The 56,235-nt window shown below is 69.8% G+C and carries 55 protein-coding genes (2 of these 55 only partly in view); 31 read left to right on the top strand and 24 right to left on the bottom strand.

The features are described from left to right. From H8838_RS12100 to H8838_RS12090, 3 genes are all read left to right on the top strand, one after another. A protein-coding gene (locus H8838_RS12100) for an MMPL family transporter (RefSeq protein WP_185996351.1) crosses the window boundary here: on the top strand, window positions 1-423 show its 3' portion. It extends 1,800 nt beyond the left edge of the window; 423 of the gene's 2,223 nt are visible here — the last part of the coding sequence; its start codon lies beyond the left edge, outside the window; the stop codon is at window positions 421-423. Window positions 424-540: 117 nt separating this feature from the next. After that, complete coding sequence (locus tag H8838_RS12095; RefSeq protein WP_185996350.1) at window positions 541-1,395, top strand: aldo/keto reductase; 855 nt, start codon at window positions 541-543, stop codon at window positions 1,393-1,395. Between the two features lie 257 nt (window positions 1,396-1,652). Next, on the top strand, window positions 1,653-3,089 hold the full coding sequence (locus H8838_RS12090; RefSeq protein ID WP_185996349.1) for a M14 family zinc carboxypeptidase: 1,437 nt from the start codon (window positions 1,653-1,655) through the stop codon (window positions 3,087-3,089). 70 nt (window positions 3,090-3,159) lie between these two features. Here the strand turns inward: H8838_RS12090 and H8838_RS12085 are convergent, their stop codons facing one another. Next, complete coding sequence (locus H8838_RS12085) at window positions 3,160-3,681, bottom strand: TetR/AcrR family transcriptional regulator (protein ID WP_185996348.1); 522 nt, start codon at window positions 3,679-3,681, stop codon at window positions 3,160-3,162. Window positions 3,682-3,775: 94 nt separating this feature from the next. Here H8838_RS12085 and H8838_RS12080 point away from each other — a divergent pair, with 94 nt between their 5' ends. The 3 genes from H8838_RS12080 to H8838_RS12070 all read left to right on the top strand — a co-directional run bounded on the left by H8838_RS12080 (window position 3,776) and on the right by H8838_RS12070 (window position 6,099). After that, entirely contained in the window at window positions 3,776-4,501 is a 726-nt protein-coding gene (locus H8838_RS12080; protein ID WP_181311315.1) for an MBL fold metallo-hydrolase, read from the top strand. 193 nt (window positions 4,502-4,694) lie between these two features. Then, on the top strand, window positions 4,695-5,471 hold the full coding sequence (locus H8838_RS12075) for a gamma-glutamyl-gamma-aminobutyrate hydrolase family protein (RefSeq protein ID WP_185996347.1): 777 nt from the start codon (window positions 4,695-4,697) through the stop codon (window positions 5,469-5,471). Between the two features lie 49 nt (window positions 5,472-5,520). Further along, entirely contained in the window at window positions 5,521-6,099 is a 579-nt protein-coding gene (locus H8838_RS12070) for a 1-acyl-sn-glycerol-3-phosphate acyltransferase (protein ID WP_181311313.1), read from the top strand. Between the two features lie 15 nt (window positions 6,100-6,114). Here the strand turns inward: H8838_RS12070 and H8838_RS12065 are convergent, their stop codons facing one another. Together H8838_RS12065 and H8838_RS12060 are read right to left on the bottom strand one after the other, a co-directional pair. After that, the gene (locus tag H8838_RS12065; protein WP_191465630.1) at window positions 6,115-7,983 is read right to left on the bottom strand and encodes a glycosyltransferase 87 family protein; all 1,869 of its coding nucleotides are present in this window, start codon (window positions 7,981-7,983) and stop codon (window positions 6,115-6,117) included. Window positions 7,984-8,102: 119 nt separating this feature from the next. Further along, window positions 8,103-8,618 carry a cupin domain-containing protein gene (locus H8838_RS12060; protein ID WP_185996345.1) on the bottom strand — a complete coding sequence of 172 codons (516 nt, stop codon included), beginning with the start codon at window positions 8,616-8,618 and terminating at the stop codon, window positions 8,103-8,105. Between the two features lie 61 nt (window positions 8,619-8,679). Here H8838_RS12060 and H8838_RS12055 point away from each other — a divergent pair, with 61 nt between their 5' ends. Beyond that, window positions 8,680-9,330, top strand: a complete 651-nt coding sequence (locus H8838_RS12055) for a TetR/AcrR family transcriptional regulator (protein ID WP_185996344.1) — start codon at window positions 8,680-8,682, stop codon at window positions 9,328-9,330. Between the two features lie 113 nt (window positions 9,331-9,443). Further along, window positions 9,444-9,872, top strand: a complete 429-nt coding sequence (locus H8838_RS12050) for a PPOX class F420-dependent oxidoreductase (protein WP_219924142.1) — start codon at window positions 9,444-9,446, stop codon at window positions 9,870-9,872. A 10-nt stretch (window positions 9,873-9,882) separates the two neighbouring features. On the opposite strand, the gene H8838_RS12045 is transcribed toward H8838_RS12050, so the two are convergent. The 3 genes from H8838_RS12045 to H8838_RS12035 form a co-directional block, all read right to left on the bottom strand. After that, on the bottom strand, window positions 9,883-10,326 hold the full coding sequence (locus tag H8838_RS12045) for a PGPGW domain-containing protein (RefSeq protein WP_185996343.1): 444 nt from the start codon (window positions 10,324-10,326) through the stop codon (window positions 9,883-9,885). Between the two features lie 175 nt (window positions 10,327-10,501). Next, a complete protein-coding gene (locus H8838_RS12040) occupies window positions 10,502-10,798 on the bottom strand; it encodes a DUF4193 family protein (RefSeq protein WP_181311309.1) in 297 nt (98 codons plus the stop codon). Window positions 10,799-10,928: 130 nt separating this feature from the next. Further along, the gene (locus tag H8838_RS12035; RefSeq protein WP_185996342.1) at window positions 10,929-11,570 is read right to left on the bottom strand and encodes a hemerythrin domain-containing protein; all 642 of its coding nucleotides are present in this window, start codon (window positions 11,568-11,570) and stop codon (window positions 10,929-10,931) included. A 285-nt stretch (window positions 11,571-11,855) separates the two neighbouring features. On the opposite strand from H8838_RS12035, the gene H8838_RS12030 reads away from it, so the two are divergent. After that, window positions 11,856-12,518: a DUF6629 family protein gene (locus tag H8838_RS12030; protein WP_219924141.1), complete on the top strand. Its 663-nt coding sequence runs from the start codon at window positions 11,856-11,858 to the stop codon at window positions 12,516-12,518. A gap of 20 nt (window positions 12,519-12,538) precedes the next feature. Here the strand turns inward: H8838_RS12030 and H8838_RS12025 are convergent, their stop codons facing one another. After that, the gene (locus H8838_RS12025; RefSeq protein ID WP_224766098.1) at window positions 12,539-13,030 is read right to left on the bottom strand and encodes a MarR family winged helix-turn-helix transcriptional regulator; all 492 of its coding nucleotides are present in this window, start codon (window positions 13,028-13,030) and stop codon (window positions 12,539-12,541) included. Window positions 13,031-13,056: 26 nt separating this feature from the next. Between H8838_RS12025 and H8838_RS12020 the strand changes: the two genes are divergently transcribed. The 3 genes from H8838_RS12020 to H8838_RS12010 all read left to right on the top strand — a co-directional run bounded on the left by H8838_RS12020 (window position 13,057) and on the right by H8838_RS12010 (window position 17,109). Further along, window positions 13,057-14,793 (top strand): FAD-binding protein, encoded by a 1,737-nt coding sequence (locus H8838_RS12020; RefSeq protein ID WP_224766097.1) that lies wholly within the window; start codon window positions 13,057-13,059, stop codon window positions 14,791-14,793. Window positions 14,794-15,163: 370 nt separating this feature from the next. Continuing rightward, entirely contained in the window at window positions 15,164-15,709 is a 546-nt protein-coding gene (locus tag H8838_RS12015; RefSeq protein ID WP_181311306.1) for a nuclear transport factor 2 family protein, read from the top strand. A gap of 278 nt (window positions 15,710-15,987) precedes the next feature. After that, window positions 15,988-17,109 (top strand): TRAP transporter substrate-binding protein, encoded by a 1,122-nt coding sequence (locus H8838_RS12010; protein WP_185996340.1) that lies wholly within the window; start codon window positions 15,988-15,990, stop codon window positions 17,107-17,109. A 110-nt stretch (window positions 17,110-17,219) separates the two neighbouring features. Here the strand turns inward: H8838_RS12010 and H8838_RS12005 are convergent, their stop codons facing one another. Next, window positions 17,220-17,654: a universal stress protein gene (locus H8838_RS12005; protein ID WP_181311304.1), complete on the bottom strand. Its 435-nt coding sequence runs from the start codon at window positions 17,652-17,654 to the stop codon at window positions 17,220-17,222. Between the two features lie 325 nt (window positions 17,655-17,979). Between H8838_RS12005 and H8838_RS12000 the strand changes: the two genes are divergently transcribed. Continuing rightward, window positions 17,980-18,477 carry a TRAP transporter small permease gene (locus H8838_RS12000; RefSeq protein WP_181311303.1) on the top strand — a complete coding sequence of 166 codons (498 nt, stop codon included), beginning with the start codon at window positions 17,980-17,982 and terminating at the stop codon, window positions 18,475-18,477. Beyond that, the gene (locus H8838_RS11995) at window positions 18,474-19,970 is read left to right on the top strand and encodes a TRAP transporter large permease (RefSeq protein WP_181311302.1); all 1,497 of its coding nucleotides are present in this window, start codon (window positions 18,474-18,476) and stop codon (window positions 19,968-19,970) included. Before H8838_RS12000 ends, H8838_RS11995 begins: the two co-directional genes overlap by 4 nt. Before the next feature lie 55 nt (window positions 19,971-20,025). On the opposite strand, the gene H8838_RS11990 is transcribed toward H8838_RS11995, so the two are convergent. From H8838_RS11990 to H8838_RS11965, 6 genes are read right to left on the bottom strand one after another with little or no spacing between them, the layout of a single operon-like run. Continuing rightward, window positions 20,026-21,129, bottom strand: coding sequence for a pyridoxal-phosphate-dependent aminotransferase family protein (locus tag H8838_RS11990; protein ID WP_185996339.1), 1,104 nt, complete (start codon window positions 21,127-21,129; stop codon window positions 20,026-20,028). Window positions 21,130-21,137: 8 nt separating this feature from the next. After that, entirely contained in the window at window positions 21,138-22,517 is a 1,380-nt protein-coding gene (locus H8838_RS11985; protein WP_185996338.1) for an MmgE/PrpD family protein, read from the bottom strand. A 12-nt stretch (window positions 22,518-22,529) separates the two neighbouring features. Further along, the gene (locus H8838_RS11980) at window positions 22,530-23,006 is read right to left on the bottom strand and encodes a MaoC family dehydratase (protein ID WP_185996337.1); all 477 of its coding nucleotides are present in this window, start codon (window positions 23,004-23,006) and stop codon (window positions 22,530-22,532) included. Continuing rightward, entirely contained in the window at window positions 22,999-24,222 is a 1,224-nt protein-coding gene (locus H8838_RS11975; protein WP_185996336.1) for a CaiB/BaiF CoA transferase family protein, read from the bottom strand. Before H8838_RS11975 ends, H8838_RS11980 begins: the two co-directional genes overlap by 8 nt. Then, a complete protein-coding gene (locus H8838_RS11970) occupies window positions 24,219-25,139 on the bottom strand; it encodes an HpcH/HpaI aldolase/citrate lyase family protein (protein ID WP_181311297.1) in 921 nt (306 codons plus the stop codon). The genes H8838_RS11975 and H8838_RS11970 overlap by 4 nt, the downstream gene beginning before the upstream one ends. Beyond that, complete coding sequence (locus H8838_RS11965) at window positions 25,139-25,726, bottom strand: MaoC family dehydratase (RefSeq protein ID WP_185996335.1); 588 nt, start codon at window positions 25,724-25,726, stop codon at window positions 25,139-25,141. Before H8838_RS11965 ends, H8838_RS11970 begins: the two co-directional genes overlap by 1 nt. A 165-nt stretch (window positions 25,727-25,891) precedes the next feature. Between H8838_RS11965 and H8838_RS11960 the strand changes: the two genes are divergently transcribed. The 5 genes from H8838_RS11960 to H8838_RS11940 all read left to right on the top strand — a co-directional run bounded on the left by H8838_RS11960 (window position 25,892) and on the right by H8838_RS11940 (window position 32,628). Next, complete coding sequence (locus H8838_RS11960; protein WP_185996334.1) at window positions 25,892-27,094, top strand: thiolase family protein; 1,203 nt, start codon at window positions 25,892-25,894, stop codon at window positions 27,092-27,094. Between the two features lies 1 nt (window position 27,095). Continuing rightward, a complete protein-coding gene (locus H8838_RS11955) occupies window positions 27,096-27,581 on the top strand; it encodes a Zn-ribbon domain-containing OB-fold protein (protein WP_181311294.1) in 486 nt (161 codons plus the stop codon). A gap of 16 nt (window positions 27,582-27,597) precedes the next feature. Then, the gene (locus tag H8838_RS11950) at window positions 27,598-29,691 is read left to right on the top strand and encodes a hydantoinase/oxoprolinase family protein (protein WP_181311293.1); all 2,094 of its coding nucleotides are present in this window, start codon (window positions 27,598-27,600) and stop codon (window positions 29,689-29,691) included. Next, window positions 29,681-31,744 (top strand): hydantoinase B/oxoprolinase family protein, encoded by a 2,064-nt coding sequence (locus H8838_RS11945; protein WP_185996333.1) that lies wholly within the window; start codon window positions 29,681-29,683, stop codon window positions 31,742-31,744. The genes H8838_RS11950 and H8838_RS11945 overlap by 11 nt, the downstream gene beginning before the upstream one ends. 140 nt (window positions 31,745-31,884) lie before the next feature. Further along, window positions 31,885-32,628, top strand: a complete 744-nt coding sequence (locus tag H8838_RS11940; protein WP_181311291.1) for an SDR family NAD(P)-dependent oxidoreductase — start codon at window positions 31,885-31,887, stop codon at window positions 32,626-32,628. 131 nt (window positions 32,629-32,759) lie between these two features. Here H8838_RS11940 and H8838_RS11935 read toward each other — a convergent pair whose 3' ends face one another. Together H8838_RS11935 and H8838_RS11930 are read right to left on the bottom strand one after the other, a co-directional pair. Next, window positions 32,760-33,752, bottom strand: a complete 993-nt coding sequence (locus H8838_RS11935; protein WP_185996332.1) for an acyl-CoA dehydrogenase family protein — start codon at window positions 33,750-33,752, stop codon at window positions 32,760-32,762. A gap of 3 nt (window positions 33,753-33,755) precedes the next feature. Further along, window positions 33,756-34,973 (bottom strand): acyl-CoA dehydrogenase family protein, encoded by a 1,218-nt coding sequence (locus tag H8838_RS11930; RefSeq protein WP_181311289.1) that lies wholly within the window; start codon window positions 34,971-34,973, stop codon window positions 33,756-33,758. A gap of 242 nt (window positions 34,974-35,215) precedes the next feature. On the opposite strand from H8838_RS11930, the gene H8838_RS11925 reads away from it, so the two are divergent. The 12 genes from H8838_RS11925 (at window position 35,216) to H8838_RS11870 (ending at window position 47,049) form a co-directional block, all read left to right on the top strand. Beyond that, on the top strand, window positions 35,216-36,619 hold the full coding sequence (locus H8838_RS11925; protein WP_181311288.1) for an aldehyde dehydrogenase family protein: 1,404 nt from the start codon (window positions 35,216-35,218) through the stop codon (window positions 36,617-36,619). After that, a complete protein-coding gene (locus tag H8838_RS11920) occupies window positions 36,616-37,770 on the top strand; it encodes an acyl-CoA dehydrogenase family protein (RefSeq protein ID WP_181311287.1) in 1,155 nt (384 codons plus the stop codon). Before H8838_RS11925 ends, H8838_RS11920 begins: the two co-directional genes overlap by 4 nt. Next, window positions 37,767-38,567, top strand: coding sequence for an amidohydrolase family protein (locus H8838_RS11915; protein ID WP_185996331.1), 801 nt, complete (start codon window positions 37,767-37,769; stop codon window positions 38,565-38,567). The genes H8838_RS11920 and H8838_RS11915 overlap by 4 nt, the downstream gene beginning before the upstream one ends. 231 nt (window positions 38,568-38,798) lie before the next feature. Continuing rightward, entirely contained in the window at window positions 38,799-39,596 is a 798-nt protein-coding gene (locus H8838_RS11910) for a crotonase/enoyl-CoA hydratase family protein (RefSeq protein ID WP_181311285.1), read from the top strand. Window positions 39,597-39,678: 82 nt separating this feature from the next. After that, on the top strand, window positions 39,679-40,434 hold the full coding sequence (locus tag H8838_RS11905) for an SDR family NAD(P)-dependent oxidoreductase (RefSeq protein WP_185996330.1): 756 nt from the start codon (window positions 39,679-39,681) through the stop codon (window positions 40,432-40,434). A 78-nt stretch (window positions 40,435-40,512) separates the two neighbouring features. After that, window positions 40,513-41,643 (top strand): acetyl-CoA C-acyltransferase, encoded by a 1,131-nt coding sequence (locus tag H8838_RS11900; protein ID WP_185996329.1) that lies wholly within the window; start codon window positions 40,513-40,515, stop codon window positions 41,641-41,643. A 55-nt stretch (window positions 41,644-41,698) separates the two neighbouring features. Next, window positions 41,699-42,475: an SDR family NAD(P)-dependent oxidoreductase gene (locus H8838_RS11895; protein WP_181311282.1), complete on the top strand. Its 777-nt coding sequence runs from the start codon at window positions 41,699-41,701 to the stop codon at window positions 42,473-42,475. A gap of 8 nt (window positions 42,476-42,483) precedes the next feature. After that, window positions 42,484-43,266 (top strand): enoyl-CoA hydratase/isomerase family protein, encoded by a 783-nt coding sequence (locus H8838_RS11890; RefSeq protein ID WP_185996328.1) that lies wholly within the window; start codon window positions 42,484-42,486, stop codon window positions 43,264-43,266. A gap of 15 nt (window positions 43,267-43,281) precedes the next feature. Next, a complete protein-coding gene (locus tag H8838_RS11885; protein ID WP_185996327.1) occupies window positions 43,282-44,073 on the top strand; it encodes an enoyl-CoA hydratase-related protein in 792 nt (263 codons plus the stop codon). A 26-nt stretch (window positions 44,074-44,099) separates the two neighbouring features. Continuing rightward, window positions 44,100-45,251 (top strand): acyl-CoA dehydrogenase family protein, encoded by a 1,152-nt coding sequence (locus H8838_RS11880; protein WP_185996326.1) that lies wholly within the window; start codon window positions 44,100-44,102, stop codon window positions 45,249-45,251. 5 nt (window positions 45,252-45,256) lie between these two features. Further along, complete coding sequence (locus H8838_RS11875) at window positions 45,257-46,279, top strand: acyl-CoA dehydrogenase family protein (protein WP_185996325.1); 1,023 nt, start codon at window positions 45,257-45,259, stop codon at window positions 46,277-46,279. Further along, window positions 46,276-47,049: an NADPH-dependent F420 reductase gene (locus H8838_RS11870; protein WP_185996324.1), complete on the top strand. Its 774-nt coding sequence runs from the start codon at window positions 46,276-46,278 to the stop codon at window positions 47,047-47,049. The genes H8838_RS11875 and H8838_RS11870 overlap by 4 nt, the downstream gene beginning before the upstream one ends. A gap of 163 nt (window positions 47,050-47,212) precedes the next feature. Here H8838_RS11870 and H8838_RS11865 read toward each other — a convergent pair whose 3' ends face one another. From H8838_RS11865 to H8838_RS11830, 8 genes are all read right to left on the bottom strand, one after another. After that, window positions 47,213-48,313, bottom strand: coding sequence for a CaiB/BaiF CoA transferase family protein (locus H8838_RS11865; RefSeq protein ID WP_185996323.1), 1,101 nt, complete (start codon window positions 48,311-48,313; stop codon window positions 47,213-47,215). 34 nt (window positions 48,314-48,347) lie between these two features. After that, window positions 48,348-48,992: a TetR/AcrR family transcriptional regulator gene (locus H8838_RS11860; RefSeq protein ID WP_185996322.1), complete on the bottom strand. Its 645-nt coding sequence runs from the start codon at window positions 48,990-48,992 to the stop codon at window positions 48,348-48,350. Window positions 48,993-49,095: 103 nt separating this feature from the next. Continuing rightward, window positions 49,096-50,304 (bottom strand): acyl-CoA dehydrogenase family protein, encoded by a 1,209-nt coding sequence (locus tag H8838_RS11855; protein WP_181311274.1) that lies wholly within the window; start codon window positions 50,302-50,304, stop codon window positions 49,096-49,098. Between the two features lie 263 nt (window positions 50,305-50,567). After that, on the bottom strand, window positions 50,568-51,731 hold the full coding sequence (locus H8838_RS11850) for an ABC transporter ATP-binding protein (RefSeq protein ID WP_185996321.1): 1,164 nt from the start codon (window positions 51,729-51,731) through the stop codon (window positions 50,568-50,570). A 13-nt stretch (window positions 51,732-51,744) separates the two neighbouring features. Continuing rightward, complete coding sequence (locus tag H8838_RS11845; RefSeq protein WP_185996320.1) at window positions 51,745-53,487, bottom strand: ABC transporter permease; 1,743 nt, start codon at window positions 53,485-53,487, stop codon at window positions 51,745-51,747. Between the two features lie 26 nt (window positions 53,488-53,513). Continuing rightward, window positions 53,514-54,530, bottom strand: a complete 1,017-nt coding sequence (locus tag H8838_RS11840) for an ABC transporter substrate-binding protein (RefSeq protein WP_185996319.1) — start codon at window positions 54,528-54,530, stop codon at window positions 53,514-53,516. Between the two features lie 131 nt (window positions 54,531-54,661). Next, on the bottom strand, window positions 54,662-55,666 hold the full coding sequence (locus H8838_RS11835; RefSeq protein WP_185996318.1) for an MDR family oxidoreductase: 1,005 nt from the start codon (window positions 55,664-55,666) through the stop codon (window positions 54,662-54,664). A 45-nt stretch (window positions 55,667-55,711) separates the two neighbouring features. Then, window positions 55,712-56,235 carry the end of an FAD-dependent monooxygenase gene (locus H8838_RS11830; protein WP_185996317.1) on the bottom strand. 1,135 nt of this gene lie beyond the right edge of the window, so only the last 524 of its 1,659 coding nucleotides appear in the window; its start codon lies off the right edge, out of view; its stop codon occupies window positions 55,712-55,714.

The raw sequence follows: 56,235 nt of genomic DNA, 5'->3' as shown, positions 1-56,235 counted from the left end.
GGCGCCGACCTGCTCGGCTTCGAGTCCCAGGGGTTCCTCGACGCGTGGGCGCCGGTGTTCTTCTTCGCGATGATCTTCGCGATCGCGATGGACTACACGGTCTTCCTGCTGGCCTCGGCCAAGGAGCACTACGAGCGCTCCGGTGATCCCAAGGAGGCGATGGTCGGCTCGCTGGCCCACTCCGGCCGGGTGGTCTTCGCCGCGGGCGCGGTGATGGTGGCGGTCTTCTTCACCTTCGCGCTCTCCGGGCCGATCCCGCCGAAGGAGATGGGTGTGGTCCTGGGTCTTGCCGTCCTGCTGGACGCCTTCCTGGTCCGGTTGGTGCTGCTGCCCGTGATGCTGCGGCTGACCGGCAAGGCTGCCTGGTACACCCCGGCGTGGCTGCGCAAGGTCCTCCCGAACGTGACCTTCGCGCACGACTAGGAGCACGCAGGACCCGAGCGCACCGGGACCGGTGGCCCTGGCCCCCGGTGCGTCCTGCGGTTCTACTGCCGGGGACGGCCTGCCGCTGGGGACGGGCCCGACGAGAGCGAGCGAGCGATGATCGTGGACGAGGCGTACGAGCTGGCCAACGGCGTGCGGATCCCGGTGCTCGGTCTGGGCACCTGGTTCATCGAAGGTGCCGCTGCCGCCCAAGCGGTGCGCGACGCGGTCGAGACCGGATACCGCAACATCGACACCGCCCAGGCCTACGGCAACGAACGTGGGGTCGGGGAGGGGGCGCGCACCAGTGGCCTGGCCCGTCACGAGCTGTTCGTCTCCACGAAGCTGGCCGCCGAGATCAAGGAGTACGACGCCGCGGTGGCCGCGATCGACGGCTCGCTCGACGCCCTGGGGCTGGACCACATCGACCTGATGATGATCCACAGCCCCCAGCCCTGGGCCGACTTCCGGGGCGGTGACTACGCGGAGGGCAACCGGGAGGCGTGGCGCGCGCTCGAGTCGGCGTACGAGCAGGGGAAGCTGCGCGCCATCGGGGTGTCCAACTTCCGGCAGGGCGACCTGGAGAACCTCTTCGCCGTCTGCGACGTGGTGCCTCAGGTCAACCAGGTGCTGGTGCACGCCGGCAACACGCCCTCCGAGCTGCTCGCCTTCTGCGCGGCCCGGGACATCGTGGTGGAGGCTTACTCGCCGATCGGGCACGGCGCGATCCTCACGAACGCCGAGATCGCCGCGATCGCGGGACGGTACGAGGTGAGCGTCCCGCAGCTGTGCATCCGCTACACCCTGCAGCTCGGCACGGTCTCGCTGCCGAAGACGGCCGACCGTGCGCACATGCGGAGCAACGCCCAGGTCGACTTCGTCATCTCCGAGCCGGACATGAGGACGCTGGAGGCTCTGCGGATCAGGGACTACGGCGAGCACAGCGTGTTCCCGGTCTACTCCATGAAGTGAGAAGGACCGGCGAGGGCGGCACCCCTGCAGCCTCGGACATCGGGCGCGCACGTGCGGACCTTCGCCGAGGACCTGCCGTACGCCGACCTGCTGTCACGGCGTGGAGCCGGACCCTTCTGCTGGCCCCGGGTTGACCGGTGGTCCGCCAGGCATTGCCAACCGGTGACCGGAGGGTCATGGTGGGAATCCACCATCCATTCGCTGCGACTCGGGCATGCAGCTTTGGGCCTGGCCGCGGCGCGTTCTCGAGGAGCGCCATGACCTTCCTACGTCGTACCGCACCACCCGGATCCGGCCTGCCGGAGTCCCACCCCCGTCGGTCCTGGAGGACCGGCACCCGCCGGCGCGCCGGCGCCGCGGTCGCCCTGCTGACCGCGTGCGCCGGCGTTGCCGGCTTCTCGGCCGCCAGCCCCGCGCCGGCCGAGGAGTCGCCCGAGGGCGGCTCGGACATGCCCAGGACCCTGCAGGCTGCTCCCGACTCGCTGCAGACTCCGTTCGAGGAGTCGGACGGAGCCGAGTGGACGACCGTCGCGGAGTCCCAGCGGTTCTGGCGCCAGCTGGACCGCGGCAGCGACCGGGTGCGGGTCACCACCGTCGGGCGCAGCGTCGAGGGACGCCCGCTCCAGCTGGTGGCCGTCGGCGACCCGGCCCCGGCCGAGCCGGAAGCGGCCGCGCAGGGGTCGGTCCTGCTCTACACCTGCTCGGTGCACGGCAACGAGAACTCCGGGCGCGAGGCCTGCATGCAGCTGGCCCGGGACATGTCGACCACCATGGACCCGTCGTGGCGCCGGCTCCTGCAGCGCACGACGGTGCTGTTCATCAACCTCAACCCCGACGGGTGGGAGGCCGACACCCGGCAGAACGCGCAGGGCCTGGACGTCAACCGCGACTACATGGCGCTGCAGTCTCCGGAGGCGCAGGCGGTGGTGAAGATCATCCGCGACTGGAAGCCCGACGTGCTCAACGACCTGCACGAGTACGGCTCGAACCCCTACTACCGCACCGACCTGCTGCAGCTGTGGCCGCGCAACCGGCAGACCGACCAGGTCGTGCACGACCTGGCCCGGACCATGAGCGAGGAGTACGCCGCGGGCGAGGTCGTCGCGGCGGGCTACACCTCGGGGGAGTACGGGATCTACGTCAAGGACGGCGAGCCGTTCCTCCAGGTGGCCGGGGACGAGCAGGGTCGAATCCTGCGCAACTACGCCGGCCTGCAGCACGTCGTCGGGATGCTCAGCGAGACGGCCAACGACCCGCTGAACGCCGAGGAGGAGGCTGACGAGTCGTTGCTCAACCGGCGACGCGTCGAGGTCAACTACCTCAGCGCGGTGGGCAGCGCGTACTTCACCCTGGAGAACCGGGAGACGCTGGCGCGGGAGACCGCGGCGGCCGCGGCCCGGGTCACCGAGGAGGGGGCGAACCGCACCGGAGTCGTCTACTTCGCCGGCCAGGACAACGTCCTGCCCACCTCGGGCAACGAGGTCGAGCCGGAGCCGATGTGCGGCTACCAGCTCACCGTGGAGCAGCGGGACGCGCTGCGCCAGACGTTGCGCCTGCACGGGATCACCTGGCGCAACAACCCGCAGGGCGCGTTCGTCACGATGGCGCAGGAGGACCAGCCGCTGATCCCGCTGCTCCTCGACGCCCGTTCGGAGTACCGCGTCGCGGAGGCGACGCCGGTCGAGACCTGCTGAGCGGTCGGTCGCCGGGACCGCACGGTCCCGGCGGTCGGTCGGCGGGCGGTCGCGACGGGGGAGGAAGCGGCTAGGGCGAGAGAGCAGCGGAGAGTTGTGCGAGCCCGAAGTCGAAGGCGGCCTCCAGGTCGCCGTCCAGGCGGAAGGCGCCGGCGAGCTCCATCGTGATGAACCCGGTGGCCCAGGCGGTCAGGAGCCGGGCGGCCTCCAGTGCCTGGTCGGGTCCCACCAGCCGGGCGGCGACGTCGAGCACCGGCGCGCTCGCCCGGGCAAGGGACTCCGGGTCGGCAGCGGCCGAGAGGAGCAGCCGGAAGCCCTCGGGTCGCTCGTGGGCGAAGGCGCGGTAGGTGCGGGCGACCTGCTCCAGGGTCTCGTCGGAGGAGAGGGCGGCCGCGAGCCGGTCGGCGGTGGCGGTCGCCACCAGCCCGAGCAGCGCCTCGCGGTCGCGGACCCGCTTGTAGAGCGACGGGGCCCGGACGCCGACCCGCTGGGCGACCGCCTGCATGGTCAGGCCGGCCGGCCCCTCGGCCTCGAGGACATCGCCGCCCGCGGCGACGATCTCCGCGAGCGACGTGCGTTCCGGTGCCGGCATCCTGCCTCCTCCATCATGGCTATTGACATTAGCCATAATGGCTAATTACCGTAGCCATGTCAACCACCCTCCATCCCGTTCGAGGAGCCAGGACATGAAGCTCGGCCCCCACCTGCACCGGATCGGGAACGACGTCGTCGCCGTCTACCTGATCGACACCGACGACGGGGTCACCGTCATCGACGCCGGGCTGCCCGGCCACTGGACCGAGCTCCTCGCCGAGCTGGCCGCCATGGGCCGCACGGTCGACGACGTCCGGGGTCTCGTGCTCACCCACGGCGACAGTGACCACCTCGGCTTCGCCGAGCGACTGCGCCGCGAGCACGGCGTACCCGTCTTCGTGCACGCCGCCGACGCCGAGCGTGCCCGGACGGGGGAGAAGCCGAAGACCCCGATGGGGCGCGTGCGCCTCGGTGCCCTGCTGGGCTTCCTGGGCTACGCCGTGCGCAAGAGCGGCTGGCGGACGACGTACCTGAGCGAGGTCGTCGAGGTGGCCGACGGCGAGGTGCTCGCCCTGCCGGGCGCGCCCCGAGTGCTGTCCATGCCCGGTCACTCGCCGGGCAGCATCGCCGTGCACGTGCCGGTCGCGGACGCGGTCTGCGTCGGTGACGCCCTCACCACCCGCTCGGTGCTGACCGGACGGACCGGGGTGCAGGCGGCCCCCTTCACCGACGACCCGGCCCTGGCCGTGGAGTCGCTCGGCAGGCTCGCGACCCTGCCCGGCCTCGGCTCCGAGACGTGGCTGCTGCCCGGGCACGGGGCTCCGTGGCGAGGAGACCTGACCACCGTGCAGGATGAGGTCCGGCGAGCCGGCGGCTGAACGCGCACCGGAGTCAGCCGGAGGGCTCTCCGCTGTCGAACTGCCGAACCCCCGAGGATCGTGCGGTGGCAGGGCGGGCCGCACCAGGACCGGATGACTCCGAAGTCGTTGAAACCTGGCCGAAATCTGACGGTGATGGACTGCTCCTCCGGCCGTCGCCACGGCGGTCCCGCACATCCCGTCTGGAGGTCCCGTGTCCCGTCCCCACGTCCTCGTGGTGCACCAGCGCACCTCTCGTCCGCACGCCCCCGACTTTCAGGCCAAGCTGGACGTGCTGAACAGCAGCGCTCTCGACGTCGTCGCGGGGCTCGGGCTCACCGCCGAGCTCTGGGCGGCCGCCGAGCACCCGCAGGCGGCGACGGTGGACGCCGTGGATCGGGCGGACGTCGTCGTGGTGATGGGCGGCGAGGACGTGCACCCGAGCTGGTACGCCGGGGCGCCGGCGTACCCCGAGCAGGGACACCACGACCTCGAGGGGGACGCCGGGCAGCTGGCCGTGATCGAGCGGTGCCTTGAGCGGGGCACGCCGCTGCTGGGACTGTGCCGGGGGCACCAGCTGCTCAACGTCGCCCTCGGCGGCACCCTGGTCCAGCACCTGCCCACGGTCGACCGGCACCGGACGGCCGGCGACGACCCGTTCGTCGCGCACCACGTCCAGGTCGACGCCTCGCTGGCCGCCGACGTCGACGCCTCCCGGGCGGTCTACTGCACCCACCACCAGGCGGTCGACACGCTGGGAGGCGGGTTGGTGGTCGCGGCGCACAGCACCGACGGTGTGGTCGAGGCGGTGGTCGGGGCCGGCCGGCCGGTCACCGGGATCCAGTGGCACCCCGAGCACCCCGCGGACGCGGCCGTCCAGCTGCGCGCCCTGGTGCTCCGCCTGGTCAGGCAGGCCGGGGGAGACGTGCCTCAGGTCCGCAGGATCCTGACGTGGGGTGGGCGTCCCGTCGGCGCGCCCAGCGTGGCGTAGCCGGCCAGGGCGCCGCGCTCGCTCGGACCCGGGGCCATACAGTCTGGCCATGCTGATCCGCCGTACCCTCGCCCGCACCGTCCTGCTCACCGCCCGCTGGCGGGTGGTCGGCCAGGTCCCGAAGACCGGGATCATGGTGGGCGCCCCGCACACCTCCAACTGGGACTGGGTCGCCACGATGCTGATGATGTGGTCCCGCGAGGTCACGCCGACGATCCTGATCAAGCGCGAGCTGTTCAAGGGCCCCATGGGGTGGCTGCTGCGCGCCACCGGCGGTGTCCCGGTGGACCGGGACAACGCCTCGGAGGTGGTGTCGGACCTCGCCGCCAACCTCACCCGGGACCAGACGCTGGTGGTCGCCATCGCCGCCGAAGGCACCCGCACCAGGTCGGAGTACTGGAAGAGCGGGTTCTACCGGCTCGCCCAGCAGACCGGCCTGCCGGTGGCCCTGGGGTTCATCGACGGGCCGACCCGCACCGTCGGCTTCGGTCCCACGGTGGAGATCACCGGCGACGTCCGCGCCGACATGGACCGGATCCGCGCCTTCTACGCCGACAAGCAGGGCCTGCGGCCCGAGCACCGCAGCGAGCCTCGGCTGCGCGAGGAGGACCTCGGCGGGCGGGACTGACCGGGACGACGCGACTCAGCGTCCCGGGGTGCCGGCGCCGAGCCGCGACGGTCGCCACGGCTCGCGCACGTGCGCCAGCCAGACCTCGTCGGGGTCGAGAGCGCGGATGAGTCGCTGTCCCTCGTCCGTCGGCTCGTTCAGCTGGCCGAACCATACGGCTGCGTCACCACAGATCACGACCGGGCGGCCCGCGCCCGACGTCACCACCACGACCTGCGACCCGGGCGTGTGCCCCGGCGCGGGCACGAGCCGGACGCCGGGGAGCAGCTCGAGCTCCCCGTCGACTGGCACGTACTGCACTCCGGGAGCGTCCACCCACTCGCGAATCGTGTAGTCGTCCTGGCTGCGGGCGTCCTCGAGCTCACGGCGCTGCACGTAGACCGGCCGCCCGGCGAAGAGCTGGTTCCCGCCGCAGTGGTCGGCGTGCAGGTGCGTGTTGACGACCATGTCGATCCCGGCGACGTCGAGGTCCTGGTCGTCCAGCGGATAGAGGGTGGGGTGGAAGGCCTCCACCACCAGCGGGTGCAGCTCGGTCATGCCGGTGTCGACCAGGACCCGGCCCTGCGGGTGGTCGATGACGTGCACGTAGACGGGCATCACGTCACCCTCGACCTGCAGGTCGGCCACGAGGACCGGCGTGACGGTGACGGTGCTGTCGGCGTGGCCTCCGGCGTTCCTGACTTCTTCACCCATGCTGCGAACGTGGCATTGACGGAAAAAGTTGTCAACGGTTCGGGGGACCGGGTGTGGCGGCGGAGACCCGCGGGCGATGACTGCGAGCGCCACCACCCCGAGCAGCACGTAGGGCCCCGAGGCCGCCACCTGGAGCGCGTGCCACGAGAGCTCCTGTCCGTCGTCGCCGGGGACGGCCCACACGACGTACGTCGCAGTGGTCGCCAGCACGGCGAGGAGCAGCAGCCGCGAGCGTTGCCAGCCGAGCACCAGCAACGGCACGCACCAGACCCAGTGGTGGGTCCACGAGATGGGCGAGACCAGGAGCCCGGTCGCGGCGATGGCCACCACCCCGCCCAGGTCGTCACCGGCGCGGCCCGTCCGGACGGCCACGACGGTCCCGCCGACCAGGACGACGAGCACGACGAGCACCATCACCGCGAGCTGCCAGCCGTCCGGGTCGCGGTCGCCGAACGCGCGGACCAACCACCCCCGCACCGACTGGTTCGACACGTTCTCGGGCCGTCCGACCCGGCGGTCGTCGAGGAGATGACGGGTCCAGAAGTCCCACGTCGCCTGCCGGTCCACCAGGGCGGAGATCGCCACCGTGAGGGCCACCGTCCCGGCCGCTGTCATCCCGGTCCGGCGCGGCCCGGCGAGCAGCAGGTAGCCGACGAAGATCGCAGGGGTCACCTTCACGCCGACGGCCAGGCCTGTGCCCACCCCTGCCCAGCGGGTGCCGCGCAGCACGGTCAGGTCGGCCAGGACGAGGGCCACGACCAGGAGGTTGACCTGGCCGAACCCGAGCGTGGACTGCACCGGCTCCATCCACACCGCGACCGCCAGCACCGCCGCCGTGCCAGTGCGGAGCCGACGGCCCTCGGCGCCGGCGAGGCGGAGCGCGAGATGAGCCACCACTGTCAGCAGGACGAGGTTGGTCAGCACCGAGACCGGTCCGAGGAAGCCCCTCGGCAGGAAGGCCGTCGGGACGAACAGGAGCGCGGCGAACGGCGGGTACGTGGTGAGCCCGTGCGCCCCCGGCAGTGGGCCGTAGAGGTCCCGCCCGTCCCGCAGGGCCATGCCCTCGGCGCGATAGACGCCGAGGTCGACAAAGGTGGGCTCGAGGTCGCTGTGGGCCAATCGCAGCGCGAGACAGCACCCGACGGAGAGAACGGCGAGCACCCAGGCGCTCCGCGGCGTGAGGACCGGCACCTCCACCATGCTGGCGCGCGGCATCCGGCTTCGCCGGACCCACGAGACCCGCACCGGCGGGACCTTTGACCGTGCCAGCGCTTCGGAGCTCGGTCCTGGCGTGCGTGGATGCCGGTGCGCTACTCCGGGATCGGTGGTCCGACCACCTGGAGCCCGTAGCGGGGAGCGACGTCGACCCACTTCGTGATCTCCACCTCCGGGGTCTGCGCGTCTGCGCCCGGCAGCCGCAGCTCGGCGGCTGGTAGACCGACCTCGTCGTAGAGCGAGAAGAGACCGCCCGGCACGGTGAGGGCGAGGAACCTCGCCGGGACGGTGCCCCGGATCCGGAAGGCGTGCGGCACCCCCGCCGGCAGGTGGATGAAGCAGCCGGTGTCGAGGGTGTAGAACTCGTCGCCGGCGCGGTAGTCCATCGTCCCCTCGAGGAGGTAGAACGCCTCGGCCTCGTGGGCGTGCACGTGCAGGGGAGTGGCGACACCGGGCGGCTGGGTCACCATCGCCGCCCCGAGCTCACCGCCGGTCTCGGAGGCCTCGACGAGGTGCTCGAACAGCGACTGCATGGCCCAGGTCCCTCGGCCGGTTCCCGACCTGCGCATCGTCGCGGTGGTCGCCGCGGCCTTGCTCGTGGATTCGGACATCGGAGCCTCCGATCATATTCATCCGAATGAGCATCGGATGAATATTGCTACGCTAGGACCCATGTCCTCCGAGGTCAAGGCGCGCCGGTACGACGCATCCCGGCGACGGGTCGCCGCCCAGGAGACCCGTCGCCGGGTCCTCGCCGCCGCCCGCGACCTGTTCACCACCCAGGGGTACGACGCCACGTCGGTGGCCGCGATCGCGGAGGCCTCGGAGGTCTCCGTGGACACCGTCTACGCCTCGGTCGGCCGGAAGCCCCGAATCCTGCTGGCGGTCCACGACATGGAGCTCGCCGACGCGGACGAGCCGGTGGGTTCCGAGGAGCGTGACTACGTCAAGGAGATCCGTGTCGCGGGCATGGCCGCGGCGAAGATCGAGCTGTACGCCGCCGCCCTGGCCGCCCGCCTGCCGCGCACCGTCCCGCTGATGGGTGCGCTGCGTGCCGCGGGTGCCCGGGACCAGGCGTGCCGAGCGGCGTACGAGGAACTGTCGCAGCGGCGCGCGGCCAACATGCGGCTCTTCGCCGAGGACCTGGTGGCCACGGGGGAGCTCCGCGCGGACGTGACGGTCGACGAGATCGCCACACTGGTCTGGTCGATGAACTCGCCCGACTACTTCACGCTGCTCGCCGAGGCCGGCCGCACGCCCCGGGAGTACGCCGACCTGCTGGTCCGGGTCTGGAGCCGGACGTTCCTCGCGGCTCCGGGGTGAGGGAAGCGCTGGCAGGAAGGGGAGCGGCGGCGATAGCCGAGTCTGCTCTCGGGTACGGACGGATCGCCCCGACGACCTCGGGGTCGAAACATCCCCCGATGAACGGAGACCCGATGCCCCCCACGTCCCTGACCGACTCGGCCCGGCAGATGCTCGAGAAGCCGAACCCGGCCGTGATCGCGACCGTCCGCTCGGACGGCCAGCCGGTCTCGGCAGCCACCTGGTACCTGCTGCGCGAGGACCGCATCCTCGTCAACATGGACGAGGGGCGCAAGCGGCTCCAGCACCTTCGCAAGGACCCCCGGGTCTCGCTCACGGTCCTCGACGAGGGGTCGTGGTACACCCACGTCACCCTGATCGGGCACGTGGTGGAGATCTACGACGACGAAGGGCTCGCGGACATCGACGCGCTGTCCACCCACTACCAGGGCGGGCCCTACCCGCAGCGGGACCGCCCGCGGGTGAGCGCCCTGATCGAGATCGAGCGCGTCCACGGCTGGGGTGCGCAGAAGAACAACGACCAGCCGGACGGCAGCCAGTGACGCCGTCGCTTCACTCGGATCCGGCCCGCGGCTCCCGGAATCGCGCGTAGCTGTAGACGAGCAGACCGAGGGCGATGAGGCCGGACCCGATCAGGGTGGCGCCGGTTCCCCAACCGCCCACCAGCCACCACCTCTCGTCCACGGGCCACCAGGAGGGCGCCGGGAGGCTGATGCCCCAGTAGACGCCCAGTCCGATGAGCACGAGGGCGCCGATCACGGACGCCACGATGCGCAGCCAGGTCTGGACGCTGTCGGCGGCCGTGCGCAAGGCGGCGTTCCGCACCGGTGCCAGCCGTCGCTCGGCCCACTCGTACTGGGTCGCCAACAGCGCCATTCCGGCGAACAGGGCCAGCAGGCCGGGGCCGGGCAGCACGAGCGCGGCCAGACCGGCGAGGACGAGGACCCAGCCTGCGCCCTGCAGCAGGACGTTCTTTCCGGTGTTCCTGACGCTCACTGCGGACCCCTGGTGGTTGTGGGGCGGTCGTGGGTCGCCGCGGGAAGTCCGGGCACTCGCGCCGTACGGACGAGCCTAAGGCCGATCGCCAACACCGCTGGCTCAACGCGTGCCGCTGAGGAACACGGACTGCGCCGCCGGCCGCCTCGACGAGGTGGCCGGCGGCGAGGTCGCACTAGGCGCAGTCGTTGCAGAGATCGACGCCCGGGGCCGAGCGTCGGGAGCCGTGCTGGACGAGGTAGCAGCCGGTGCAGGTGAACTCGCCGGCCTGCATCGGGGTGACCTCGATGGAGAGGGTCTCGTGCGACAGGTCCGCGCCGGGGAGCTCGTAGGACTCGGCGGTCTCCGCCTCGTCCTCGTCGACCTTCCCCGAGGTCTTGTCCTGGTCGCCAGAGGCGAGGCGTCGAGCCTCGAGGCTCTCCTCCCTCTGCTCTTCTTCGGTCTTGCGCGATGCGTCGTAATCGGTGGCCATGCGGTCCTCTCGCGGGTGGTAGCGGGCGCATCGTAACCGCGTACCGCCCCTCGACCTGCCATCGGCGTCAGGAGCAGCCCGAAACCCTGAGCCGCAGGTGTCGTGCACCACCTTCTGCAGCCCGCCTGCGTCACCTCGACCAGACCGGAGCGACCTTCCTGCGATAGTCACGCCCGAAGACCCCGACGAGGACTGTACGGACCGGCCGTGGGACCGAGGCATCGACAGCTGCGCGCTCTTGCGGCGTCGCGCCGTCCAGCAGCCAGGTGAGGAACCGGCCGCCCCAGGCGAGGCCGCCGTCCTTGCTGAACTGACGGCTCATCTCGACCACAGCGGGGTGATCGTGGTTCGCCAGGTACACGGGCTCGATCTCGGCCTCCTCGTGGTCGAGGTGCGTGACCGTGACGGCACGGAGCTGCTCGAACGCGGCGCGTGCGTCCGCCGCTCGCGCCGAGTCTGGCGTCTGGACCAGTGCGCCCAGCGCCTCGCCCGCCGTGGTCAGAGCCAGGGCCATCGTGTCGTGCTCCGCATCCATGGCGGCCAGCACCTCGGCACTCACCCCGACCCGTTGCAGGGCCGGCCAGGCGATCTCGTGCTCGCCCGTGTGATGGTGGTGCAGCTGGTCGTCGAAGTTCTCCCACGCGCTCTGCAGCTCGTCCGCGCGCCGCTGATCGCCCGCAGGGAAGGCAGCCAGGGCGCTGACGAAGCGGTCCAGGTCACGCCGGACCGCGCCCTGGATCACCTTGTTCATGCTCATCTGCGGCCCGGTCATGGCACGAATGTAGGTCGGGCCGTCGGCCGCTGGGGATCCCCAGGATCGGGGGTCCCGCCGTCGGTCTCGCCGTCGGTCTCGCCAGGCGCGGAGTGCGCCTGAGAAGTGTCCGAAGAGCGGAGAGGTCGAGCTGACGCCGGAAGAAGTTGAGGCCGATGAAGTCGGCGGATGGGGCAGCGAAGCTGACTTCCACGGACGTGATCACGGGGATCCCGGCACCGGACCGCCCAGCCGCACGAGGTTGCATGCGTCAGGTGGGGGTACGGGGTGAGTGTGTGCTTCTCGATGAGCGCAGACCTGACCGCAGGGGTAGCCCTGCTCCCCGTCGCTGCGGTCTGCCTGCACGAGGTGCGCACGGCCCGGGAGCTGCCGTTCGCGTCGCTGCCCTTGCTCTTCGCCCTCCACCAGCTGACCGAGGCTCTCGTCTGGCACGGCGCGTCCGACTACGTGTCGGCCGGTGTCCAGCAGGCCGCCGCGCTGATCTACGTGCTCTTCGCCCTCCCGTTCCTCCCGCTGTTCGTGCCGCTGGCGGTGCTGCTGCTCGAGCCGCAGGGAAGGCGTGCGCGGGTGGCGCCGTTCGTCGGGCTGGGCGCGGTGGTCGCGGCGTACCTGCTGTGGGCCGTGCTGGACGGCCCGGTCCGGGTCAGGGAGGAACCGCACGCCCTGGTCTACGACGTCGATCTGGCGTATGGGCCGATGTGGGCGGTGCTGTACGTCGTCGCGGTGATCGGCCCGTCGGTGCTGTCGGGCTATCCGTCGATCGTCGCGTTCGGGCTGCTCAACCTGGTCGGGCTGAGCGTCGTCGCCCTCGTCTACGTGCAGGCGTTCGCGTCACTGTGGTGCGTCTATGCGGCCCTGACCTCCGTGCTGGTCGCCGTGCACATGGTGCGGCGCCGCCGGCTGCCAGACCTCCACCGGCTCGAGGGTCGGGCGTTGGCGCCGACCTGAGGTGACCGTCGGCGCAGCGCCTACTCGAGGGTGAACGGGGTGCTCGCGCGCCGTTCGAGGGTCTCGGCGAGACGGTCTGAGGCATGGGCTGCCTGGCGGAGATCGTCCTCGGGCCAGTCGGCCAGGAGCTCGTGGTAGACGGCGCGGGCGGTTCGTTCCGTGCGTCGGTGTCGCGCGACCCCGGCGGACGTGGCACTCACCAGGACGGCGCGACCGTCCCGTGGGTCGGGCGCCCGGGTCACCAGGCCGAGAGTCTCGAGCCGACGAACCTGGGTGGTCATCGTGGACCGGTCGACCTCCTGCCACTCGGCGAGCTCGGAGAGCCGCAGGGGGCCCGTGTCCGTCACCCGTCCCAGCAGCCACGCATCGGTCCTGGACAGGGCCGGGTCGGTATCAGCGAGCATCGCTCTTCCGACGTCGCCGCGGGTGAACCAGTGCGTGAACCTCGGCACCGCCCTAGCCAGTGCCGCGGCCGCCTCATCGACCGCTGACTCGCGTCGTTCGTCGTCCATATGGTGAGAGTAGTCCAACCATTTCGATGGTCGCCTCGACAAATACGATTCAGGAACAAACTAAACGCGAGGAGATGATCGAGGAAATGACCGAGCAGTCCTGGGACCATCATTACGACGTCATCGTGGTGGGGAGCGGAACGGGTCTTTTCCCGTCCCTCCTGTCCGCGAAGCAGGGACTTTCCACCCTGGTCGTCGAGAAGGACAAGCTCTTCGGTGGATCGACTGCCCTGTCTGGCGGCGGCATGTGGATGCCGGGCAACAGCATCGCCTTGAAGTCCGGTGCGGAGGACACGCGCAGCCGAGCCGAGACCTATCTGCGGGCCGTCGTCGGTGACGAGGGACCCGAGGCACGTTGGCAGACCCACCTGGACTACGCCGCGAAGGCTGTCGACGCGATCCTCGCCAACACCGATCTCAAGCTCATCCACATGAAGGAGTACGCCGACTACTTCTCCGACCACCCCGGTGGCTCGGCGACCGGCCGCTCCGTCGAGCCGGCACCCTATGACCTCAACAAGCTCGGGGATGACCGGGAGCTGCTCCAGGCCAGCGGCATCGCGGCTCCCATCCCGATGCCCATCACCGGTGCCGACTTCAAGTGGATGAACCTCATGACGAAGCGGCCGGACAAGGCCAGCTGGCGCATCGCGCGCCGCGTCGCCCAGGGAATCGGCGGCATGGCCCTCGGCAAGGACTACGCGGCCGGCGGCCAGGCACTCGCCGCCAGTCTCCTCGTCAGCGCTCGCAAGGCAGGCGTCCATCTGTGGAACTGCACCCCGCTCGTCGACCTCGTCCTCGAGGGCGACAAGGTCGTCGGCATCGTCGTGGAGCGCGACGGCAAGGAGCAGTGGATCAAGGCCAACCGCGCCGTCATCCTCGCGGCAGGCGGTTTCGACCGGGACCTCGACAAGCGCCACGAGTACCAGTCGACTGCCATCGAGGCGGGCTGGCAGTTCGGCGCCAAGGGCAACGTCGGCGACACGATCGACCTGGCCAAGAAGCACGGACTCGACCTGACTCTCCTCGACAAGACCTGGTGGTTCCCGGGACTGAAGAGCCCTGACCCGGAGAGCCCGCCGATGATGGCGCTGGCCGAGCGCTCCCTGCCCGGCACGCTCATCGTCGACGGATCCGGCCACCGGTTCTTCAACGAGTCGACGGACTACATGCGAGCCGGAGAAGCGATTCTCGGGCTGGACGACGGCGAAGCTCCCCACCTTCCCGCCTGGCTGATCTTCGACAACAAGTTTGTGAAGTCCTACGTCATGGGCGGGGTCAAGATGCCAGGAATGGGAATCCCGAAGGAATGGTTCGACGCGGGGATCGCATTTAAGGCGAATAGCATCGAGGAGCTCGGAACCACGATCGGCGTCGCTGATCTGCCCGGTGGCGTCGCGCGGTTCAACGAGCTCGCAGCCCAGGGTCAGGACGACGACTTCGGTCGCGGCAAGACTGCGTACGACCGCTACTACGGCGATCCGACGAACACGCCCAACCCGAACCTGCGCCCCCTGGCGAAGAAGGGCCCGTACTACGCCATGAAGGTCGTCCCCGGTGACCTCGGCACCTGCGGCGGCCTTCGGGCGGACGAGACGGCACGTGTCTACAAGAACGACGGCACGAAGATGAGCAACCTCTACGCGATCGGCAACGCGGCGGGCAACGTCTTCGGCGGTGTCTACCCGGGACCGGGCGCCACGATCGGCCAGGGCATCACCCTCGGGTACGCCGCGGTCGACGACATCCTCGCCGAGCACTGATCTGCCCCTCTGCCAGCTGGGAGACGAGGCGCGCCCCGAAGATGTGCGGGGCGCGCCTCTGCTCGTCCGGGCATCTTCTGGTTGGGCCAACAACGACGAGCGCCAGAGACGTCACGCACGCTTCCGCTGAGGGGGCAGCAGCTGATCGCCGGGGCAAAGCCGCCTCCTGTGGCCGGCGAGGCCCCGACGACGGCACCCTTCCTAGCGTGCGTGAGCCGGACGTTGAGCGAGCAGACCCTGTCCACGCAGGGTGCGCTGGGGGTCGTTGGCGAGGAGATGGAGCGGCCAGGCGCCATGGCGCTGACGCCGGGGCACAGTATATTTGGTTGACAATCAAGTATCACCTCCCGCACGCCACCAGGGGATGCGCATGACGACGAACAGCGCCGGGTCTCGTCGAGCTCTCACGCTCGCCGACCTTGAGGGGCTGCTTGACAAGCAGGCCTTGTACGAGAACGCGGTGCTCTACTGCCGTGGCCAGGACCGTAAGGACCTGGAACTGATGAAGTCGACGTTCTGGCCCGACGCGACGGATGACCACGGCATTTTCGTCGGCTCTGCGCACGAGTTCTGCGAGTGGACCTTCGCGCGACACAAGCAGACGCAGCACGTCTCGCAGCACTACCTCACCAATGTGCACGTGGAGCTCGACGGCGACAGGGCGCGTCGCGAGAGCGTCTTCGTGTACGTGATGGTCCGCACCGACGGTGTCCGCCAGCTGCAAGGGGGGCGCTATCGGGACCTGTGCGAGCGTCGTGGGTCCGAGTGGAAGGTCCTCCGACGGGTGGTCATCACCGACCACGTGGGTGAGTTCACCACGAACGCCAGCCTGGAGAACATGTTCGGCGGCTTTCCGTCGGGGGCTGCGCGCGGTGACGTCTACCCCCGGGACCCCATCTACGACAGCGATTGGTGATCGGACAACAAATAAGTACCAGCAAACCCTTGACGGAAACCCCGGCGACTCACAGCATTAGTTGCTGTGTGGCCATCAATCATTGATGGCTGGTTGACGAGGAGTTGAGGACGGCTGTGACTGCAGTGCGACGCGCGAAGTCGGTGGTGGTGGGTGCTGTGGCGCTGGCGATGGCTGGTGGCCTCGCTGCTTGTGGCGCGGGAGGTCCGCGCGGAGGCGGGGGCGACTCCGTCTCCTGGGGGTCTGGCAAGGAGGCCTTTGTCGAGGCTCTTGCTGACATGGACCCCGTGACCCTCAAGGTCAACACGAACCAGGCGCCCGGCGTCGGCAACTCGATTCCGGCCGAGGCCTACGGCAAGGCGGTGGAGGAGTGGTCGGGCGGCAAGATCACGTTCGACATCGTCTACTCCGGAGCTGTGGTGCCGCTGTCGGAAGCGTCACAGGCCATGGCAGACGGACTTCTCGACGCTGGCCTGTGGGGATACGGGACGCGGCTGGACTTCTTCCCCGTCGCGGCGGCCAAGCAGGAGACGTTCTTCCTGCAGGATTCGGCTCCCCTCTCGGGAGGGCTCGAGCTGATTGCTTCCGCGATCGCGCAGTCGGCTGACGACGACCTCCGTGACGAGATCAAGACCCAGGATCTGTACCCGCTCCTTCCCATGCTCCCGTTCGCGGGCGTCGGGATGATCTGCAAGGGTGACCCGCTGGAAGGCCCGGGTGACGCGCAGGGCAAGACCGTGCGTGCTGCTGGTACTGCCGGCCTGGCAGAGGAGGTCAAGGCCCTGGGCATGACCCCCGTGGAGATCCCGTTCGCTGAGGCGTACGACGCGATGCAGCGCGGTGTGACTGAGTGTGAGGCGAACGCCCTGAACTCGTTCGCTTCGACTGGACAGATGGAGATCGCCGACCAGCTGATCCTCCTCGACGGAGCCTCGTTCACCGCGGCCTCCGCAGGGTTCGACATCAGCCTGCACGTCTGGGAGTCCCTCCCGCTGGCCGCCCAGCAGCTGCTCTTCGACCGTCTGGACGTCTTCCTCGCCTCGTTCGCAGAAGGGGCCCTGGTCAAGCCGGCCGTCGACGTGAACGCACTGGCGGAGAAGTACGACGTCCAGGTCGACACGTGGTCGAGCAGCGACGTGACTGCGTTGACCTCCTACCACGACGAGAAGCTCGAGGCGATCGCCGCCAAGACCTACGGATCGGTGTCCGGCAAGGAGATCGTGGCGGACGCCCAAGCGGCCCGCGACACCTGGCGCGAGAAGGTCGCAGCACTCGGGCTGGGCGATGACGACGTGGCTTTCGAGGACTTCCCGCAGTGGGTCGAGAAGAATGACGTGGAGCTGCAGGGCTTCTTCGCCGAGGTGCTCGACGAGGCCCTGGGCGAGTACCGACCCGCGTGATCCACGTGCGGTGAATGACGGGAGGCGGCAGCTCCACTCCCAGCAAGGCGTGGCGAACGAGGAGCCCCGGACTGCGCCAGCGGTCCGGGGCTTCCGCCGTCTCCCGGAGCTCAGGACTGGATCGTGTGGACCACGTAGACGTCGCAGCTCGCCTTGTGCGTGACGTCGGAAGCGACGCTGCCGAGGATTCGTCCGAGGCCCTGCGTGCGTACGTTCCCGACCACGATGAGGTCGGCGACGCGTCGCTCCGCCTCTTCCACGAGTGCGTCAGCCGGGCGGCCCTGGACGGCTAGCGGCAGTACGTCAAGGCCGGGAAACTCCCGCTGAATCAGTTCGGCGGCCTCGTGTGCCACGGCCTCCGCTGCGGCCTCGGGGTGAATCGTCACGGATTCGCCGTCGAGCTGGATCTGGCGAGTGCTGGCGTGCCCGAAGGCCGAGATGACTGCGAGCTGCCGGCCGAGGGCCGAAGCCAGGCTGGCTGCTCGGCGCAGTGCGGTGAGAGCAGTGGCGCTCCCATCGGTTCCGGCGATGATGACGCTCTCCATGACCTACCCCTAAGAATCGTGTTGACTGGACAGCAAGTTTTCATCATGCCTCCTGGGAGGCAAGTTCAGGCGTGAACTGCTGTCAAAGTCGCAGACGCATCTTGTGCTGCAGAACACATTATGGTTGGCTAACCATGAATAGTTGGACAGCCGACAAACCTTGCTCGCGCCCTCCCCAGGCGCCTGACGTGCGGCCCGCGGCTGGACCCTCCCCCCTGGCACAGGAGCAAGAAGTGACAACTGAAGTGGAACTGGTGATCGCCGGGCGCGCCCGTCCTGGCGAGCACGAGGGGCGCCGGAGCGCCCAGATGACGGGACGGCGTCGGTGAGCGCCCTGGGCTCACGGCGGCTGGAGAAGTTCCTGACGGTCATCGCCGGCGTGGCGCTGTTCGGACTCATGATCGTCACCGTGGCGGGCGCGGTCGCTCGCACGGTGGGAAGCCCGATCTCCGGCAGCATTGAGCTGGGCACGTTCTGGTTCATGCCGATCATGGTGTTCGCGGGCATCTGCGTCGCCTACTCCCAGCGGGAGCACATCGCGGCTGACCTGATCTACGTGCGCATGCCGCGGGCCATCCAGCGTGAAGCAGTTGCCGTGGGCTCCCTGCTCGTGTGGGTCTTCAGCCTCGCGGCTTGCTACTTCACCTTCGTGGAGGCGACGGAGGCCATGCGAGTCCAGAGGACCTCGTCCTCCTCCTGGGTGCCGATCTGGCCCCTCATGTTCGTCGCGCCGGTCGGCTTGGGGCTGCTGTGCATCCAGATGGCCGTGGACGGGCTCGCCGTGGTCCGTACGGGCAAGACCAGGAAGGAAGGGGTGGCATGAGCACCTTGAACGAGGTCGCACCTGCTGAGGCCGTGGAGGTCCAGCACCAGACCGAGAGGCGGACTCCTCCCACTCAGCGTCAGCTCTGGACGTGGCGGATCGTGCTCGCCGCAGTCGTGGTCGGGTCGGCGGCATCCATGTGGACGGGAGCGTCCTCGGAGGGCATCGGTACGGCCGCGATCGTCATGATGCTGGGCTTGCTCGCGCTGAAGATCCCGGTTGCGGTAGCCACGGCCGTGCCCGGTCTCCTCGGCCTGTGGGCGATGGTGGGAGTGCGCGCGGTGGAGGGGACGCTGCAGCGTACGCCGTTCGACACCGCAGCGTCGTGGTCGCTGACCGTGATCCCCATGTTCGTCCTCATGGGCGTCCTCCTGTTCCACTCCGGCATCACCGGCCACCTCTACGGTGCCGCCAAGCACTGGGTCGGATGGCTCCCCGGTGGTCTGGCCGGCGGCACCACGGTGGCCGGCGCAGGCTTCGCCTCCCTTTCCGGGTCCACGCTGGGAAGCGTCTTCCCACTGACGCGAGCCGGCATGCCTGAGATGCTGCGCGCCGGTTACGACCGCCGCATGGCGATCATGTCGGTGATGGCAGCCGGGACCTTGGCTCATCTCATCCCGCCGAGCCTGCTGATGGTGATCTACTCCGGGGTCGCGCAGACCTCGGTGGGCCCGCAGCTGATGGCCGGCCTCGTTCCTGGCCTCCTGCTGACACTCCTGTTCGTCGCGACGTTCACCGTGGTGAGCATCCTCCGGCCTGCCTTCGGCGGTAGGTCAGAGCGCCAGCGTTCGTCCTGGTCCGAGCGGTGGTCCTCACTGGTCCCGATCTGGCCTGCACCGGTCCTCCTCGCGGTCGTGGTGGGAGGTCTCTACGGGGGCTGGTTCACCGCCACCGAGGCCGGAGCCGTGGGTGCCCTGGGGGCACTGGTGATCGCGGTCGCCATGCGTCGCAAGGAGAAGCCTCTCTCCGCGGTCGCCGAGTCGGTCTCCTCCACCGTGGCGACGGTCGGTGCCCTGTTCTTCCTGATGATCGGCGCCCACATGTTCAGCCGGTTGCTCTCGCTGAGCGGGCTGGCCGACGGATTCGTCGAGATGGTGATCAAGTTCGAGCTGGGACGCGTCGAGTTCTTGGTCCTCGTGACGATCGTCTACCTGGTCCTGGGCATGTTCATGGAGTCCCTCGTGATCATGCTGCTCACCGTGCCGGTGCTGCTGCCGCTGCTGGCGCCCCTGGACATCTCGACCATCTGGTTCGGCGTCTTCGTGGTCATCCTGATGGAGCTCGCCATGATCACGCCGCCTGTGGGAGTGCTGTCCTACGTGGTCCACGGCATCCTTCAGGACACGAAGGTGAACATCGGCCAGCGCATCCCGCTGAGCACGGTCCTCACCGCTGCCTGCTGGGTGATCCCGGTTCCGCTGCTGTTGATCGCCTTGATGGTCGCCTTCCCGGAGATCGCGACCTGGTTGCCCGACCGCATGGCTGCGCCCTGATCCTCCGCCCACCACACTGCGGCCCGGTCCTCGGACTGGGCCGCAGTGACGTGCCTCAGCGCCCGAGGGTGTCGCGCAGGGCGGCCAGTACCAGGAGGGCGGCGTCGGGGCGCGCGTTGTGCCCCATCAGTCCGATGCGCCACAGCGACGACGCGTGCGGACCGACGCCGGCGCCGATCTCGATGTGGTGCGTCTCCAGCAGGCGACGCCGGACGGAGGCTGCGTCCACCCCCTCGGGAACCACGACGGTCGTGAGCTGGGGGAGACGGTGCTGTGCGGGGACGAAGAGCTCCAGACCCAGATCGAGGAGGCCGTCCTGGAGGAGCCTGCCTGCCTCGCGGTGCCGGTCCTGGACAGCTTGCAGCCCCTCGGCCTCGATGCGCTCCAGCGCGTCGTGCAGGCTGACGACCATGCCGACCGGCGCCGTGTGGTGGTAGGCGCGAGCGGCGCTGCCGCCTGCCTCGCCTGCGTACTGGCTGAGGAGCCCCATGTCGAGGTACCAGGAGCGGGGATCCTTCACGCGTCGTTCATAGGCGCGGTCCGACATCGTGAACGGCGCGAGGCCCGGCGGTACGCCCAGGCACTTCTGCGTGCCTGCGTAGGCGACGTCGACCCCCCAGGCGTCAAGGAGGACCTCGGAACCGGCCAGTGAGGTGACGGTGTCGAGGAGGAGCAGAGCATCGGGATGGTGGGCGCGCACCGCCTCACCCAAGGCTCGCGCGTCGGAGAGGACGCCGGTCGAGGTCTCGGCGTGCACGGCAGCGATGATGGTGGGGGAGGGGTGGGCCGCGACGACTCGGTCGATGTCGACCGGGGTCCCCCAGGCGTGCTCGACAGGCACGACCTCGGCACCGCACCGGCGAGCGACCTCGCACATCCGCTGGCCGAAGAGGCCGTTCACGGCGACGACGACGGCGTCGCCCTCGCGCACGGTGTTGACGAAGGCCGCCTCCATCCCGGCAGAGCCGGTGCCGCTCAGTGGCAGTGTCCGCGAGTTCTGAGTGCCGTAGACGCGCCGCAGCATCGCGCTGGTGGCGTCCATCAGGGCCAGGAACTCAGGGTCGAGGTGTCCCAGCAGCGGCTTGGACAGGGCGGTGGTCGCCTCGGGGTAGGGGTTGGAAGGACCGGGCCCGAACAGGTGCCGGTGAACCGTTGGCATGGGTCTCCTCAGGAGGTGGGGGGTGGCGCCGGGGCGTTGGTGAGTGCTTGCGTGAGCCGCGTCAGGTCCGGGGACCGAGGCAGGTCGAGCACGGCCAGGAGGAGCTCCTCGGTGGCGGCCGCGCCGAGGCGGGGCGTCACCAGGGAACGGAACTTCGCGACCAGCGACTCCTCGCGGAGGGCGAGCTCGTCCTCCGGCGTGGGGCGGTTGACGTCGACCTCGACCACGCGGGTCGTGCCGTCCGTCAGCGTCACGGTGACCTGAGACGAGCGGATCGTGTTGGTGTCGCGGGCTCTCACGGTGGTCCGCTCCATCAGGGAGACCACGTCCGGGGCTCCGAGATTGTCGGAGGTGAAGTCCTCCTCCCCGAGCGTGCGTCCCGTCAAGGCCATCGCGGTGGTGAAGCGGAGGCTGAACTTGCCCTCCAGGGGAGTCCGGGGGGACTCGATGTTGCACACCGCCAGGTGACCCGGGGGCACCAGCAACACGATCGAGGACACCTCGGTCGGTGAGAGTCCTTCGCGGGCGAGTGCCCGGGCGCCCTCGACAGCCGAATGGGTCAGGTAGCAGGCGGCATGGAACTTGAAGAGCACGTCGTTGACGGCAGAGCGCCGCCAGCCCCACCGCTCCGGCACACCACTCTCGTCGGACAGGGTGGTTCGGAAGCCCTGCGAGGAGGCGAGCACGTCCTTGTCGGAGTCGACCCCACGGGCAGCGAGCAGGGTGGCACGCAGACCGCTCTCGGCTGCGGCACCCACCTGGAGCGACTTGGTCATGGTGCCGAACATCGACTTCAGTCCGGCTGCACGTGAGGCGGCGATGCCCAGGGCGTCGAGCCATGCCTCGTGCGGCAGGTCGAGCAGGCGCGAGGCGCCGACCGCGGCACCGAGCGCACCCACGGTGGCGGTGCTGTGGAACCCGTCGGCGTAGTGGGTGGGGGAGACGAGCCGGCCGACCAGGGCCTCTGCCTCGAAACCGACCACGAAGGCATCCAGGAGCTGGTGGCCTGAGGCCCCCCTGCTCTCGGCCATGGCGAGCACGGCCGGGAGCAGGGGAGCGGAGGGGTGTCCCTCCATGAGAGAGCTGACGTCGTCGAAGTCCAGGGCGTGGGCCGCCGTGCCGTTCACCCGGGCAGCCTGGGCGGGGGTGAGGGAGGCTGCGTGGCCCCAGATGCTGCTCCGGGAGTGGCCGCCCTCCTCGAGGGCGTCGCGCAGGACGGCCTGGACGACAGTCTCGTCCGCTGCCGCGATCGCCACCGCCACCGTGTCGAGCACGCAGTGCACCGCTGAGGTGAGTGTCGCCCCCTGGGCGGGCGGCATGGCGCGCAGGCTGGACACGATATCGTCGGTGCTGACGCCCAGGACGGGCAGCGGTCCGGAGGTGGACATCAGTTCATCCGATCACGCGGGCTTGCGGCGGATGAGCGTCGAGCGTTCACCCTCGAACACGACGACGCCGTCATGGCGCCGTCCCCAGTGGCGGAAGACGACCGTTCCCGGGGCGTCGGGCTCCTCGCCGGGGGTCACGGAGGCGACCTCGGTGAAGGCTTCGACCGTGTCGCCGTGGTGGACCGGCGCACGGAAGCGGAGCTTCTTCCAGCCCAGCTCCTGCACGGCGTGCTCAGCGGTGTCCTGGGAGGCGAGGCCGTAGACGAGGGAGGCGGTGGCCAAGCCGAAGACGACGCGCTCGTCCCCGAGCGGTGAGTTCTTGAGGTAGTGGTCGTTGAAGTGCGCCTGGGCGGTGTTCATGACCTGCTTGGCCGGTCCGCTCCCCTCGACCTCGCCGACGGTCGCGGCGCGGAAGTGGCGGATCCGGAGTCCGGGGGTGAAGTCCTCGAACCATCCCCAGTCGTCGAGCACGTGGTCCTGGTCAGACATTGTCTTCTCCTTGCTGGGCTGCTGCGGACGCTGCCGTCCAGGACGCGAGGACCCCCGTCGTGGACTGCTCTCCGAGCTTCGGTCCGCGGCGGCGGATCCGGGCCGGTGTCCGGCTGAACTTGATCGGTACCCCGGCGATCGTGACGGGTCGGCTGGAGCCCGGTTCCTCGATCTCGACCAACATCTCGCGTCGGTGGACGTGGGGGTCGGCGAAGATGTCGGCCGCGGTGTTCACAGGGCCGATCGGGACCTTGCCGCCGAGAAGGGCCACGACCTGCCGGGTGGTCTGGGTCGCGAGCCATGCGTTGAGCATCGCCCGGACCTCCTCGATGTTCTCGAGTCGGGCGGCATTCGTCGCGAAACGGGGGTCGGTGCCCAGCTCGGGGCGTCCCATCGTCTCGGTCAGGATGCGCCAGTGGTTGTCGCTGGGGGCCGCGACGGCCAGCCAGCCGTCGGCGGTCCTCAGGATGTCGAACGGGGCGAGCAGGGGATGTCCGTTGCCCATGGGCGCGGGAACTTCGCCGGTGTACGAGTGCTGGTAGACGATGCGCTCGGTGAGCGCCAGCATCGCGTCGTACATGGCGACGTCGAGAAACTGCCCCTCCCCGGTGCGCTCCGCGTGCCGGACCGCTGCCGTGACACCCAGGGCGAGCAGTGCGCCCGGGAAGATGTCCCCGATCCCGGGGCCCGCCTTCAGGGGCGACCCCCCCAGCTCGCCCGTGATGCCCGCGAACCCGCTCATGGCCTGGGCCACGATGTCGAAGGCGGGCCAGTCCTCGTAGGGACTGGAACCGGAGCGCGGGTCACCGAAGCCACGCAGGCAGCCGTAGACGAGGCGCGGGTTCTGCTGCCGCAGGGTCTCGTAGCTGAGGCCGAGACGCTCCATGACGCCTGCGGAGTAGTTCTCGACGACCACGTCCGCGACCTTGACCAGGTCAAGGAAGACGGCGACGTCGTCGGCCTGCTTGAGGTCGAGGACGATGCTCTGCTTGCCGCGGTTGACGGACTGGAAGTAGCCGCCGAGCGCCTCGGCCCGGTCGGCGTCGTCCCGCCAAGGGCCGACCTTGCGCGTACGGTCGCCGTGCGGTGGCTCGACCTTGACCACGTCGGCTCCCATGTCGGAGAGCAGCATGGTCGCGTAGGGGCCGGCCAGCATCCCGGAGAGGTCGAGGACCCGGACCCCGGCAAGGGGTCCGGGGCGGTCTTCAGCCGTCATGCCACACCGCAGGCCTGTGCCCGCTCGAGAACACCCTCGAAGATCCGGGCCGTCGCTGCGTCGATCATCATGCCGTTGAGCGACGCGGCGCCCAGGCCCTCCGCCTCGGCCTCGCGGACGGCGGCCACCGCGGCAGAGGCCCGCTCGATCTCCTCGGGGGTGGGGGCGAAGACGGTGTTGGCGATCGCGATCTGACTGGGGTGGATCGCCCACTTGCCCACGGCGCCGAGCGTGGCCGCCCAGTTGGCCTCGCGCTCGTAGCCCTCCGGGTTGGAGATCGCCCCGAAGGGACCGTCGACGGCGTCGAGGCCGTGGGCGCGGGCGGCCACGGTCACGCGGTTGCGTGCGTAGTGCCAGACGTCTCCCGGGTAGCCGTTCTTGCCGCCGGCAGCCTCACCGATGTGGCCCAGACGGATGCCCTGGCTGGCGGACAGGTCGCCGACGCCGAGGATGAGTGCCTCCAGCCGGGGGGACGAGGCGGCGATCTCCTCGACGCAGGCCAGCGCCTGGGTCTCCTCGATCAGGACCTCGAGCCCGATCCTGCCGACCTCGAGGCCGAGGGAGGTCTCGAGCTGGGTCAGCAGGTCGTCGACGAACCACACGTCGCGGGGGGACATCACCTTGGGGATGATGATGACGTCGAGGTTGGCTCCAGCAGCGGTCACGATGTCGATGATGTCCCCGTGGCACCACTGGGTGCTCACCGGGTTGATGCGGACCGCTCGGGTCTTGGTGCCCCAGTCGAGGGTGTTGAGCCCGTCGATGATGTTCTGGCGCGAGGGGACCTTCTCGGCCGCGACGACCGAGTCCTCGAGGTCGAGGAAGACGAGGTCGGCCTCGCTGCCAGCCGCCTTGGCGATCATCTTGGGGCTGTGGCCCGGGGTGGAGAGCTCGCTGCGGCGCAGTCGCTTGGTCATCAGTTGTCCTTCGGGGCAGAGGTGGGGACCTCGCGCAGGGCGACGAGGTTGGTGCGTACGAATTCGAGGACGAGGCGTCCGTGCTGGTCGTGGGCCTGGGTCAGCCAGGTCACGATGCCGACACCCGGACGCGTCGAGGAGGTGCGCTTCTCGAGCACCCGGGAGGCCGCCGTGAGGGTGTCCCCGGGGTGCAGGGGGCGGTGGAAGACGCAGTCGTCGATCCCCAGGAACGGGCCGCCGGCCTCGCTGAGGTCTTCCACGGAGAGGCCCACGGCGGTGCACAGGGCCAGCATCGGGTTGATGACGACGTCCTTGTGGCCCTGGGAGCGGGCGTACTCGGCGTTCAGGTGCAGGGGCAGCCAGGCGCAGGTGGCGGTGGAGAAGGCCACGTTGTCGGCCTCGGTCAGGGTGCGACCCCAGTGGTGCACCCAGTCCTGGCCGACGGTGAAGTCCTCGAACTTGTTCCCGCGCAGTCGGCGAGGGAAGGAGTCCAGGTCGGGGGTGCCCGGGCTGGCGGTGGTGGTGGCCGGGCCGTTCTTCGCGGTCGACGCCGGCGGTGCCGCCGTCCCGGTTCCAGGAGAGTCCATACCGTCATCCTCTGGAAAAATTGAAGTTTGTCAACCGACAAGTTTTTTTGGGATGATGAGGTCGGCTCGCTTGACAGGAAACAGTAGTTGGCCGGACAGTTACCAACCGAAGTGCTTCCGGTCACAGCGTCAGGCTCCGGAGGACACACGGACGAGAGGAGTCCCATGGCTGCCGCACAGGCCTGCATCGTGGGCATTGGCACCAGTGACGAGATCGGTGCAGATCCGGGTCGCAGCCCCATGCGTCTCCAGTTCGAGTCGCTGCGCGCCGCGCTCGCCGACGCCAACCTGGACAAGTCCCAGGTCAACGGTCTGGTGACCGCCTGGGGGGCGCCCCGCGGCGTCGACTACGACGAGTTCGCGGTCGCTGCGGGCCTCGACCTGACCTGGGCCAGCCAGCTGTGGACGCACGGACGATGGGCGGCATCCACCATCCAGCAGGCGGTCATGGCGGTGACGTGCGGACTGGCCGACGTGGTCGCCGTGATCAACAGCCACGTCTCCGGGGCGGGCTACGCCAAGCACCTGCCGCCGATGAGCTCCTCGTTGGGCGGCATCGACGAGGCGTTCCGCGACGGTGGTGGCCCCTACGCGAACTGGACGCTGCACGGATCTCCCGGCGCCGGCGCGGGGGCGGCCATGGCGCTCCAGCAGTACATGGACCGCTACGGCGCCACCTCCGAGGACCTCGCGACCGTGCCGGTCACCCTGCGCCGCTACGCGGCGGACAACCCCATGGCACTGCTGCGCGACGTCCCGTTGTCCCGCGAGGAATACCTCGCTGAGCCTGTCCTCATGGGTTCCCTGCGCATGGCCGACGTCTGCCAGATGGTGGACGCCTCGACCTGTCTCCTGGTCACCACGCCCGAACGGGCCGCGGACCTCGGGCGACCGACGGTGACGGTCGCCGGCATGCAGGGGATGACTGGTGGCCGCGACCAGTACGTCTTCTTCTCCCGTCCCGGTATGGGAGCCGGCGTCGGGGCCAGCTACGACTACGTGGCTCCTGCGCGTGCGCGAGCCCTGGAGATGGCCGGTCTCGAGCGCGCCGACCTCAGCGGCTTCTACACCTACGACCCCTTCTCCCACATGCTCTGGATGGCGCTGGAGCGCTGGGGCTTCTGTGCCCCCGGCGAGGCGGCCTCCTACCTCAGCGAGAACGGCTTCGACCTCGACTCGCCCCTCCCCATGAACACCTCCGGCGGCAGCCTCGCCGAAGGTCATCTGTACGGCTTCGGGCACATGCTGGAGATGGTCCGCCAGCTGCGTGGCGAGGCGGGGCCGCGCCAGATCGCGGGGGCCACCGCGCTGCAGTGGGGCACCCCGTGGGGAGACTCCATCGTGCTCACCAACGAAGGGACGCTCTGACATGTCGACCGCCGAAGCGCCCCCCGAGTTCCGGCTGGAGAGGGCGGACGCTGCTCCCGGCCCCGACCCGCACTCCCACCCCGACGTGGCCGGCTTCTGGGACGGCCTCGCGGAGGGATTCCTCAAGGTCCAGCGCTGCCGCGACTGCGGCACCGCCCGTTTTCCGCTCGCCCCCGGCTGCCACGCCTGTCTGGGCCTCGACGCGGACTGGGAGGCCATCGACCCTGCCGGCACCGTCAACGTGGCGGTGCGGGCACACGAGGCCGTGGCCACGCTGCCGCCCAGCGGAGTGAGCCTGCCCGCCCCCTGGAAGGGACTCGCGCCCTACCTGACCGGCGCCGTCGACATGCCTGCGGGCGTCAGGCTTCCCGGTCGCATCATCTGCCGCTGTGGTGAGGCACTGCGACCCGGCACCCCGGTGCGGGCCGTCCTGCTCGACACCCTGTCCGGCCTCACTGGATACGGATTTGCCCATGCATGTGAATGACGACAAGGAGAGCGCCATGAGCGCCAGCCAGGCCCCCCAGCCTGCAGCCGGAGGCTTCTCGATCGGGATCGACGTCGGCGGAACCTTCACCGACCTAGCCGTCGGCGACGGGGTGTCCCTGTGGCGCGCGAAGTCGCCCACCGACCCCGAGAACTTCGGTCGCGGCGTCCTCGGAGCGTGCCGACTGGTCGCGGCCGAGATCGGCCTCGAGCTCGAGGACTTCCTCGGCAGGGTCGAGCGCTTCGGCCTCGGCACCACCGCCGTCACCAACGCCCTCGTGGAGAAGCACGGCGTCCGCGCCGGGCTGCTGACCACCCGCGGCTTCGAGGACACCGTCGAGATGGCCCGCAGCCGTCGTGTCTCGGTGGAGGGCTACCTCGTCCCGCCGTGGACCCCGATCCAGCGGGGCGACGTGGTCGGCGTCGCCGAGCGCGTGGACCGTGACGGCAACATCCTGGTCGAGGTGGACATCGACGAGGTGCGCGCCTCGGTGCGCGACCTGGTGGACAACCACCAGATCGAGGCCCTGGCGGTCTCGTTCCTCTGGTCCTTCAAGAACCCGGCCAACGAGCGTGCCGTCGTGGAGATGGTCCGCGCCGAGTTCCCCGACCTCCCGGTCTTCAGCGGTGTCGAGCTGCACCCGAGCATCCGCGAGTACGAGCGGACCCTGGTCGCCGTCCTCAACGCCGTCACGAGCACCGCCCTGGACGGCATCGAAGCCCTGGCGGCTGAGCTGGCCTCGTCCGGCCTGCGCGTGCCGCTGCTCCTGCTGCAGACCAGCGGTGGCACCGTCACGCTGGCCGAGGCCCGCCGTTCGCCCATCGTCCTCGTCGCCTCCGGCCCCGCCGCCGGCGTGATGGCTGCCGCCGAGATCTGCGTGGCCGAAGGGCTTCCCGACGCCATCTGCGGTGACATGGGTGGTACCAGCTTCGACCTCGCCGTCATCGCCGACGGCCAGCCCCAGCGCTCCGAGCGCGGCGAGCTGCACGGCATGATCCTCGCCCAGCCCCGCGTGGACACCCTCTCCATCGGGTCGGGCGGCGGCTCCATCGCCTGGGTCGACGGGCGTGGCCTCCTGCGCGTCGGACCCCGCTCCGCCCGGGCCAAGCCCGGTCCCGCCTGCTACGGCAACGGCGGTACCGAGGCCACGATCACGGACGCCCTGGTCGTGCTGGGCTTCATCGACCCGAGCAGCTTCGTCGGCGGCACGATGACCCTCGACCGCGACGCGGCGCTCCAAGCCTGCGCCCGTCTCGGCGAGAAGCTCGGTCTCTCGGCCGAGGAGACCGCCTGGGGGATCCGCGAGATCGCCCTGGCCGAGATGGTCAAGGCGACGCGTCTCCACGCCGGTTCCAGCGGTCTGGACCCCCGCGACCTCACCCTGGTCTCCTACGGCGGCAGCGGTGGCCTCTTCACCGCGAGCATCGCGGCACAGGCCAACATCCCGCGCATGATCGCCCCGCCCGCGGCCTCGGTGCTCTCCGCCTTCGGTGCGGCCTCCGCCGACGTGCGGCGCCAGCGGATCCGGTCCGCCGACTCGCTGCTGGACAAGATCGAGCCCGAGGAGGTCAGCACGCTCCTGAAGGAGCTCGGCGAGGCCGTGTGGCGCGATGTCGGCGACGACGGTGTGCCCGAGGACGGTCGGACGGTCACCTACGACGTCGGTGTGCGCTTCTTCCGCCAGACCTCCGAGGTCTCGGTCACCCTGGACGGAACCACCTTCGACCCCGAGGTCGTCCGCGAGGAGTTCCTCCAGCGGTACGCGGCGCGCTACGGCGCCGGCGCCGCAGGCCGGAACGCCCAGCTCGAGGTCACCTTCCTCCGGGCCGTCGCCACCGGCCAGCTGCCGCGCGCCACGTTCCCGGTGGACGAGCGCCGTCGTGAGCAGGGTGCGCCCGAGCCTGCCTCGCACCGCGAGGTCTACCTGAGCCGTGACGGCCGCGAGAGCGTCCCCTGCTACCGCACCACCGAGCTCCTGCCCGGCGACGTCGTGACCGGACCTGCCCTGGCCGACGACGTCGACACCACCGTCTTCGTTCCCCGCGGTGCCACGCTCACGATGAGCGAGCGCCGTACTCTCCGATTGGAGGTGCGTTCCGATGCATCTTGACAACATTGGTCTCGAAGTCCTGCGCCACCAGCTCGACGCGTTCTGCGGCGAGGGTGCAGCCACCATCAAGCGCACCGCGGTCAGCCCGCTGGTCGTCGAGGGTGGGGACTACTCCTGCACCCTGCTCGACGCCAAGGGCCGCCTGGTGTCCGGTGGCGGCCACATCGCCTACCACTTCTTCGCCGCGACGAACGCCATCGCCGGAGTCTTCACCGAGCACGGCGACGACATCCACGACGGCGACATCTTCCTGGCCAACGACCCTCACCGTGGTGGCGGTCTGCACGCCCAGGACGTCTTCATCATGAAGCCGATCTTCACCGGCGACACGCTGGTGGCCTGGATGGCCAACTCGGCCCACGTGGTCGACGTCGGTGGCCTGGTCCCCGGTTCGTTCGCGCCGGCCGCGACCGAGTGCTACCAGGAGGCGATCCGCCTTCCCGCGGTGAAGATCCGTGCCAAGGGCGTCGAGCAGCGCGACCCGTGGAACATCCTGCTCAACAACGTCCGCATGGCCCACCTGGTCGAGATGGACATCCGCGGTCTCACCGCGGGTGTCGACGTCGGTGGCGCCAAGCTCCAGGAGCTCGCCGACCAGGTGGGTGCCGAGGCGCTCATGAACGGCTTCGACGAGCTGAACCGCCGTACGGAGGAGGCGCTGCGCCGCGAGATCGCGCTGCTCGAGGACGGCGTCTACCGTTCGACCAGCTGGGCCGAGTGGAACGAGGACCGCTACCGGATCCCGTGCACCACCACCGTCGAGGGCGACACCATCCGCTTCGACTTCACCGGGACCGCGCCTCAGACCAACCACTTCTTCAACTCGAAGGAGTACATCGTCAAGGGCAAGATCGGTGTCGAGCTCCAGCGCCTGGTCGGTCGTGACCTGCCGCTCAACCAGGGCTACTACGACGCTCTCGACGTGTACTGCCCGGTCGGCAGCCTGCTGAACTGCGTGCACCCGGCTCCGGTCGGCGGCGCCCACATCATCGCCTCGCACGACGCCAGTGAGGCTGCCCTGCGCACGTTCCACCAGGCCGTCGCGGCGTCCCCGGAGAGCCCCAGCCGTCCGTTCCTGTCCAGCTCGCAGACCATGTCGGCGAACTCGATCGTGACCTTCTCCGGCGTGGGCCTGAGCGGCACGACCGACTCCTGGATCATGATCGACGGCACCGCCGTCGGTTCGCCCGCGGGCAACGACCGTGACGGCACCGACTACAACTTCTACCTCGTGGGTCAGCAGTCGGCGATCCAGACCAACGACGTCGAGGTCAGCGAGGCCTGGTACCCGGTCCGCTTCGAGTACCGCCGTCGTTCCACCGGGCTGTCCGGTGCCGGTGAGCACCGTGGCGGCGCCGGCGTCGACCTCGCCTTCACCGTCGACGGCTCCTCCGAGCTCACCGGTGCCGCGATCGGCGGCCACGGCTGCGTCCCGATGCCGGGCACGGCTGGCGGACAGCCGGGTCGCGGAGCCGAGATCGAGCTGATGGCGCCGGACGGCACCGTGCAGAGGATCGGCACCCTCACCCAGGGATTCACCCTGCCGAGCGGGCACAGCTACGTCGTCCGTGCGGCAGGCGGCGGCGGCTGGGGCGACCCGCTCCTGCGCCCGGTGGAGGCCGTCCAGCAGGACGTCGGCGCTGGTGTCATCACCGCCGAAGAGGCCCTCGAGGTCTACGGCGTGGACGTCGAGTCCGGCTCGGACCAGCGGCGCGAGGCCATCCTGCGTGAGCGCCTCGAGGCTGCCCGTCCGGCAGCAGTGACCGTGACCGACGCGCCGGACCTCTCCGGCGAGGAGACGTTCCCGATCGCTCCGGGCGTCGAGCAGCGCGGCCGGTACGCGGTGAGCACCCGCAGCGGTGCGGTTCTGGTCGAGGCTCCGCAGCACTGGAGCGACGGCTGCCCGGTCCTGGTCGAGGAGGTCTCGCCGGGTGTGGAGACCCGCGCCTACCTGGATCCGCGCACCGGGCACGCGCTCCACGTGGAGGTCGCCCTGGCCTCGGAGGAGCGCAGCTTCGAGTCGACGCCGCGGCGGTGGTCGGCCATCGCGTGAGCGAGCAGCACTGACCCTGACGGGGCCGTGGCACCTGCCACGGCCCCGTTCGTGGCCTCGTCCTCTCCGAGGCACGGCCACGCCCCACCGAGGTCCGGACGCGAGACCTCCGGTGTCCCCCCGAACAAGAGGATGAGAACGTGGACAAGAAGGTTGTGGTCGTCGGCGGTGCCAGCGGCGTGGGTGCCGCGTGCGTGAGGTCGCTCGCCGATGCCGGAGCAACGGTGGTCTCCATGGACGTCTCCGAGGAGCTGGGCCAGGAGACCGCGCGCGCGGCGGGCCAGAGCTTCCTGCGGTGCGACATCACCGACAGGGAGCAGGTCTTCGCCGCCTTCGAGGAGGCTGCGGCCTCGATGGGTGGCATCGACGCGCTCGTGCACACCGCTGGCATCCTGCTCCAGGGGCCGGCCGCGGAGCTCGACGACCAGTCGTGGGAGCGTGTCATGGAGATCAATGCCCGTGGCCCGGTGTACACCAACCAGGCAGTGCTGCCGTTCCTGAAGAAGTCCGAGCGCGGCAGCATCACCAACTTCGCGTCGTCGGCCGCCCTGACGGCCTACCCCAACGGTGCTGCCTACGCGGCGTCCAAGGGTGCTGTGACCGCCTGGACCCGCTCGATCGCCGTGGAGTGGGCGCCGTTCGACATCCGGGCCAACGTGGTCCACCCGTCTGCTGCGACGCCGATGCTCGAGGCGCACCGCGACAAGCTCTCCGAGGAGGGCAAGATCGCCTACGACGAGCTGCTCAAGCAGAAGGTCCCGCTCGGCGGACGCTTCGGTGACCCGGACCGCGACATCGCCCCGGTGATCACCTTCCTGGTCAGCGACGGTGCGCGGTTCGTCACCGGGCAGAACATCGCCGTCAACGGCGGCTACTACATCTGAGTCGCCGCGGTCGGCTGGGGCTGCTGAGACAGCGTCGAGCAGCCGGCCGGAGAAGGCGAAGGGCGCCCGGACCGATGGTCCGGGCGCCCTTCGCGTGTGGCGAGCGTGGCTGACGGTCTGTCTCGCCGGTCTCAGGCGGAAAGCAGCGACGCCTCCGCGACGCGGATCAGGTGGTCCGACTCGCTGCCCAGAAGCAGACGGTCCACCTTGGCGCGACGCCAGTAGAGGTGGGCGTCGTGCTCCCAGGTGAAGCCGATGGCGCCCAGGGTGTGGATCAGCGTCTCGCAGGCGACCTCGAAGGTCGAGGCTGCGTAGGCCTTGGCAGCGGAGGCGGCGACGGGCAGCTGGTCCGGGGCGTGGTCGGCAGCCCAGGCGGCCCACCAGACGAGCGAGCGGAGCTGGTTGACGCCGACCCAGTTGTCCACCAAGGCGTGCTTGACCGACTGGTAGGAGCCGATGACCCGTCCGAAGGTCTCGCGCTGCTTGGCGTGCTCCAGGGACAGCTCGACCACGCGCTCAGCGGCGCCGAGGCTCTCGGCAGCGATGATCACGCAGGCCACCTGGGACGCGCGCTCCCAGCGCTCGGCCATGCCGGTGGCGGCGACCTCGTGCGAGGTCAGGCGGACGCGACCGATCCCGCGGGTGGGGTCGATCTCCTCGGCGTCGAGGACCGTGCCGGTGCCCAGCACCAGGGCGTCGTCGCCGTCCAGCGCCAGGAAGTGGGTGGCGGTGCGCACGTCCAGGGATGGACGCGACTCCTCCAGCGGTCCGTCGAGGACGGCCACGGCGATCTCGCCGGAGGCCACCTTGCCGAGCAGCTCGTCGTGGCCCTCGAGCAGGACGGTGGCACGGGCCGCCGTCGCCAGGGAGGGGGCGGCCAGCTGACGGCCTGCCTGCTCGGCCACCAGGGCCATGTTGAGCAGCTCAGCGCCGACGCCGCCTGCCTCCTCGGGGATGGTCAGGGAGGAGAACCCCAGCTCGTCGAGCAGCTCGCGGCCGGGAGCGGGACCGGAGACCTCACCGTCGAGCAGGGCCCGGGCATGCTCGGGACCGGCCTGGTCGGAGAAGAAGGTGCGGGCGTGGTCCGCGAAGTTGCGCTGCTCGTCGTCGATGTCGAAGTTCATGGCTTACCTGTTCTGCGCGGTGGGGGAGGGGCGGGCCGCTGCGCGGTCGGAAGGAAGTCCCAGGACGCGCTCGCCGATGATGTTGCGGAGGATCTCGTCGGTTCCCCCTGCCAGGGCGATCCCGGGGGTGGAGGCCTGGGAGGTCGCCCAGCGCCAGTCACCCTCCCGGGAGCGGGCGAAGACGGCGTCGTCACCGAGCAGGCGGACACCAAGGTCGGCGGTGGCGTGGGCCACGCGGACGGCGCTGAGCTTGCCGGCGCTGCCCTCGGGACCGGGCTCGACGCCCTTCTCGAGCGCGGTCTGCAGGCGGTAGCCGGTGTAGCGGGCCGCCAGCGACTCGGTGAGCACGCGTCCCAGGGCCTCGGTGGCGAGCACCCGGTTCTGCTCGGGCAGCTGCGGAAGCCGTTCAGCGGCGTGAGCGAGCAGGGCGTCGCTGCGGACACCGATCTCGCCACCGCCGCCACCGACCGCCATGCGCTCGTTCATGAGGGTGGTCAGGGCGACGCGCCATCCGTCGTTCACGGCGCCGAGGCGCTCGGAGTCGGGGATGACGACGTCGTCGAGGAAGACCTCGTTGAAGCTCTCGTGGCCGTTCATCTGCTTGAGCGGACGGACCATGACGCCGGGGGAGTGCATGTCGATGACGAACATCGTCAGGCCCTTGTGCTTGGGGGCGTCGGGGTCGGTGCGAGCCAGCAGGATGCCGTAGCGGCTGTGCTGGGCGAGGGTGGTCCACACCTTCTGGCCCTGCACGTGCCAGCCGTCGTCCTGGAGCACGGCCTTGGTGCGCAGCGCAGCCAGGTCGCTGCCGCTGCCCGGCTCGCTGAAGAGCTGGCACCAGATGTCGTCGGCGCGGAGCAGCCGCCGGATGTAGCGCTGCTTCTGGTCCTCGCTGCCGTGGTGGAGCACGGTCGGCCCGCACATGCCCAGGCCCACGTGGCCCACAGGGCCGGCGACTCGGGCACGGTGCAGCTCTTCGTTCACCACGGCCTGCTGGGCGTTGGAGCCGCCGCCGCCGCCGTACTCGACGGGCCAGGTGAGCCCGATCATCCCGGCGTCGTAGAGCATGGCCTGGGTGTCCCGGAGGTGCTCGAGACGCTCGGTTCCGGGCTCCTCCAGGTAGGCGCCGTCCCCGTGCGCGAGAGCGTCTGCGTTCTCGCTCAGGAAGGCGCGCACCTCCGCCCTCAGGCGTGCTTGTTCGGGGGTGTCGTCAAAGTCCATCGATCGTCTCTCTCGTGAGGGCTGCGCAGGGCGCAGTCGTTCGCGCGTCACGACGTGGCTCGGGCGTGCGGCGCAGTCGGACGGCCACCCGCGTGTTCTCCGTCGGCAGGTTCGCTCCCACAGTCCTACTGGATTTCGGGGACGATGTGAAGAGAAAGATTGTTTGTTGACAAAAAAAATATTGGGTTGCACCCTTGGACCATGTTGAGAACCGGCAGCTTCGATTCCCTCCAGGAGTGTGCGTGAGGACATATGGCCACTGGATCGGGGGCCGCGAGCAGCGCTCCCCGGACGCCGACGTGCACGTCGTACGTTCCCCCTGGGACGGTCGTGAGGTGTCGGCCATCGCCGCAGGTACTCCCGAGGACGTCGCCGCCGCCGTGGCCGCCGCTGAGCAGGCCCTGCCGGCATGGCGAGCCCTGAAGACCGCTGAGCGCGGACGTCTGCTGCTCGCCCTGGCCGCCCGGATGCGCGAGGAGCGCGGCCTGCTGGCCGAGCTGGAGGAGCACGAGGCGGGCAAGCCCGGGCCCCAGTCCCTGCGTGAGATCGACGGCGCGGCCAACTACTTCGACTTCTACGCGGGCCTCTCCGCCGGTGCTGTGGGCGAGGTCCTCGACCTGGGCCCCACGATGCACGGCTACGTGGTCAACGAGCCCTTCGGCGTCATCGGCGTCATCACGCCGTGGAACGCTCCGCTCAACCAGGCAGCCCGCGCCGTCGCGCCTGCGCTGCTGACCGGCAACGTCGTCGTGGTGAAGCCCTCGGAGTTCACCTCCGGCAGCACCCTCGAGCTCGCCCGGATCGCGACCGAGGTCGGCGTTCCCGCCGGCGTCCTGAACGTCGTCACCGGTGACGCCCGGGGAGCGGGGCAACCGCTCGTGGAGCACCCCGGGGTGCGCAAGCTGGCCTTCACCGGCTCGGTGCGTGCGGGCATCCAGATCGGCCGTGTGGCGGCCGAGCGGATCCTGCCGCTGACACTCGAGCTGGGCGGCAAGTCCGCCAACGTCGTCTTCGCCGATGCTGACATCCAGGCCGCCGCGGCCGGTGCGGCCCGGGCCTTCACCGCCAACGCCGGCCAGGTGTGCAGCGCCGGGACCCGACTCCTGGTCCACGACTCGATCCACGACGAGCTCGTGCAGGCCCTGGTCGCCGAGGTCGAGAAGATCGTCCCGGGCACGAGCTACGGGCACATGACCACCCAGGACCAGCTCGAGAAGGTCCAGGAGTACTTCGAGGTCGGCACGCAGGAGGGCGCCGTCATCGCGACCGGAGGCACCGTCGTGCCCGGCGGCCGCCTGGTCGCACCCACGGTGTTCACCTCGGTCACCAACGACATGCGCATCGCCCGCGAGGAGATCTTCGGCCCCGTCCTGGTGGTCATCCCGTTCTCCGACGAGGACGACGCGGTGGCGAAGGCCAACGACTCCGACTTCGGCCTCGCCGCAGGGGTGTGGACGCGTGACCTGTCGCGCGCCCACCGCATCGCCGCGCGTCTGGAGGCCGGACAGGTCTTCATCAACGACTGGCTCACCGGACTCGTCGAAGGACCGTTCGGAGGCATGAAGAACAGTGGATACGGCAGAGAGAAGGGCATCGAGGCCTTGAGGCACTACACCCAGACCAAGTTCGTGGCGGTGCGCCTGTGAGCGCCTCCTTCCCGCCCCTCGAGGACCGCTACCTCGAGCTGAGGGCCCGGGCCAAGGCCCTCGCCGACCAGTGCCTCGACCTGGCCGAGAAGGCCGACGAGAGCGACAGCACCGATCCCGACGTCCTGCGCCTGCTCAAGGAGAGCGGTCTGGCTGCGGTCCAGGTGCCTGCTGCCTACGGCGGCACCTTCGAGCAGCCCGACTCGCTTGCCGGGACCATCATCCGTGAGCAGCTGGCGGCCTCCTCGAGCCACCTGGACTCCCTCTTCGCGATGCAGGGCATCGGCAGCTTCGCCATCTCCGTCGGCGGCGCCGAGGAGGTCAAGCAGACCTGGCTCCCGCGGGTGGCCTCGATGGACGCCATCGCCGCGCTGGCGCTCACCGAGCCCGAGGTGGGTTCGGACCTGAAGGCGCTCACCACCACGGTGCGCGTCGACGGTGACGAGCTGGTGGTCAACGGCACGAAGAGCTTCATCACCAACGGCGGTGACGCCCACTTCTACTGCGTGCTCGGCAAGGAGGACGTCGACGGCAAGGAGGGGTACACCCTGGTCCTGGTGCCGGCCGACACTCCCGGCGTCAGCACCAGCCGTCCGTACCAGATCATGGCCCCGCACGTCCTGGGCGACATCGCCTTCGACGAGGTCCGGGTGCCGATCTCGCACCGGATCGGTGAGCCGGGCAAGGGCTTCTCGTTGGTGCTCGCGACGCTGGCGACCTTCCGTGTCTCCGTGGCCGGCGCCGCCCTGGGCACTGCCCAGGCTGCGCTGGACGACGCGCTGGAGCACACCACTGGACGCCGACAGTTCGGCGTCGAGCTGGCCCGCCTCGGCCCGGTGCCGCAGATGCTCGCCATGTCGTGGACCGAGATCGAGATGGCACGCGCCTTCACCTACCAAGTGGCCCGCGCGGCGGCGAACGACCCGCTGGGCAGCCTGCACCTGTCGTCGATGGCCAAGATCGGCGCGACGGAGGTCACCGGTCGCGTGGTCGACCGCAGCGTCCAGGTGATGGGTCGGTTCGGCCTGGTCCGCGGCTCGCGGATCGAGCGCCTCTACCGGGCCGCGCGCCCGATGCGTGTCTACGAGGGTGCCACCGAGGTCCTCCTCGACGCGCTTTCCAAGCAGCTCGTGCGGGGGGTGGCCAGGTGATCATCGACGCGCACTGCCACGTGTGGCCCGACGAGATCGCTCGACGCGTCCTGGCTGACCGTCCCGTCGGCCTCGACCCTGTGCACGACGGCACCCTGAGCGGGCTGCTGAAGACCCTGGACGCCTCGGGCATCGACATGGCCCTCACGCTCGCGGTCGCCAACGTCGGCCGCACCGTGTGGCGGACCAACGAGTTCATCGGCACCGTCGACCGCACCCGATTCATCCCGTTCGGCACCGTCCACCCCGACCTCAGCGTGGAGGAGAACCTGCGTGCGCTGAAGGAGAACGGCGTCGTGGGAGTCAAGCTCCACCCGCTGTTCCAGGAGGTGGCGTTCGCCGACGAGCGCACCCGCGACATCCTGGTCGGCCTGGCCGAGAACGACGTGCCGGTGCTCTCGCACGTCGGATCGGGCGGCGGTGAGGCCGAGAACCGCCGTGGCGCCCCGCGCGACCTGCACGACATGGTGGCCGAGATCCCCGGTCTCCGCCTGATCGCCGCCCACTACGGCGGCTACCAGGTGCTGGAGGAAGCAGAGAAGTGGGCTGTCGGCACCGACATCCACCTCGAGACCTCGTGGCCGCCCAGCATGGGCACGCTCCCGCGTGAGCGGGTCCTCGACATCATCCGTCGTCATGGTGCTGACCGCGTCGTCTTCGGTTCCGACTGGCCCATGACCGACCCCGCCACCGAGATCGCCGCGATCCGGGACCTCGGGCTCACCTCCGAGGAGGAGGCCGGAGTCCTCGGCGGCAACCTGGTGCGCCTGCTCGGCCTGGACCTCCCGACCACCTGACCCCCCGGCCACCTGACCCCCCCGGGCCCCTCGGCCTCGTGCGCGGCGTCGCTGCGCTCCTCGGTCCCGGCCAGTAGCGCGTCGGCCCCCCGATCCCGACGCGCTACTGGTCCTGGTGACCGGACGGGGCATGCCCTGCACCTTCGGTGCCCTGCGCTCGCGCGTGCCGCGAGTGCCTCACCCACGCGCCCGGCGCGTTCGTCCCGACCCAGAAAGCTGGAGAACACCACCGTGACCACTGAAAGCTCTGCCTCCCCGGCCGACACCGAGCCCAGCCTCCTCGTCCACGACGAGGGCGGCGTGCGCACCATGACGCTGAACCGGCCCGCTGCGCGCAACTCCGTCAACCTGGACCTCGCCGAGCGGATCGACGCGGCCATCACCGAGCTCGACGAGCGCCGTGACCTCACCGTCGGTGTGCTGACGGCCAACGGCACCACCTTCAGTGCCGGCATGGACCTCAAGGCCTTCCTGCGCGGCGAGCGCCCCAAGACCGAGGGTCGTGGCTTCGCAGGTCTGGTGGAGCGCCCGGCGGCCAAGCCGCTCATCGCCGCCGTCAACGGCCCCGCGGTTGCCGGCGGGTTCGAGATCGTCCTGGCCTGCGACATGGTCGTGGCCTCCGAGGACGCCTTCTTCGCCCTTCCCGAGGTCAAGCGCGGGCTCGTGGCCGCGGGCGGCGGTCTGCTCCGCCTCCCGGGTCGCCTGCCCTACCACCTGGCCATGGAGCTGGCTCTGACCGGTCGCACCCTGAGCGCCGTCGAGGCGCACCGGCTGGGCCTGGTGAACCGGATCGTGCCGGCCGGCGAGGTCATGCGCGCCGCGGCCGAGCTCGCCGCGGAGATCGCTGCGTGCGGCCCGCTGGCCGTCGCAGCGACCAAGCGCATCATCCAGGAGTCGCCGAGCTGGCCGGCCGACGAGGCCTTCGACCGACAGACCGAGGTCGCTGCCCCGGTGCGGTCCTCCGCCGACGCGATCGAGGGCGCACGCGCCTTCACGGAGAAGCGCCCCCCGGTGTGGACCGGCGCCTGAGCACCTGCCCGTCAGGGCACCCGACGGACTTCCCGTCGCACCCAACCAGCACGCCCAGAGCGTGGACAAGTGAGGTTTGAACATGGACATGCAGTTGAAGGGCCGCGGTGTCATCGTCACCGGCGCCAGCAAGGGTCTGGGCCTGGAGATGGCCCGTGCACTGGCCGCCGAGGGCGCTGACGTCCTGGCCGTGGCCCGTTCCGCGGAGAGCCTCGAGGCGCTGGCCGCCGAGGAGACCGCCGGGTCGATCCACGCCCATGTCTGCGACATGCGGGACCGTCGCCAGGTCGCCGGCCTGGTCGAGGCGGCGGTCGACAGGCTGGGCCGCCTGGACGTGGTCGTGAACAACGCCGGTATCGCTCCGGCTGCCAACTTCCTCGAGATGGACCTCGCCGTCTACGACGAGGTCATGGAGGTCAACGTCGCGGCGCTGGCCGTCCTCTCCCAGGCCGCGGGCCGCCACTTCGTCGCCGCCGGCCAGGGTGGACGCATCATCAACGTCGTCTCCACCTCGGGCATCCTGGGCAAGGCCTCGCTCGTGGCGTACTCCGCCTCGAAGGGCGCGGCCATCCAGATGACCAAGGCGCTGGCGGCCGAGTGGGCCCGCCACGACATCCAGGTGAACGCGATCGCGCCGGGCGCCTTCGCGACCGAGGCCCAGGCCTACGTGACGCAGAACCCCGACGTGCTGGCCAAGCGCGTACGCAAGATCCCGGCGCGCCGCATGGCAGATCCGTCCGAGATCGGTGCACTCACCTGCTACCTCGCCTCGCCGCTGTCGAAGTTCGTCTCCGGCGCGGTCTACGTCATCGACGGCGGAGAGACCGCCAAGCAGTGACGCTTGTCCCTCCGGGGAATTTGTGGTTCGATGACCAGCATTAACTAGTTTGTTGACAAGTTATTTAAGGAGTAGGGCATGAGGGACGCAGTCATCGTCGATGCGGTGCGCACACCCATCGGCAAGCGCAACGGAGCACTCGCCGACATCCACCCGGCAGACCTCTCGGCCGCCGTGCTCAAGAGCCTCGCCGAGCGCAACGAGCTTGACCCCACCATCGTCGACGACGTGATCTGGGGCTGCGTCAGCCAGGTCTCCGAGCAGGCCAGCAACATCGGTCGCAACGCCGTTCTCGCCGCCGGCTGGCCTGAGACCGTCCCGGCCACCTCGGTGAATCGTGCCTGCGGATCCAGTCAGCAGGCCGTGAGCTTCGCGGCCGCCGGCGTCATCGCGGGCCAGTACGAGTTCGCCATCGCCGGCGGCGTCGAGTCGATGACCCGGGTCCCGATGGGCAGCGCCGCCCAGGGCGGGATCGCCGCTCCGGACTCCCTGCTGCAGCGCTATGGCGTCCAGGGCTTCAACCAGGGCGTCGGCGCCGAGATGATCGCCGAGCAGTGGGGCTTCTCCCGCACCCAGCTCGACGAGTTCTCACTGCGCTCGCACGAGCTGGCCGCCGCGGCCACCGCCGCCGGTGCCTTCACCGACCAGCTGGTCAGCGTCGGCGGTCTCACCGCTGACGAGGGCATCCGCACGGGTGGAACGCTGGAGAAGCTCGCCACCCTGGCCACGCCGTTCAAGGAGAACGGTGTGATCTCCGCGGGCAACGCCTCCCAGATCTCCGACGGCTCCGGCGCGCTGCTGATCACCACGTCGGAGAACGCCGCCGCACGCGGTATGAAGCCGATCGCCCGCATCCACACCGCCGTCGTGGCCGGTGACGACCCCGTCATCATGCTCACCGCCCCCATCCGTGCCACGAAGCTGGCGCTGGAGAAGTCCGGGCTGTCGATCCACGACATCGGTGCGTTCGAGGTCAACGAAGCCTTCGCCCCGGTTCCGCTGAGCTGGCTCGTCGAGACCGGGGCCGACGCCGAGAGCGTGAACCCGCTCGGTGGTGCCATCGCCGTGGGCCACCCCCTCGGTGGCTCCGGCGCGATCCTGATGACCCGCCTGGTGCACCACATGCGCGCCCACGGCATCCGCTTCGGCCTGCAGACCATGTGCGAGGCCGGAGGCCTGGCCAACGCCACCATCGTCGAGCTGATCTAACCCTCGTCCTCACGGACACGACGCCTCGCGTCGAACCACGAACAGGAGAAAACACATGAAGATCGCCGGATCTGTCGTCGCCGTCACCGGTGGCGCGTCGGGCCTCGGCCTGGCGACCTCGCGTCGCCTCGCCTCCCAGGGCGCCAAGGTCGCCATCGTCGACCTGCCCAGCTCCGACGGCGAGAAGATCGCCGCCGGCCTGGCTGCCGAGCTCGGCACCGAGGTCGTCTTCACCGCTGGTGACGTCACCGACGAGGCCGCCTTCGACGGCGCGCTCGCGACGGCCGAGAAGATGGGCCCGCTCAAGGGCATCGTGCACTGCGCCGGCGCCGGTCGCCGCCTGCGCCTGCTCGACAAGGAGGGCAACCCGGGTTCGCTGGAGGACTTCGAGTTCGTCATCCGCCTCAACCTGGTCGGAAGCTTCAACGCCCTGCGTCTCGGCGCGGCCCGCATGGCCAAGCACGACGCCGTCGACGGCGAGCGCGGCGCCATCATCATGACCGCCTCGGTCGCCGCGTTCGAGGGCCAGATCGGCCAGATCCCCTACACCGCTTCCAAGGCCGGCATCGTGGGCATGACGCTCACCGCAGCCCGCGACCTCGCGAGCAAGGGCATCCGCGTCAACAGCATCGCCCCCGGCATCATCGACACCCCGCTGCTGGCGCGCCTGCGTGACGACGTCCGCCAGAGCCTGGCCGACAGCGTCCCGAACCCGCGCCGCCTGGGGCAGCCGGACGAGTACGCCCACCTCGCGTCGCACATCCTCGAGAACGCGTACCTGAACGGCGAGACCATTCGCCTCGACGGCGCGCTCCGCATGGCTCCTCGCTGAGGTTCCTGATGGCCGACCTTGAGTACTCCGTCACCGACGGTGTCGCAACGATCCTGCTCAACCGTCCGCAGGCGAAGAACGCCTTCACCCTCGACATGATCGAGGAGTGGGCCGCTGCGCTGCACTCGGCTCGCCGTGACCCGGCAGTCCGGGTCGTGGTGCTCACGGGCGCCGGTGACGCCTTCTGCTCCGGCATCGACCTGTCGGTGCTGCAGGCGGTGGGGGAGGAGCCCCTGGCCCTGAAGCGGATGCTGACCGAGGGCGTGCACGACGTGGCACGCGCGGTCGACGCTCTGGACAAGCCGCTGATCGCCGCGGTCAACGGTGCCGCCGTGGGCGCCGGCATGGACATGGCCCTGATGTGTGACATCAGGGTGATGAAGTCCACCGCCAGGATGTCGGAGGGGTACATCAAGGTCGGCCTCGTCCCCGGGGACGGTGGGTGCTACTACCTGCCACGCCTCGTGGGCATGTCGCGGGCCCTCGAGCTGCTGTGGACCGGTGACTTCGTGGACGCCGCGGAGTGCGAGCGCATCGGGCTGGTCTCGAAGGTCCTGGACCCCGAGGAGTTCGAGGCCGGCTACCGCTCGCTCGCCCGGCGGCTCGCCGACCTCCCACCGGTCAACGTGGCCATGATCAAGCGTGCGGCGCAGCAGTCGGTCCACTCCGACCTGCGGACCGCTCTCGACCTGATCTCGTCGCACCTGGCCGTCGTGCACGGCACCGCTGACTCGCGTGAGGCCCGACTGGCCCTCCAGGAACGACGGGCGCCGTCGTTCACCGGCAACTGAACCAAGAAGGACGTCATGGACACCGAATCGGTCCTGCACAGCACCTCGCCCGAGGGCATCACGACGATCACCCTGAACCGCCCCGAACGCAAGAACGCGGTGGACGAGGCCATGTGGCGCCGCCTGACGGCCGTCCTGGCTGAGACGAGGAACTGCCCGCAGACCCGCGTGGTGGTGCTGCAGGGCGCTGGCGGTGACTTCTGCACCGGGGCCGACGTGGCCAAGAGCAAGCACGAGGAACACCCGATCCCGCGACTGCGCCGGATCGGGGACGTCGCCAGGGCCATCCACGACCTTCCCGTCCCTGTGGTCGCCAAGGTGGACGGCGTGGCCGCCGGTGCCGGGCTGAACATGGCCCTGGCCTGCGACGTCGTGGCCGCCTCGGACCGTGCCCGGTTCACCGAGATCTTCACCAAGCGCGGCCTGTCGATCGACTTCGGTGGTTCGTGGCTCCTGCCCAAGATCGTCGGCATGCAGCAGGCGAAGCGTCTGGCCCTGCTGGCCGAGGTGATCGACGCGGCCGAGGCCGAGCGCATCGGTCTGGTCACCTGGGTCCGTCCTGCCGACGAGCTGGACGCTTTCGTGGACGAGACGGCTCGGCGCCTCGCCGGCCTGCCGCCCGTCGCGCTGGAGCAGACCAAGGCACTGATCAACTCCGCCGTCGGCGTGGACCTCGCCGGCGCGCTGCGCAACGAGGCCGCAGCCCAGGCCGTGAACTTCGCGACCGAGGACGCACCGGCAGCATTCAAGGCCTTCCTCGAGAAGGCCGAGTCCCCTCAGTACACGGGCCGCTGGGCCCTGCGCTGAGGCCACCCACACGAGAGGTTCGACCCATGGATTTCATGAACCTGCAGGCCGTGGCTCTGCCGGAGTCGGCGGAGCAGCTGCGCCGAGAAGTGCGCGCGTTCCTGGCCGAGGAACTGGCCTCGGGGCGGATCCAGATGCGCCCTGACCAGTGGCTGGCCGGGTGGGACGAGGAGTTCAGCAAGCGCCTCGGCGCCCGCGGTTGGATCGGCATGGCCTTCCCGCGCGAGTACGGCGGCACGGAGGCTGGCGCCCTGGCCCGCTTCGTGGTCACCGAGGAGCTCCTGGCCGCCGGCGCTCCGGTGGCTGCGCACTGGATCGCTGACCGGCAGTCGGGCCAGGCCCTGATGAAGTTCGGCACAGAGGAGCAGCGTCAGACGTTCCTGCCCGCCATCGCGCGTGGCGAGTGCTACTTCGCGATCGGCATGTCCGAGCCCGACACCGGTTCCGACCTGGCCTCGGTACGCACCAGGGCTACTCGCGTCGAGGGTGGCTGGGAGCTCGAGGGCACCAAGATCTGGACCAGCGGCGCGCACCACGCGCACGCGATGATCGCCCTGGTCCGCACCGAGCCGGTGACCGAACGACGTCACGCGGGCCTCTCCCAGATGATCGTCGAGCTGCCCGACCCCTCGATCGAGATCCGGCCGATCCGTCTCCTGACCGGCGAGCACCACTTCAACGAGGTCGTCTTCAACCGCACCTTCGTGCCCGACTCGCGGGTGCTGGGCCAGCCCGGCTCCGGCTGGATGCAGGTGACCAGCGAGCTCGGTCTCGAGCGCAGCGGTCCCGAGCGGATCCTCTCGACCTTCCCGCTCCTGGTCGAGGCCGTGCGTCACCTGTCCCGGGCCGGCGCAACCCCTGACCGCGTCCGGCTCGGTGAGCTGGTCTCGCGCCTGTGGGTCCTGCGGCAGATGTCGCTGGCCGTGGCGGGACGGATCGAGGAGGGCGAGGACCCCGCCGTCGCGGCGGCGATCGTCAAGGACCTCGGGACCCAGTTCGAGGGGCTCCTCGTCGAGACGACCCGCCTGCTCGTGGACATCGCGCCCGACCCCGCCAGCGAGGCACTCCTGCCCCACATGTTGTCGGAGTCCCTCATCCACAGTCCTGCCTTCACCCTGCGTGGAGGAACCAACGAGATTCTCCGGGGAATCATCTCCAAGGCGGTGACCGCAGCATGAACGACGTGATCGACGCACTGACGGGTGCAGTGGCCGACGCCTGCGCCCGGCACACGACTGACCCGGACACCCCGGCGGAGCTGAACGCACCGCTGTGGGAGGCACTCGACCAGATCGGCGTGCTGGGTCTGGGTGTCGACGAGGAGAAGGGCGGCTCCGGCGGTGGGCTCGAGGAGCTCGTCGCCGTGCTCGGAGTGCTCGGCGAGAACGCTGCCGCCGTGCCGTTCGCCGAGACCGGGCTGGCAGCCTGGATCCTGGCCGAGGCAGGGGTCCAGGTCCCCGAGGGTCGCCTGACCGTTGCCGTCAGCGACGGCCTGGAGGTCGCCACCGGCACTGACGGCACCGTCGAGGTGTCCGCCACGCTGCCGCGAGTCCCCTGGGGAGAGGCGGCGGAGCACGTCGTCGTCCTGTCCGGAACCACCCTGGCCGTGGTCGCACGTGACCAGTACCAGGTGACCAGCGCCCAGAACATGGCCGGCGAGCCGCGCGACACCCTGGTGCTTGCGGGCGCCCGTCCTGTGGGCGGACAGACCTGGCCCGTTCCGGCCGGCCTGACGCAGGCCCACGAGCAGCGCCTCTCGGTGCTGCGGATGGCCCAGATGGCCGGCGCCGCCCGGCGCGCTCTGGACCTCTCGGTGCACTACGCCTCGGAGCGTCAGCAGTTCGGACGATCCATCGACAGGTTCCAGAGCGTGCAGCACCAGCTCGCCTCGCTCGCCTCCGAGGTCCTGGTCTGCCGGACGGCGGCGAAGTCCGCGTCGCTCGCCCTGACACGAGGTGACGCCACGTTCGCGCTCGCCGCGGCCCGTGTGGCCGCGGCCCAGGCCGCCGGCGTGGTCGCGAAGCTCGCCCACCAGGTGCACGGTGCCATCGGTTTCACCGAGGAGCACACGCTGCGCCTGAGCACCACTCGTCTCTGGGCATGGCGGGACGAGAACGGCAGCGTCCACCAGCACGCCTCCCTCGTGGGGCAACAGGCACTCGACGCCGGTCCCGACTCGCTCTGGGACCTTCTGGTCAGAGCATGAGCATCGAGGCGGCACGCCCTGAGGGCGATGAACCGTTGCGCATCGCCTCCCTCGGTGCGGGGCAGATCGGCGGCACGCTCGCCTCCAGGTTCGCGGCTGCCGGTCACGAGGTCAGGGTGGCCAACTCCCGGGCGCCGAGCACCGTCAAGCTGTTCGCGGAGTCCATCGGAGCCCAGGCCCGGCATGGGGCTGAGGCCGTGCTGGACGCGGACGTGGTGGTCGTCTCCGTTCCGTTCAACCGGATCGCCGAGCTGCGGTCGGTGGTCTCTCGGGCTCCGGCCGACGCGGTTCTGGTGGACACCACGAACTACTACCCGCACCGGGACGGTGAGCTGGGGAGCTTCGGTCCCGAGGACACCGAGAGCGAGTGGGTCGCGAACGTGCTCGGGCGGCCGGTGGTCAAAGCCTGGAACAGCATTCTCGCGGGATCGCTGCAGACGGCTGCGCGTCCGTCGGGCGCGGCGGACAGAATGGCACTGCCCGTCTCCGGTGATGATCCTGAGGCGGTCGGCCTGGTCTGCGGGCTCGTCGATGTGAGCGGGTTCGACCCCGTGGTGGCCGGTCCGCTCGCCCAGTCCTGGCGCCAGCAGCCCGGCGCGCCTGCCTACACCACTGATCTCGCGACGACCGAGCTGGTCGAGGCTCTGGCCAGGGCTGAACGGCACACCCTGGCGGAGCGTCGTGGGGAGATGGTCAGGGCGATTCGCCACCTGCGTGGGTGGGGAACCCACGCCCAGAGGCTGGCGATCGCCCGAAGAGTCTTCCTCTGAGAGGAGTCCCGGGGATCGCTGGAGGTGGGTGCTGTGGATGGCGGTTCCGGGAACCACACAGAGGGCCGCTGCCAGGCAGGCAGCGGCCCTCTGTCATTCTCGGCCCCTTGTCATTCCTGGGTTCCTGCGGCTGGCGCCGTCGTGAAGAGACGGCGTGGGGCCGTCACGCCTGGTTGTTCCACCCGTGCAGGACGTCAGAGATCTCGCTGGCAGCCGTGGGAGGGGCCGAGGGGACCGGGGGAGCGGTACGGGAGAAGCGGGGTGCCGGGGCGGGCTGGATGATCCCGTTCATCTCCGCGACGATGCCGCGTTCGCGAACGTGGGGGTGCTGTGCCGCCTCGTCGAAGGACAGCACCGGGGTGACGCACGCGTCGACGTCCGCGAACGCCTGCTCCCAGTGGGCCCGGTCATGCTGCAGGAACCGGTTGGCCATCAGGGTACGCAGCTCGGGCCACCGGTCACGGTCGTGCTGTGCGGGGACCTCGTCGGCGTCAAGACCGAGCGTGGACAGGACGAGGGCGAAGAACTGGGGTTCCACGGCTCCGACCGCCATGTGCCCACCGTCGGCGCACTCGTAGGTGTCGTAGAAGGGGGCACCGCCGTCGAGGAAGTTGGTGCCGCGCTCGGCGTTCCAGGCGCCCCCGCCGTACATCGCCCACAGCATGTGTCCGAGCAGGGATGCTCCTTCGGCCATGGCCGCGTCCACGACCTGGCCCGTGCCCGAGCGCTCCCGCTCCCACAGGGCGGAGAGGATGCCCACGAGCAGGAGCATGGAGCCGCCGCCGTAGTCACCGATCAGGTTGAGCGGGATGGTGGGACGCTCGCCGGGGCGGCCGACCGCGTTGAGCAGCCCGGTCACCGACAGGTAGTTGATGTCGTGTCCGGCGCGAGCGGCGAGGGGACCGTCCTGGCCCCACCCGGTCATGCGTCCGTAGACGAGCCGGGGGTTCTCGGCCAGGCAGGCGTCCGGGCCAAGGCCGAGGCGTTCTGCGACACCGGGGCGGTAGCCCTCGATCAGCACGTCGGCCCGAGCGACGAGCTCGAGCACTGCGGAGCGGTCGTCAGGCGTCTTGAGGTCGGCCCGGACGATGGTCCGTCCGCGCAGCTGCTCGTTGCGGCCCTGGGCCCCCAGGCCCAGAGTGCCCAGACGTCGCTCGACGCGCACGACGTCGGCGCCGAGGTCGGCCAGGATCATGGCTGCGTGTGGCCCCGGTCCGATGCTTGCCAGCTCTACGACTCTCAGACCTGAGAGGGGTCCAGCCATGGTGTTGTTGTCCTTCTCGTCGTGCGAGAAGCCGTCAGGTGGCGGCCTCCCGCGGGTGTGGTTCAGCGGAGATGCGCTGAAGAACCTGGTCGATGAACGTGTTCAGGACCGCTGTCGCATCGATCGAATCGGGGTCGAGCTTCCACAGGTAGCCGACCCCGCGGAGCTGGGCGACGATCATCGCGGCCAACGCGTCGGGGTCGACGCCCTCGTTGATCGAGCCGTCGGCCAGTCCGTTGCGGATGTGCGAGCTGATGCGCTCGCGCTGGTTGAGGTGGAACTCGACGAACCGGTCGTGGAGCTCAGGGACCGGCCCAGCCGCCTCGAAGATCAGCGCATACAGCACGGAGAGCGAGTCTGGTCGTCGCCCGTAGGCGTTGCGGATGCCTTGGAGGATGACACGCAGCGAGTCCAGACCGGAGAGCCCCTGCAGCTCGGGCTCCATGGTCTCCACCGACCATCGGCCGACGATCTCGTCGACCAGTGCCTCCAGGAGCTTCGCCTTGGAGCCGAACCGGGCTGTGGCGAGGCTGCGGCTGTAGCCGGCGCGTTCGCCGACGGTGGCGAGCGTCATCGACTGGTAGCCGCCCTCCGCGACAAGCTCGCCCGCGGCCCGCAACAGCAGGCGGGTGGACTTCTCCGAGCGAACCTGGTGGCCGTTCAGTTGGCGCGTGGTCATGTCTCTCCTTTGTGAGCCAACCAGCAAACTACCGACTATGGCCCACCTGCACAACGGTTCCCTGTACAGATGTGCCGGGCGATTCGGCTCGCGGAGGTTGCCGTCACCGGAACGGTGTCTGGGGGAGCAGCCGGTCGGAGACCAGGCGCAGCATGATCTCGGAGGAACCTTCGAAGATCTTGGTCAGGCGTGCATCGCGCCAGTAGCGCTCGACCGGGAAGTCGGTCGTGTACCCGGCCCCACCGTGCAGCTGCAGCGCCTGGGACGTGACTCGCTCGGACATCTCGGCGGCTGCGTACTTGAGCATCGCGGCGCGCACGTCGGAGGCCTCGCCGGCGTCGACATCGGCTGCCACCTCGTACATCAGTGCCCGGCAGAGCTCGATGTCAGCAGCCATCTCCGCGATCTTGAACCGCGTGTTCTGGTAGTCGCCGATGGCGTGACCGAACTGCTCACGCTCCTGGACGTACTTGATGGTGTCCTCGAGCGCGCCACGCGCGAGGCCGATGGAGCGTGCGGCGGTGTGGATGCGCGGGGTGAGCATGCCGGCAGCCACGCGCTTGAAGCCACCGTCGCCCTGACCGTCGCTCTCGTACCCGAGCAGGCAGTCGTCGGGCACGAAGCAGTTGTCGAAGGAGAGCTCGAAGGTGTTCCAGCCGTGGTAGCCGATCTTGCGGACGGGGGTTCCAGACAGGCCCTCGGGGAAGGAGTTCGGCTCCTTGTGCAGGATGAAGCGACGGATCCCCTCGTGCCGGTTCTCCGGGTCGTACGGAGTCGTCCTGGCCACCACGATGATGCCGTTGGCCTGGTCGGCGAAGGTGCACCACATCTTCTGGCCGTTGATCAGCCAGCCGCCGTCGACCTTGTCGGCCCGCGTGCGGATCGAGGCGATGTCGGATCCGGCACCCGGCTCACTCATCGCGAAGGCGCCCAGCCACTCGCCGCGTGCCGCCTTGGGAAGGAGCTCTGCGCGCATCGTCGGGTCGAGGGCCTTGGCGATGCCGGAGCGGGTGATGATGCTGGCGACACTCATCCAGGCTCGAGAGAGCTCTTCGGTGATGATCGCGTACTCCACGACGCCCAGGCCGAGGCCGCCTAGCTCCTCGGGGACGAGGATGCCGAAGAAGCCCAGGTCGCCCATCTTCTCGCGCAGGGAGTCGGGGATGAGCCCGTGCTCGGGGTCGAGCACGTTGGCGACAGGCAGCACCTCGCGCATGGCGAAGTCGCGCGCCATCTCCTGGATGGCCTCACGCTCCTCGGTGCGATGCGCTGCCGGGATACGTGGACGTGGATCGACGAGTGAACGGCTCACGGTGCCCCTACTCTTGTTGGTTGGCTAACAATAACCTTAGAAGGGAATGCGCCTCGAGGCAAGGGACGCGCGAGGAGGTCCATGTTTCCAGCCCTACGTGAAGGCGATGCGCTTCGTCGACCACCCCAGCCAGCGACGACGACAAGCGCCGCCCACCGACCGAAGGTCGGGGAGCGGCGCTTCCACAGGTCAGAGCCTGTGTGTTGCGGTCGGACTCGGATCAGACGTCGTCGTACTGAATGACTGACCCGTGCTGACCTGCGCTACGGAACGAGCGACTCCACGGGCTGCCCGATGACGCGGTCCGCGGCGGGCGCGGCGGAGTGCCTCGTCGTTCCGGGGAACCGCAGGACGCTCAGGGCGCCCTCGTTCGCCACGACGACGACCTCGCTTCCCGGGTCGAGGGTCCGCGCTTGGGCGGGGCTGACTCGGGCGATCATCTCCCCGCCGCTGTGCCGCACCGTGACCTCGACGTCGTCGCCGAGGTACGCGACGCCGTCGATCGCACCGTCGAGTACGACGTTGTCGCCGGGGGCCGCCTCTCGCATCACCGAGAGCAGCCGGCTCCGTACCGCGAGGACTGCGTCGGCGCCCGCATCGAGTGCGTTGCTCGGCGGCGCCGCCACCCGGTGTCCGTTTGCGAGGGCGACCACCGTACCGCCGTCCTGCGCGGACTCGACGACACCAGGCAGGAAGTGGTCGAAACCGACGAACTGGGCGACGAAGCGGGTGGACGGCTGGGAGAAGACGTCCCGCGGCGTCCCCTGCTGGGCCACCTGACCGTCCTGAAGGACCGCGAGCCTATCCGCAAGCCCACCGGCGTCCTCCTTGTCGTGGGTCACATAGATCGCGGTGGCTCCGAGATGCTGCTGGAGCCGCCGGATCTCGCGCCGCATCTGCTCACGCAGGTTCGCATCGAGGCTCGAGAGCGGTTCGTCGAAGAGGAGAACCCGCGGCCGCGCCACCACCGCTCGGGCCAGGGACACCCGCTGCTGCTGACCGCCGGAGAGTGTTCCGGGGTAGGAGTCGCGCTGGTCCCCGAGGCCCACCAGGTCGAGCGCCTCCTCGATCCGGTCCCGGGCCTCCGCACGCGGAGTGCGCCGGCGCTGCAGCGGGTAGGCAACGTTGTCCCACACGGTCTTGTGTGGCCAGAGCGCGAAATTCTGGAAGACCATCCCCAGCTGACGTCGCTCGGGAGGCACGTTGCGCTGCTTGACTGCGTCGAAGACGGCGTCATCGCCGAACCTGATCGAACCGGAGTCGGGACTCTCGAGGCCGGCGATGCAGCGCAGGAGAGTCGTCTTGCCACAACCCGACGGACCCAGCAGGCAGACGAACTCGCCCTGCTCGACCTCGAGGTCGACGCCCTCGAGAATCCGGCGGTTCCCGAAGCTCTTGTGAACTCCGGCGATGGAAATGCTGTCCATGACAATCTCGCTCTCAGACTCGGCGAAGCAGGGACGGCAGGACCCGGGCCGCTTGGGCGACCAGCCAGAGCGCTCCGCCGACGGTGATCAGAAGGACGGTGAAGACCAGGTACAGCGCAGCCGCCGCGCCGGTCTCCCCGTTGGTGTAGAAGGCGTAGCTGGACGAGGCGATCATCTGCGTCCCGCTCGAGCCCAGCAACAGCGGGACGTCGAGGATCCCTGACATCGTGATCGAGACAAGCAGCCAGGCGGCGACCAGGCTCGGCACGAGCAGTCGCACGGTGACGCCGAGGAGTGCCCGGGCATGGGACGCGCCGCTGATGCGCGCGGCCTCCTCGAGGTGCCCGCCGACCTGGATGAGCGACCCCTCCACCGCTCGGACGGCGATCGGCATGGTGGCGACCGCCAGTCCGATGATCAGCGCCCAGGACGTCCCGTAGAGCCGCGAGGCGCCCGGGGTCGTCAGGAACGACCACACGAAGGCCAGTCCGAGCACGATCCCGGGGAGCGCCAGGGGCACCCAGGAAGCGAACTGGATGACCCGGCCCACCCTTGACTTCATCCGGATGAACGCGAAGCTGACGATCAGGGCGAGCGCGACGGCCAGCAGGCCCCCGATCCCGACGACCTTGAAGGTGTTGACCACCGCCTCCATGTTGCGCGGGTCGCTCTGCAGCCGCTCGAAGTTCGCCATGGTGAAGTCGCTCGCTCCCACGTACGGCCGGAATGCCGCGAGGATGATCTGGCTGACGGGCAGCACGAACACGAGGGTGACGATGAGCGCGATGAAGCAGCCGATCGGATAGCGCAGTCGACCCGGACGGGTCAACGTGCCCTGCAGCGACGTTCGACCGCTGACGATCGCGAACCGCCGACTGCCCTGGGACACCCGGACCTGGTAGAAGACCAGGGGGACCATGATCGCGACGATCACCAGGGAGGCGGCGGACGCCGCCGCGTAGTCGGCTCCACCGACCTGCCGCAGGTAGCTGAAGATGTGGGTGGAGTAGACGTTGATGCCCCCGGGCAGTCCCAGCACCGCAGGGATGTCGAACGCCTCCAGAGCCTTCACGAACGTCAGCAGCCCTGCCGCGATGATCGCGGGTGCCAGCACCGCCAGCTCGATCCCGAAGAAGCTGCGCAGCCGCGACGAACCGGCGATGCGGGCTGCCTCCTCGAGCGAGGGATCGCGACGCTGGAACGCGGCGATGAGGACCAGGTAGGCCAGCGCCCCGGCCTTCGCCGACGTCACCAGGATCATTCCCGCCATGCTCCGGGTCTCCACGGCGGACGCGACGGAGTCGAGCCCGACGCCCTTCAGGGCGCTGCCGATCAGTCCCGACTCCCCGGCACCGAGCACGGCCCAGGCCATCGCGTAGAGCACGGTGGGTGTGGCCACCAGGACCACCATGGTCGGCGTGATCGCCCACCGCAGTGGGACGTCGAGCCGGGTGCTGATGGCAGCCAGGACGATAGCCATTCCGGTCGCCAGGATGGTGACTGCGACGGCGAAACCCAGGGTGGTCGCGAGTGTGCCGTAGGTCGTCGAGTCGGTGAAGACACGCTGGTACCCGCCCAGTGTCCACCCGGACTCCTGGCGCAGCGGCGAGGAGTGCGCCGAGCCGTAGGCCAGGATCACCAGTGGCCAGACCAGGAGCCAGCCCAGGGCGGCGAGCCCGACCAGTTTTGCGAGCCTCGGCAGCCAGGGACGAACGACGTCCAGGCGGCTCGGTGGGGCGATGGTCACGATGGTCACGTCATTGCCTCTTTACCTCTCAGGCCCTACTTGAAGGTGTCCGCGATGAGCTCGATGACCTCTTGCTCGCGTCCGACGCCTGGGTAGGGAAGCGAGTTGATCTCACCCAGCGCTTCCGCACCTGGCGGAAGAGGCGCGTCGGGCATCGAGCCGAACTCGTAGGTCACCTCAGCGATCGCCGCCTGGCCGGCGTCGGAAAGCAGCCAGGACGCGAGCAAGCGTCCTGCGTTGGGGTGTGGGCTCCCGTCGACGACACCCATACCGAAGTCGAGCATGAACGAGCCGTCCTCGAGCGCCTGGAAGGCGATCGGCGCCCCCTCGTTCTGCTTCTGGACGACCGTTCCGTAGGAGGCCACCAGGCCGAGGTCGATCTCGCCGGTCACCACCGCCTGGACGACGGCCGCGATGCTCGGATAGTTGCGCGGCGCAACTCGGTCGTTCAGGTCGCTCAGCCATCCTTCGTCGATGGCTTCGGCGTCGAAGGCAGCCGCCAGCGACTGCGTCGTGCCGCCGGGCTGCGCGGGGTCGGAGGTGCCGACACGTCCTGACCACTTCTCGTCGGTGAGGTCGTCCCACGTCGTCGGCGCTTCTTCCGCGGCGACCTTGTCGGTGTTGTAGATCGGGCCGTAGAGCCCCCGGGACACGACGACCCACCTGTCGTCCTCACCGATCCGCTCGGCCGGGATGTCGGCCGGCGTGGTGGGCAGGTAGGCGGCGAACAGGCCGTCCTGGGCGCGGCGCGCCACGTCGGCGACACCCTCCTGGATGAGGTCCACATCCGGTCCGCCGGCGGCCGTCTCGGCGTCCAGTCGGGAGTCGAGCTCGGTGCCGAAGATGTCGACCTCCGTCACCGTGACGCCGGGGTAGTCCTTCTCGAACTTCTCGTACACGCCGGCGTACTGGTCCTGGGTCGGACCGTAGATGACGACCTCGCCCTCTTTCTTGGCGGCCTCGTACAGCTGCTCGATGGTCGCGTCGTCGGGCAGCGGCTCCGCCGCCGCCTCAGGCTCACCGCACGCGGCCAGGCCGAGCGCCACGGTCACCGCGAGGGACGCACCGAGTGCGGACCGCCTCGTGCGGCGCGGGAGAGGAGCGACGTGGGGGGACGGCTTCCGTAGCATTGCAGTCATCTTCTTCCGAGGGGTCGTAGGTCGGACCGGCATGAGCGCGGGCATCAGTGCTCCTCCTCAGACACGCTGATGACGATTCGTCCGGTGACGGTTCCTGACAGAAGCTCCTGGCCGACCTCGACCGCCCGCTCGAGGGGCTCCGTGCGGGACACCGCGTCCACGATGCGCGGATCGAGATCGCGGGCGAGGCGCTCCCAGGCGGCCTGCCGCAGCGGCATCGGCGCCATCACGGAATCGACACCCAGCAGGGCGACGCCGCGGATGATGTGCGGCAGCACGGTGCCGGGGAGCTGGATCCCGCCGGCGAGCCCACAGGCAGTCACCGCACGTCCGTACGCAGTGCGGGCCAGGACGTTGGCGAGGGTGACCCCGCCTACGGTGTCGACCGCGCCCTGCCAGCTCTCCTTCTGAAGCGGGCGGCCTTCCTCCGCGAGCTCGCTGCGGTCCAGGACCTCTTCGGCGCCGAGCTGCTTGAGGTAGGCGTGACTCTCGTGGCTTCCGGTGCTGGCCACGACCCGGTAGCCGGCCGCGGCCAGGAGCGCGACGCTCACGGACCCGACTCCACCGGTGGCACCTGTCACCAGGACACGGTCACCCCGCTCCAGACCACCGCGGGTCTCCAGGTCGAGGACACACAGCGCCGCGGTGTAACCGGCGGTCCCGATGGCCATCGCCTGCCGCGCGGTGAAGGCCTCCGGGATCGGTTGCAACCACGACGCGGGAATCCGCTGGTACTCCGAGAGTCCACCCCAGTGCCTCTCGCCCAGTCCCCAGCCGTTGGCCATCACCTGGTCGCCGGGGCTCCAGCGGTCCGAGGTGGACGAGACCACAGAGCCGGCCAGGTCGATCCCAGGCACGATGGGCAGCGAGCGCGCCACCTTGTTGCGGTTGCCGGCGAGCAGCAACGCGTCCTTGTAGTTCACCGAGGAATGGCTGACCCGCACCAGCACCTCGCCGTCGGGCAGGTCCGAGAGCTGCAGCCGGCGCAACTGCGCCTCTGCCCTGTCGCCGACCTGCTCCACCATCACTGCATTGAACTGCTCAGTCACATCAGTCTCCTGTCTTCCGTGTTCGGGCCCGCTGTTGTTCGGGGCTCAGGCATGTGTCGGGCTCCCTGCTCCGCGCGCCGTGTCCACGACCTGTGCCGCGACCGTGGCACCGCCCACCAGGTCGTCGCGCCAGGCCACCATGCCGTCGGGACGCACCAGCACCAGCTGCCTCTCGTAGACCGAGCGGGCGTCCGGTTCATCGATGTGCTCGACCTTGAGCGGCAGGCCGCGCTCCATGGCCGCGGCCTGGAGGAGAGCCACGTCTTCGTCGTGCTCGTCGCGCTCGCCGAAGCTGAGCAGGGTGAAACCGGCGCCGAACAGATCGAGTGTCGAGCGGCCGTCCTTCAGGACCACGTGCGGCGCGCGGTGCCCGGGCTTGGCTGTGGGCGTGTACGACGACGGGTCGTCCGGCGGAGCCACCGAGCCGTCGTCGACGATCAGCCCGGAGTCTTCGTACCGGTAGCCGAGCGAGACCCCCTGGGAGCTCCACTGCGAGGACAGCACGTCGGCGAGATCGCGCCCGATCCGCTCGCGCTCGCGCTTCCCGGCCGCGCCGGGGGCCGTGGCGC

The organism is Nocardioides campestrisoli, from assembly GCF_013624435.2.
In the GTDB taxonomy this organism is placed as follows: domain Bacteria; phylum Actinomycetota; class Actinomycetes; order Propionibacteriales; family Nocardioidaceae; genus Nocardioides; species Nocardioides campestrisoli.
Note: the sequence above shows the minus strand (reverse complement) of the source record. Positions and strands in the feature narration are given on the sequence as shown.

Coding starts and splice junctions, on each gene's coding strand:
- H8838_RS12095 (WP_185996350.1), top strand. CDS start 541: ATGATCGTGGACGAGGCGTACGAGCTGGCCAACGGCGTGCGGATCCCG.
- H8838_RS12090 (WP_185996349.1), top strand. CDS start 1,653: ATGACCTTCCTACGTCGTACCGCACCACCCGGATCCGGCCTGCCGGAG.
- H8838_RS12085 (WP_185996348.1), bottom strand. CDS start 3,681: ATGCCGGCACCGGAACGCACGTCGCTCGCGGAGATCGTCGCCGCGGGC.
- H8838_RS12080 (WP_181311315.1), top strand. CDS start 3,776: ATGAAGCTCGGCCCCCACCTGCACCGGATCGGGAACGACGTCGTCGCC.
- H8838_RS12070 (WP_181311313.1), top strand. CDS start 5,521: ATGCTGATCCGCCGTACCCTCGCCCGCACCGTCCTGCTCACCGCCCGC.
- H8838_RS12060 (WP_185996345.1), bottom strand. CDS start 8,618: ATGTCCGAATCCACGAGCAAGGCCGCGGCGACCACCGCGACGATGCGC.
- H8838_RS12055 (WP_185996344.1), top strand. CDS start 8,680: ATGTCCTCCGAGGTCAAGGCGCGCCGGTACGACGCATCCCGGCGACGG.
- H8838_RS12050 (WP_219924142.1), top strand. CDS start 9,444: ATGCCCCCCACGTCCCTGACCGACTCGGCCCGGCAGATGCTCGAGAAG.
- H8838_RS12040 (WP_181311309.1), bottom strand. CDS start 10,798: ATGGCCACCGATTACGACGCATCGCGCAAGACCGAAGAAGAGCAGAGG.
- H8838_RS12035 (WP_185996342.1), bottom strand. CDS start 11,570: ATGACCGGGCCGCAGATGAGCATGAACAAGGTGATCCAGGGCGCGGTC.
- H8838_RS12030 (WP_219924141.1), top strand. CDS start 11,856: ATGAGCGCAGACCTGACCGCAGGGGTAGCCCTGCTCCCCGTCGCTGCG.
- H8838_RS12025 (WP_224766098.1), bottom strand. CDS start 13,030: ATGGACGACGAACGACGCGAGTCAGCGGTCGATGAGGCGGCCGCGGCA.
- H8838_RS12020 (WP_224766097.1), top strand. CDS start 13,057: ATGGTCGCCTCGACAAATACGATTCAGGAACAAACTAAACGCGAGGAG.
- H8838_RS12015 (WP_181311306.1), top strand. CDS start 15,164: ATGACGACGAACAGCGCCGGGTCTCGTCGAGCTCTCACGCTCGCCGAC.
- H8838_RS12010 (WP_185996340.1), top strand. CDS start 15,988: ATGGACCCCGTGACCCTCAAGGTCAACACGAACCAGGCGCCCGGCGTC.
- H8838_RS12005 (WP_181311304.1), bottom strand. CDS start 17,654: ATGGAGAGCGTCATCATCGCCGGAACCGATGGGAGCGCCACTGCTCTC.
- H8838_RS11995 (WP_181311302.1), top strand. CDS start 18,474: ATGAGCACCTTGAACGAGGTCGCACCTGCTGAGGCCGTGGAGGTCCAG.
- H8838_RS11990 (WP_185996339.1), bottom strand. CDS start 21,129: ATGCCAACGGTTCACCGGCACCTGTTCGGGCCCGGTCCTTCCAACCCC.
- H8838_RS11985 (WP_185996338.1), bottom strand. CDS start 22,517: ATGTCCACCTCCGGACCGCTGCCCGTCCTGGGCGTCAGCACCGACGAT.
- H8838_RS11980 (WP_185996337.1), bottom strand. CDS start 23,006: ATGTCTGACCAGGACCACGTGCTCGACGACTGGGGATGGTTCGAGGAC.
- H8838_RS11975 (WP_185996336.1), bottom strand. CDS start 24,222: ATGACGGCTGAAGACCGCCCCGGACCCCTTGCCGGGGTCCGGGTCCTC.
- H8838_RS11970 (WP_181311297.1), bottom strand. CDS start 25,139: ATGACCAAGCGACTGCGCCGCAGCGAGCTCTCCACCCCGGGCCACAGC.
- H8838_RS11965 (WP_185996335.1), bottom strand. CDS start 25,726: ATGGACTCTCCTGGAACCGGGACGGCGGCACCGCCGGCGTCGACCGCG.
- H8838_RS11960 (WP_185996334.1), top strand. CDS start 25,892: ATGGCTGCCGCACAGGCCTGCATCGTGGGCATTGGCACCAGTGACGAG.
- H8838_RS11955 (WP_181311294.1), top strand. CDS start 27,096: ATGTCGACCGCCGAAGCGCCCCCCGAGTTCCGGCTGGAGAGGGCGGAC.
- H8838_RS11950 (WP_181311293.1), top strand. CDS start 27,598: ATGAGCGCCAGCCAGGCCCCCCAGCCTGCAGCCGGAGGCTTCTCGATC.
- H8838_RS11945 (WP_185996333.1), top strand. CDS start 29,681: ATGCATCTTGACAACATTGGTCTCGAAGTCCTGCGCCACCAGCTCGAC.
- H8838_RS11935 (WP_185996332.1), bottom strand. CDS start 33,752: ATGAACTTCGACATCGACGACGAGCAGCGCAACTTCGCGGACCACGCC.
- H8838_RS11930 (WP_181311289.1), bottom strand. CDS start 34,973: ATGGACTTTGACGACACCCCCGAACAAGCACGCCTGAGGGCGGAGGTG.
- H8838_RS11905 (WP_185996330.1), top strand. CDS start 39,679: ATGGACATGCAGTTGAAGGGCCGCGGTGTCATCGTCACCGGCGCCAGC.
- H8838_RS11900 (WP_185996329.1), top strand. CDS start 40,513: ATGAGGGACGCAGTCATCGTCGATGCGGTGCGCACACCCATCGGCAAG.
- H8838_RS11895 (WP_181311282.1), top strand. CDS start 41,699: ATGAAGATCGCCGGATCTGTCGTCGCCGTCACCGGTGGCGCGTCGGGC.
- H8838_RS11890 (WP_185996328.1), top strand. CDS start 42,484: ATGGCCGACCTTGAGTACTCCGTCACCGACGGTGTCGCAACGATCCTG.
- H8838_RS11885 (WP_185996327.1), top strand. CDS start 43,282: ATGGACACCGAATCGGTCCTGCACAGCACCTCGCCCGAGGGCATCACG.
- H8838_RS11880 (WP_185996326.1), top strand. CDS start 44,100: ATGGATTTCATGAACCTGCAGGCCGTGGCTCTGCCGGAGTCGGCGGAG.
- H8838_RS11870 (WP_185996324.1), top strand. CDS start 46,276: ATGAGCATCGAGGCGGCACGCCCTGAGGGCGATGAACCGTTGCGCATC.
- H8838_RS11865 (WP_185996323.1), bottom strand. CDS start 48,313: ATGGCTGGACCCCTCTCAGGTCTGAGAGTCGTAGAGCTGGCAAGCATC.
- H8838_RS11860 (WP_185996322.1), bottom strand. CDS start 48,992: ATGACCACGCGCCAACTGAACGGCCACCAGGTTCGCTCGGAGAAGTCC.
- H8838_RS11850 (WP_185996321.1), bottom strand. CDS start 51,731: ATGGACAGCATTTCCATCGCCGGAGTTCACAAGAGCTTCGGGAACCGC.